67 protein-coding genes and 1 tRNA gene (1 of these 68 only partly in view) are annotated in these 54,963 nt (G+C 67.4%); 5 read left to right on the forward strand and 63 right to left on the reverse strand.

Features of this window, described 5'->3' with window-relative positions; translation table 11 throughout:
• Window positions 1–119: 119 nt before the first annotated feature.
• From Y710_RS15955 to Y710_RS16105, 31 genes are all read right to left on the reverse strand, one after another.
• Window positions 120–1,220 carry a hypothetical protein gene (locus Y710_RS15955; protein ID WP_062367886.1) on the reverse strand — a complete coding sequence of 367 codons (1,101 nt, stop codon included), beginning with the start codon at window positions 1,218–1,220 and terminating at the stop codon, window positions 120–122.
• The gene (locus tag Y710_RS15960) at window positions 1,217–3,538 is read right to left on the reverse strand and encodes a hypothetical protein (RefSeq protein WP_062367887.1); all 2,322 of its coding nucleotides are present in this window, start codon (window positions 3,536–3,538) and stop codon (window positions 1,217–1,219) included. The genes Y710_RS15955 and Y710_RS15960 overlap by 4 nt, the downstream gene beginning before the upstream one ends.
• A gap of 14 nt (window positions 3,539–3,552) precedes the next feature.
• Entirely contained in the window at window positions 3,553–4,188 is a 636-nt protein-coding gene (locus tag Y710_RS15965) for a hypothetical protein (RefSeq protein ID WP_062367888.1), read from the reverse strand.
• A gap of 1 nt (window position 4,189) precedes the next feature.
• Window positions 4,190–5,254 (reverse strand): hypothetical protein, encoded by a 1,065-nt coding sequence (locus Y710_RS15970; protein WP_062367889.1) that lies wholly within the window; start codon window positions 5,252–5,254, stop codon window positions 4,190–4,192.
• Window positions 5,247–5,606, reverse strand: a complete 360-nt coding sequence (locus Y710_RS15975; protein WP_062367890.1) for a hypothetical protein — start codon at window positions 5,604–5,606, stop codon at window positions 5,247–5,249. The genes Y710_RS15970 and Y710_RS15975 overlap by 8 nt, the downstream gene beginning before the upstream one ends.
• Window positions 5,603–5,920, reverse strand: a complete 318-nt coding sequence (locus Y710_RS15980) for a hypothetical protein (RefSeq protein ID WP_062367891.1) — start codon at window positions 5,918–5,920, stop codon at window positions 5,603–5,605. Before Y710_RS15980 ends, Y710_RS15975 begins: the two co-directional genes overlap by 4 nt.
• 1 nt (window position 5,921) lies before the next feature.
• Window positions 5,922–6,356, reverse strand: a complete 435-nt coding sequence (locus Y710_RS15985; RefSeq protein ID WP_062367892.1) for a hypothetical protein — start codon at window positions 6,354–6,356, stop codon at window positions 5,922–5,924.
• Complete coding sequence (locus Y710_RS15990) at window positions 6,353–6,946, reverse strand: hypothetical protein (protein WP_062367893.1); 594 nt, start codon at window positions 6,944–6,946, stop codon at window positions 6,353–6,355. The genes Y710_RS15985 and Y710_RS15990 overlap by 4 nt, the downstream gene beginning before the upstream one ends.
• Window positions 6,943–7,167, reverse strand: a complete 225-nt coding sequence (locus Y710_RS15995; protein ID WP_062367894.1) for a hypothetical protein — start codon at window positions 7,165–7,167, stop codon at window positions 6,943–6,945. Before Y710_RS15995 ends, Y710_RS15990 begins: the two co-directional genes overlap by 4 nt.
• A complete protein-coding gene (locus Y710_RS19180) occupies window positions 7,164–8,570 on the reverse strand; it encodes a C39 family peptidase (protein WP_062367895.1) in 1,407 nt (468 codons plus the stop codon). Before Y710_RS19180 ends, Y710_RS15995 begins: the two co-directional genes overlap by 4 nt.
• Window positions 8,571–8,580: 10 nt before the next feature.
• On the reverse strand, window positions 8,581–10,179 hold the full coding sequence (locus Y710_RS16005; protein ID WP_062367896.1) for a Gp37-like protein: 1,599 nt from the start codon (window positions 10,177–10,179) through the stop codon (window positions 8,581–8,583).
• Entirely contained in the window at window positions 10,176–11,018 is an 843-nt protein-coding gene (locus Y710_RS16010) for a hypothetical protein (RefSeq protein WP_062367897.1), read from the reverse strand. Before Y710_RS16010 ends, Y710_RS16005 begins: the two co-directional genes overlap by 4 nt.
• Entirely contained in the window at window positions 11,019–16,187 is a 5,169-nt protein-coding gene (locus tag Y710_RS16015; protein WP_156479459.1) for a tape measure protein, read from the reverse strand.
• 14 nt (window positions 16,188–16,201) lie between these two features.
• Window positions 16,202–16,510 carry a hypothetical protein gene (locus tag Y710_RS16020; RefSeq protein ID WP_062367899.1) on the reverse strand — a complete coding sequence of 103 codons (309 nt, stop codon included), beginning with the start codon at window positions 16,508–16,510 and terminating at the stop codon, window positions 16,202–16,204.
• Between the two features lie 20 nt (window positions 16,511–16,530).
• Window positions 16,531–16,896, reverse strand: a complete 366-nt coding sequence (locus Y710_RS16025; protein ID WP_062367900.1) for a hypothetical protein — start codon at window positions 16,894–16,896, stop codon at window positions 16,531–16,533.
• 129 nt (window positions 16,897–17,025) lie between these two features.
• Window positions 17,026–17,253: a hypothetical protein gene (locus Y710_RS16030; RefSeq protein ID WP_062367901.1), complete on the reverse strand. Its 228-nt coding sequence runs from the start codon at window positions 17,251–17,253 to the stop codon at window positions 17,026–17,028.
• Between the two features lie 61 nt (window positions 17,254–17,314).
• Window positions 17,315–17,947 carry a phage tail tube protein gene (locus tag Y710_RS16035; protein ID WP_062367902.1) on the reverse strand — a complete coding sequence of 211 codons (633 nt, stop codon included), beginning with the start codon at window positions 17,945–17,947 and terminating at the stop codon, window positions 17,315–17,317.
• 138 nt (window positions 17,948–18,085) lie between these two features.
• A complete protein-coding gene (locus tag Y710_RS16040) occupies window positions 18,086–18,490 on the reverse strand; it encodes a hypothetical protein (protein ID WP_062367903.1) in 405 nt (134 codons plus the stop codon).
• Window positions 18,487–18,780: a hypothetical protein gene (locus Y710_RS16045; RefSeq protein ID WP_062367904.1), complete on the reverse strand. Its 294-nt coding sequence runs from the start codon at window positions 18,778–18,780 to the stop codon at window positions 18,487–18,489. The genes Y710_RS16040 and Y710_RS16045 overlap by 4 nt, the downstream gene beginning before the upstream one ends.
• Window positions 18,770–19,036 (reverse strand): hypothetical protein, encoded by a 267-nt coding sequence (locus Y710_RS16050; RefSeq protein WP_062367905.1) that lies wholly within the window; start codon window positions 19,034–19,036, stop codon window positions 18,770–18,772. Before Y710_RS16050 ends, Y710_RS16045 begins: the two co-directional genes overlap by 11 nt.
• Before the next feature lies 1 nt (window position 19,037).
• A complete protein-coding gene (locus tag Y710_RS16055; RefSeq protein ID WP_062367906.1) occupies window positions 19,038–19,322 on the reverse strand; it encodes a hypothetical protein in 285 nt (94 codons plus the stop codon).
• 9 nt (window positions 19,323–19,331) lie between these two features.
• On the reverse strand, window positions 19,332–19,703 hold the full coding sequence (locus Y710_RS16060; protein WP_156479460.1) for a hypothetical protein: 372 nt from the start codon (window positions 19,701–19,703) through the stop codon (window positions 19,332–19,334).
• The gene (locus Y710_RS16065; protein ID WP_062367908.1) at window positions 19,703–20,080 is read right to left on the reverse strand and encodes a hypothetical protein; all 378 of its coding nucleotides are present in this window, start codon (window positions 20,078–20,080) and stop codon (window positions 19,703–19,705) included. The genes Y710_RS16060 and Y710_RS16065 overlap by 1 nt, the downstream gene beginning before the upstream one ends.
• On the reverse strand, window positions 20,077–20,481 hold the full coding sequence (locus tag Y710_RS16070) for a hypothetical protein (protein ID WP_062367909.1): 405 nt from the start codon (window positions 20,479–20,481) through the stop codon (window positions 20,077–20,079). Before Y710_RS16070 ends, Y710_RS16065 begins: the two co-directional genes overlap by 4 nt.
• Window positions 20,478–21,410 (reverse strand): phage major capsid protein, encoded by a 933-nt coding sequence (locus Y710_RS16075; RefSeq protein WP_062367910.1) that lies wholly within the window; start codon window positions 21,408–21,410, stop codon window positions 20,478–20,480. The genes Y710_RS16070 and Y710_RS16075 overlap by 4 nt, the downstream gene beginning before the upstream one ends.
• A 28-nt stretch (window positions 21,411–21,438) precedes the next feature.
• Window positions 21,439–21,891: a hypothetical protein gene (locus Y710_RS16080; protein ID WP_062367911.1), complete on the reverse strand. Its 453-nt coding sequence runs from the start codon at window positions 21,889–21,891 to the stop codon at window positions 21,439–21,441.
• Window positions 21,891–23,282, reverse strand: a complete 1,392-nt coding sequence (locus Y710_RS16085; RefSeq protein WP_062367912.1) for a phage protease — start codon at window positions 23,280–23,282, stop codon at window positions 21,891–21,893. The genes Y710_RS16080 and Y710_RS16085 overlap by 1 nt, the downstream gene beginning before the upstream one ends.
• Complete coding sequence (locus Y710_RS16090; RefSeq protein ID WP_062367913.1) at window positions 23,276–24,613, reverse strand: phage portal protein family protein; 1,338 nt, start codon at window positions 24,611–24,613, stop codon at window positions 23,276–23,278. The genes Y710_RS16085 and Y710_RS16090 overlap by 7 nt, the downstream gene beginning before the upstream one ends.
• Before the next feature lie 19 nt (window positions 24,614–24,632).
• Entirely contained in the window at window positions 24,633–26,255 is a 1,623-nt protein-coding gene (locus Y710_RS16095) for a terminase large subunit (RefSeq protein ID WP_156479461.1), read from the reverse strand.
• The gene (locus Y710_RS16100; RefSeq protein WP_062367915.1) at window positions 26,182–26,529 is read right to left on the reverse strand and encodes a P27 family phage terminase small subunit; all 348 of its coding nucleotides are present in this window, start codon (window positions 26,527–26,529) and stop codon (window positions 26,182–26,184) included. Before Y710_RS16100 ends, Y710_RS16095 begins: the two co-directional genes overlap by 74 nt.
• 550 nt (window positions 26,530–27,079) lie before the next feature.
• Entirely contained in the window at window positions 27,080–27,310 is a 231-nt protein-coding gene (locus Y710_RS16105) for a DUF7427 family protein (RefSeq protein WP_156479462.1), read from the reverse strand.
• 385 nt (window positions 27,311–27,695) lie between these two features.
• On the opposite strand from Y710_RS16105, the gene Y710_RS16110 reads away from it, so the two are divergent.
• Together Y710_RS16110 and Y710_RS16115 are read left to right on the forward strand one after the other, a co-directional pair.
• Entirely contained in the window at window positions 27,696–27,941 is a 246-nt protein-coding gene (locus Y710_RS16110; protein ID WP_062367917.1) for a hypothetical protein, read from the forward strand.
• Window positions 27,938–28,267 (forward strand): ribbon-helix-helix protein, CopG family, encoded by a 330-nt coding sequence (locus Y710_RS16115; protein WP_062367918.1) that lies wholly within the window; start codon window positions 27,938–27,940, stop codon window positions 28,265–28,267. The genes Y710_RS16110 and Y710_RS16115 overlap by 4 nt, the downstream gene beginning before the upstream one ends.
• Before the next feature lie 6 nt (window positions 28,268–28,273).
• Here Y710_RS16115 and Y710_RS16120 read toward each other — a convergent pair whose 3' ends face one another.
• The 30 genes from Y710_RS16120 to Y710_RS16250 all read right to left on the reverse strand — a co-directional run bounded on the left by Y710_RS16120 (window position 28,274) and on the right by Y710_RS16250 (window position 42,936).
• Window positions 28,274–29,170, reverse strand: a complete 897-nt coding sequence (locus tag Y710_RS16120; protein WP_156479463.1) for a hypothetical protein — start codon at window positions 29,168–29,170, stop codon at window positions 28,274–28,276.
• The gene (locus Y710_RS16125; protein WP_062367920.1) at window positions 29,167–29,418 is read right to left on the reverse strand and encodes a hypothetical protein; all 252 of its coding nucleotides are present in this window, start codon (window positions 29,416–29,418) and stop codon (window positions 29,167–29,169) included. Before Y710_RS16125 ends, Y710_RS16120 begins: the two co-directional genes overlap by 4 nt.
• A complete protein-coding gene (locus Y710_RS16130) occupies window positions 29,415–29,969 on the reverse strand; it encodes a hypothetical protein (protein WP_062367921.1) in 555 nt (184 codons plus the stop codon). The genes Y710_RS16125 and Y710_RS16130 overlap by 4 nt, the downstream gene beginning before the upstream one ends.
• Window positions 29,966–30,922 (reverse strand): hypothetical protein, encoded by a 957-nt coding sequence (locus tag Y710_RS18970; RefSeq protein WP_062367922.1) that lies wholly within the window; start codon window positions 30,920–30,922, stop codon window positions 29,966–29,968. The genes Y710_RS16130 and Y710_RS18970 overlap by 4 nt, the downstream gene beginning before the upstream one ends.
• Entirely contained in the window at window positions 30,915–31,073 is a 159-nt protein-coding gene (locus Y710_RS18795) for a hypothetical protein (RefSeq protein ID WP_156479464.1), read from the reverse strand. The genes Y710_RS18970 and Y710_RS18795 overlap by 8 nt, the downstream gene beginning before the upstream one ends.
• The gene (locus Y710_RS16140; RefSeq protein ID WP_062367923.1) at window positions 31,066–32,148 is read right to left on the reverse strand and encodes a hypothetical protein; all 1,083 of its coding nucleotides are present in this window, start codon (window positions 32,146–32,148) and stop codon (window positions 31,066–31,068) included. The genes Y710_RS18795 and Y710_RS16140 overlap by 8 nt, the downstream gene beginning before the upstream one ends.
• A gap of 3 nt (window positions 32,149–32,151) precedes the next feature.
• Entirely contained in the window at window positions 32,152–32,337 is a 186-nt protein-coding gene (locus Y710_RS16145) for a hypothetical protein (protein WP_062367924.1), read from the reverse strand.
• Window positions 32,334–32,663, reverse strand: coding sequence for a hypothetical protein (locus Y710_RS16150; protein WP_062367925.1), 330 nt, complete (start codon window positions 32,661–32,663; stop codon window positions 32,334–32,336). The genes Y710_RS16145 and Y710_RS16150 overlap by 4 nt, the downstream gene beginning before the upstream one ends.
• A gap of 225 nt (window positions 32,664–32,888) precedes the next feature.
• Entirely contained in the window at window positions 32,889–33,374 is a 486-nt protein-coding gene (locus Y710_RS16155; protein WP_062367926.1) for a hypothetical protein, read from the reverse strand.
• Window positions 33,375–33,377: 3 nt separating this feature from the next.
• Entirely contained in the window at window positions 33,378–33,533 is a 156-nt protein-coding gene (locus Y710_RS18800; RefSeq protein WP_156479465.1) for a hypothetical protein, read from the reverse strand.
• Window positions 33,530–34,249: a hypothetical protein gene (locus Y710_RS16160; protein WP_062367927.1), complete on the reverse strand. Its 720-nt coding sequence runs from the start codon at window positions 34,247–34,249 to the stop codon at window positions 33,530–33,532. Before Y710_RS16160 ends, Y710_RS18800 begins: the two co-directional genes overlap by 4 nt.
• On the reverse strand, window positions 34,246–34,479 hold the full coding sequence (locus Y710_RS16165) for a hypothetical protein (protein WP_156479466.1): 234 nt from the start codon (window positions 34,477–34,479) through the stop codon (window positions 34,246–34,248). The genes Y710_RS16160 and Y710_RS16165 overlap by 4 nt, the downstream gene beginning before the upstream one ends.
• Window positions 34,480–34,547: 68 nt before the next feature.
• Window positions 34,548–35,165 carry a hypothetical protein gene (locus Y710_RS16170; protein ID WP_062367929.1) on the reverse strand — a complete coding sequence of 206 codons (618 nt, stop codon included), beginning with the start codon at window positions 35,163–35,165 and terminating at the stop codon, window positions 34,548–34,550.
• On the reverse strand, window positions 35,162–35,815 hold the full coding sequence (locus Y710_RS16175; RefSeq protein WP_062367930.1) for a hypothetical protein: 654 nt from the start codon (window positions 35,813–35,815) through the stop codon (window positions 35,162–35,164). The genes Y710_RS16170 and Y710_RS16175 overlap by 4 nt, the downstream gene beginning before the upstream one ends.
• A 172-nt stretch (window positions 35,816–35,987) precedes the next feature.
• Window positions 35,988–36,209: a hypothetical protein gene (locus Y710_RS16180; RefSeq protein WP_062367931.1), complete on the reverse strand. Its 222-nt coding sequence runs from the start codon at window positions 36,207–36,209 to the stop codon at window positions 35,988–35,990.
• Window positions 36,206–36,652 carry a hypothetical protein gene (locus tag Y710_RS16185; RefSeq protein ID WP_062367932.1) on the reverse strand — a complete coding sequence of 149 codons (447 nt, stop codon included), beginning with the start codon at window positions 36,650–36,652 and terminating at the stop codon, window positions 36,206–36,208. The genes Y710_RS16180 and Y710_RS16185 overlap by 4 nt, the downstream gene beginning before the upstream one ends.
• A gap of 13 nt (window positions 36,653–36,665) precedes the next feature.
• Window positions 36,666–37,055 (reverse strand): hypothetical protein, encoded by a 390-nt coding sequence (locus Y710_RS16190; protein WP_062367933.1) that lies wholly within the window; start codon window positions 37,053–37,055, stop codon window positions 36,666–36,668.
• Between the two features lie 34 nt (window positions 37,056–37,089).
• On the reverse strand, window positions 37,090–38,130 hold the full coding sequence (locus tag Y710_RS16195; RefSeq protein WP_231875770.1) for a hypothetical protein: 1,041 nt from the start codon (window positions 38,128–38,130) through the stop codon (window positions 37,090–37,092).
• Window positions 38,127–38,360: a hypothetical protein gene (locus Y710_RS16200; RefSeq protein WP_062367934.1), complete on the reverse strand. Its 234-nt coding sequence runs from the start codon at window positions 38,358–38,360 to the stop codon at window positions 38,127–38,129. Before Y710_RS16200 ends, Y710_RS16195 begins: the two co-directional genes overlap by 4 nt.
• The gene (locus Y710_RS16205) at window positions 38,353–38,664 is read right to left on the reverse strand and encodes a hypothetical protein (RefSeq protein WP_062367935.1); all 312 of its coding nucleotides are present in this window, start codon (window positions 38,662–38,664) and stop codon (window positions 38,353–38,355) included. Before Y710_RS16205 ends, Y710_RS16200 begins: the two co-directional genes overlap by 8 nt.
• Window positions 38,661–39,482: a hypothetical protein gene (locus Y710_RS16210; protein ID WP_156479467.1), complete on the reverse strand. Its 822-nt coding sequence runs from the start codon at window positions 39,480–39,482 to the stop codon at window positions 38,661–38,663. The genes Y710_RS16205 and Y710_RS16210 overlap by 4 nt, the downstream gene beginning before the upstream one ends.
• Window positions 39,479–39,943, reverse strand: a complete 465-nt coding sequence (locus Y710_RS16215) for a helix-turn-helix domain-containing protein (protein WP_082781346.1) — start codon at window positions 39,941–39,943, stop codon at window positions 39,479–39,481. Before Y710_RS16215 ends, Y710_RS16210 begins: the two co-directional genes overlap by 4 nt.
• The gene (locus Y710_RS16220; protein WP_062367937.1) at window positions 39,940–40,236 is read right to left on the reverse strand and encodes a hypothetical protein; all 297 of its coding nucleotides are present in this window, start codon (window positions 40,234–40,236) and stop codon (window positions 39,940–39,942) included. The genes Y710_RS16215 and Y710_RS16220 overlap by 4 nt, the downstream gene beginning before the upstream one ends.
• Window positions 40,233–40,415 carry a hypothetical protein gene (locus tag Y710_RS16225; RefSeq protein ID WP_062367938.1) on the reverse strand — a complete coding sequence of 61 codons (183 nt, stop codon included), beginning with the start codon at window positions 40,413–40,415 and terminating at the stop codon, window positions 40,233–40,235. Before Y710_RS16225 ends, Y710_RS16220 begins: the two co-directional genes overlap by 4 nt.
• Window positions 40,412–40,714 carry a hypothetical protein gene (locus Y710_RS16230; protein WP_062367939.1) on the reverse strand — a complete coding sequence of 101 codons (303 nt, stop codon included), beginning with the start codon at window positions 40,712–40,714 and terminating at the stop codon, window positions 40,412–40,414. Before Y710_RS16230 ends, Y710_RS16225 begins: the two co-directional genes overlap by 4 nt.
• Complete coding sequence (locus Y710_RS16235; protein WP_062367940.1) at window positions 40,711–41,052, reverse strand: hypothetical protein; 342 nt, start codon at window positions 41,050–41,052, stop codon at window positions 40,711–40,713. Before Y710_RS16235 ends, Y710_RS16230 begins: the two co-directional genes overlap by 4 nt.
• Window positions 41,052–41,237 (reverse strand): hypothetical protein, encoded by a 186-nt coding sequence (locus Y710_RS16240; RefSeq protein ID WP_062367941.1) that lies wholly within the window; start codon window positions 41,235–41,237, stop codon window positions 41,052–41,054. The genes Y710_RS16235 and Y710_RS16240 overlap by 1 nt, the downstream gene beginning before the upstream one ends.
• A gap of 166 nt (window positions 41,238–41,403) precedes the next feature.
• The gene (locus Y710_RS18805; RefSeq protein ID WP_156479468.1) at window positions 41,404–41,919 is read right to left on the reverse strand and encodes a hypothetical protein; all 516 of its coding nucleotides are present in this window, start codon (window positions 41,917–41,919) and stop codon (window positions 41,404–41,406) included.
• 580 nt (window positions 41,920–42,499) lie between these two features.
• Window positions 42,500–42,575: transfer RNA gene (locus Y710_RS16245), tRNA-Lys, on the reverse strand.
• 139 nt (window positions 42,576–42,714) lie between these two features.
• The gene (locus Y710_RS16250) at window positions 42,715–42,936 is read right to left on the reverse strand and encodes a DUF3618 domain-containing protein (RefSeq protein WP_006896542.1); all 222 of its coding nucleotides are present in this window, start codon (window positions 42,934–42,936) and stop codon (window positions 42,715–42,717) included.
• 112 nt (window positions 42,937–43,048) lie between these two features.
• On the opposite strand from Y710_RS16250, the gene bcp reads away from it, so the two are divergent.
• Entirely contained in the window at window positions 43,049–43,522 is a 474-nt protein-coding gene (gene bcp, locus Y710_RS16255) for a thioredoxin-dependent thiol peroxidase (RefSeq protein WP_062367942.1), read from the forward strand.
• A 19-nt stretch (window positions 43,523–43,541) separates the two neighbouring features.
• Complete coding sequence (locus Y710_RS16260; RefSeq protein ID WP_006896540.1) at window positions 43,542–44,192, forward strand: TetR/AcrR family transcriptional regulator; 651 nt, start codon at window positions 43,542–43,544, stop codon at window positions 44,190–44,192.
• On the opposite strand, the gene Y710_RS16265 is transcribed toward Y710_RS16260, so the two are convergent.
• Together Y710_RS16265 and Y710_RS16270 are read right to left on the reverse strand one after the other, a co-directional pair.
• Window positions 44,189–44,590 (reverse strand): holo-ACP synthase AcpS, encoded by a 402-nt coding sequence (locus Y710_RS16265; RefSeq protein WP_062367943.1) that lies wholly within the window; start codon window positions 44,588–44,590, stop codon window positions 44,189–44,191. The genes Y710_RS16260 and Y710_RS16265 overlap by 4 nt on opposite strands.
• Window positions 44,587–53,838, reverse strand: coding sequence for a type I polyketide synthase (locus tag Y710_RS16270; protein ID WP_062367944.1), 9,252 nt, complete (start codon window positions 53,836–53,838; stop codon window positions 44,587–44,589). The genes Y710_RS16265 and Y710_RS16270 overlap by 4 nt, the downstream gene beginning before the upstream one ends.
• 331 nt (window positions 53,839–54,169) lie before the next feature.
• On the opposite strand from Y710_RS16270, the gene Y710_RS16275 reads away from it, so the two are divergent.
• A protein-coding gene (locus tag Y710_RS16275) for an SCO4651 family lipoprotein (protein ID WP_045536681.1) crosses the window boundary here: on the forward strand, window positions 54,170–54,963 show its 5' portion. The gene runs 4 nt beyond the window's last position; the window shows 794 of its 798 coding nt (coding positions 1–794); it begins with the start codon at window positions 54,170–54,172; the stop codon falls past the right edge of the window.

Here is a 54,963-nt window from a genome sequence, read left to right on the forward strand (position 1 = left end):
GCATCAGGACCGGCAACCGCAGCGGAACGGCGTCTACGTCGATGATGCGGCCGTCGTGCGGTCCGCCGTGAAGGGTGACGAGCATGCCCAGGAGTATGCCCCAGCACAGGTCGCACGGCTTATGTCAGCGGGAGCGTGACCGACCCCTCGGCGCCGGAGACCGACGACTGCGCGCCTTCCACGATCGACACCGAGCACGACCATCCGCCGCCCTTGTAGGCAGTCGACCGAAGCGTGCCCGCGCTGGCCGCACTCACCTGATTGCCGCTCGTGAAGATCGCCACTTTCGTCGCTCCGGTGGGCGCCGTTGCGGACGTTGTGCCGCTCGCCCATACAGGGGTTCCGAGCGTGGCTGTACCGCGGTATGCGGCCGCAACGATGGCGCGGTCCGAGTCGCTCGTGATCAGGTGCGTCCCGGCGGGTAAGTCGAAGCGTGCCACCGTCAGCCGGATATTGGTTCCGGCGTGCGTGTACACCTGCGTTCCGGTGATGTCGCCGCAGGTCACGGTCGATGCCGCGGGCGGGCCCCCTCCGACTCCCGCAACCGCCACGAATACCGTCGCGGCGGCCGGCAGCGTGATCTCGACCGTGGCCAATCCTGTCGTGCCGTTGGTGGCCGACGCGACTGGCTCATTCGGTAGTTGCGGTGCGTTGAGCCACAGACACGCCCCGCGTTGAGGTTGGGTGAGCCCCATGATGGCGTCGTCCGAGGTGGTGCCGTGGATGGCAATGCCGTCGGTCAATCGCGGCGACACCACCCGGAGGACGTCGCCCTCAGCGGCGGTGCGGACGCCGCCGGCCGTCCAGAATCCAACGGCCAGCTTGGCGTTGTTGGTGAGCGTGATGGGGGTCGTCGTGGTGACCTGCGGGATACCGACCGATGCGACGTTCGAGAACGACATGGCGGCATAGTTCCCCGAGAAATTGCTGCCAGGACTGGACCAGATCACCTCCACTATCGAGGTCCCGGCGGGTAGCCCCGTCACGATGAACAGCTTCCACCGCTGCGCCGCATCGATGAGCGTCGCGGCGATACCCCCGACCTTCACCACGACGGTGTCGATGTAGGTGTCGTTGTTGGTGTGGACTCCGACCAGGACGGCGCCGCGCGGACCGACCTGGATCGCGTCGGCATAGTTCGGTGGGAACGATCCGCCCTTGGCCACCGAGTCCACGTACTCCGGAACGCCGCCGGGCGGCGGGGCCGACATGATGATCACGCGACCACCGCCTCCACGTGGACCGCGAGACCGTTCCCGGGCGTCCCGCCGACGCCGGTGACGGCAGCGGTGAGAACGTCTCCGGCGGCGAGTTGAACGTTCAAGCCCGTCTTGCGGCTTCCCGCAACCTGGTCCGCCGCGGCCACCGAATGCGACGTCCCAACGATCGGGGCGCCGTTCTTCCGCAGTTCCACAGTGAGGCTCCCGCTCGCGTCGGCGGTCAGGCACTGCACGTCGAACCCCTTGATCGTGATCGCTCGCTGGCACTTGTGACCGAACGGATTGTCACCGACCCCGGTCGCGCGTGGGCTGTCCTTGCCGAACACGATGAGCGACAGATCGGATGGGAGCAGCCCGGCGGCGAGCTTCGCGAACGTGACACCGCCGTCGGCGATCGACAGCGTTCGGTTCTGGCCGAGCGTTCCGCCACCCTGCAGTCCGCCGGAGGTCGCGATCGTTCGCGAGCCCTGGACGGCACCGGCAATCCGCCCGTCGTTGCCCTGAGCCGCGGTTCCGGCGTCGGTGCCGAACTGCACCGACAGGGTGCGATCAGTCGACAGGTCGCCACCACCGGTGAGGCCAAGGCCGGGCTGAACCCTGATCGTCTTGTCGACCTTCGTGTCGAGCGCGTCCTGCTGTGGACCGCTGACAGGCTTGCTGAGGTCGCTGGTGTTGTCGACGAGGCTCAACCCGACGTCACCCTTGCCGAGGACGACGATGCCCTGGTAGCCGTTCACTGACGAGACGGCGTCGGTCGGTGCGACCTGGAGTACCCACGAGCCCTCAGCCGACGGGTCCTCGGCCTGCAGGATGTACGTACCTCGGCCGGGGTTGCCGGTCTGGATCGCGACGTCACCGGGCTGTACCTGCGCGGTGGTCAACGCGAGACGCTCAGCCGTACTGGCCACCACTACTGACTCGTGCGTCGCCTGAGCCGGAATCTGTGAGACCGGGATCTTCCCGCCCACGAGGTCGGCCTTGCTCGACCACCCGGTGACCGTCGGATGGTCGAAGGTGCCGCCGAGCTCGCCGGGCGCCTCCCCGGGGAGCATGACCGCTCCCTTCACGGTCTTGGTCGCCGACGGGACGCCGGACCCGACGACCTCGGAGGCCTGCGATGCCCAGTACTGCGCGTCATCAGCCGACCCGGATGCCGACGTCGCCGAAGCGGCGGAGTTCGACTCCGAGGCCGCCGCGGCAGCAGCGGCGGCCATCGCCGACGATTCGGATGCTGCGGCGTTGTCCTCCGAGTCCTTGGCGTTGCCGGCCGAGGTTCCGGCTGCAGTCGCCGCCGCGGCGGCCGCGGCGCGGTCGGCAGCGACGGCTTGGGTCAAGATCTCGACGGTCTCGTCGGCCGCTTCCTGCGCGGCCGTGTCGGCGGCGGACTGTGCTGCGCCAGCGAACGATTCCGCCTGGTTCCGGAAGGTCTGCGCCGATCCCGCCGACGCTCCGGCCTGGTTCGCTGATGTTTCGGCGGCAGTCGCCTTCTGTGTTGCGGTGGTGGCCTTCTGTCCAGCAGTTGTCGCCGAGGCGGCTGCCGCGGCTTCCGACGTGGCGGCGGCGGTCGCGGCGGCCGCAGCGTCGGCAGCGCGCGCACCAGCGATGCTCGCCTGATTCTGCGCGCGGTCGGCGTCGGCTTGAACGTGGTCGCGGATCGCGGCGGCACCGTCGGCGACGACCTGGTCAATGTGCGCACGGTCATCGGCGGTCGATGCCGCGGCGGCCTGAGCCTCATCGCGGGCCGTTCGTGTCTCGCCGAGGTACGCGTTGACCTGGTCGACCTGCTCGCCGATGTCGGAGATCGTCTCAGCGACGAACTCCGCGCGGTCGGCATTGGCCTTTGCCGAGTCGGCGGCAACCTCGGCGCGCGCCGCTGACGCCGCGGCGTCGAGGTAGGCCGGCCAGTAGTCGCGCGGCAGGTCACCGGCGTCGATCAGATCGTTCAGGTGCAACTCTCGATTGCCGTTGGCGGCGAACTGGACCGTGCGGCCCGGGAGCTTCTTGTTGTTCCACCACAGCTCGGCAGTCGCGGTCCACCACACCGGGTAGTCGCCGATGGCTCCGACGAGCTCGACGCCGTCGCGGCGCTGCAGATCCCGCAGGCGGCCGTCGACGATCAGCCCGGTGATCGGCGAGGCGGATACTGAGCGCGAGGGCAGTCCGGTCGGTAGCGAGCCGTACGAGCCGAGGTTCGGCGTGAACACGACTTTGCCGGTGGGCAGGACCTCGTCGGGCAGCGCGTCGTCGTCGAGAACGCCGTCGTCGATCAGGTGCGCCCAGGATCCGGTGATGTGGACGTAGGTGTACTCGTCGGCCATGGGGATGGCTCCTTTTAGATGGGAGATTCAGTGGACCTGCTGATGTGCTGGACCGTCAGGCGGGAACGGTGGTCGCCGCCGCGGATCCAGCGGCCGACAAGCAGTGTTCGCACATAGACCTGCACCTGGTATCCCGCGTCGGGAACCACGACTGACGTGTTGATCTCGCGAGTCTGTGCGCTACCGCCGGTGTAGACGTCTTCGGTGGTTGAGAAGATGGACCCGTCGGGAGCGAGGACGCGAACCTCCCAGGCGACATCGAGTCCGATCGGCGAGACGGTGTAGTCGATATAGATGCGGGCACTCAGATTCCACAGGCCCTTCTCCTCGAGGATCAAGCGGCCATTCGCGATGTGGCACGCCTGCATGGGGCCGATCTGGTTGCTGTAGGAGAACTGCCCCGTGTTGGTTATCCCGTTCGCTGTCGACGCGTAGGCCGATCCGTAGTCGAGCAGGGGCGACAACAGATCCGTGCGGTTGTTCAGCGCCTCCTGGCCCTCTTGGAGCTTCCCGACGCTGTCGCGGATCTGGCGTGTTTCCTCCGCTGAGGCGATCCCCTCGCTGATGCCCTCGACTTTGTCGACCATCGAGTCGTAGTCGGTCGACGTCGACGGCGGCGGGAAGTAGAACCTGTCGCGCCCGACAGCCATGTCAGCGGACCCTCAGCAGCCGAACCCGCAGCTGCGCGTAGTTGCTGCGGACACTCCAATCGCGGAGCGTGCCGGCGCGTTTCACCGCGGCGACGTACAGCGTGATCGGCGTTCCAGGTTCGATGACGGCCACGCGGTTGCTCGGGTCGATCGCGACATCGGAGAACGCGCGGATCGCCACATTCGACCAGCCGCCGCCGTCGGAGCCGATACCGATGCCGACCAGGGTTCCCGTGGTGGCGTTGTCGCGGCGGATTTCGATGTCGACCTGGTGTCCCGAGTACGCGTTGATGTCGACGCCACCGGTGAAGTCGAGTCGGTACGGGAACGTCTTGGCCGGAATCGTCACGACTACGAGTTCGGCGCGGGTGTCGGTGCGAGACTTGGACACGTCCGGGAATCCCGACGGCGGGACGACATACTCCTCGATCCAGTAGCCGCCGGGCGACCACACCAGCAACTCGGTTTCAGCGTTGTAGGCCAGAACGTCGCCGTTTGTCGGCGGGATGTCCTGGTCGACGTCGACGCTGTCGTAGATCGACCCTGACGGGCCCGCGTCGCCCTTGTCCCCCTTCGGCATGGGCGGCAGGTCGAGGCCGATGCTGTAGGACCCCGCTGACCCGCCGCCGATCCGGACGCCGAACCCGTCGTCGACCTTCTGCCCGTTGATGGTCAGGTCGCCGGGCCGCATCGTCGGCGCTGGGCCGACGGGTCCTGGCGTTGCGTAGACGCCGTGGTAGATGACGAACATCGATCCGGTCCACACGTACTGGTCGTTGGTGTCGGTGTTTCGGTAGGCCCAGTTGGTGTGCTCGGTGCCCAGGGCGGTCTTGAGCGCTTCGAGTTCGGCAGTCGTCCGCTCTCCCTGGTGTATCGCCCCGGGTCGACCGGGCGGCCCTTGCTCGCCCTGATAAGCGGGCAGACCCATCACTGCGCGCTCGCCCGCACCGTCCTGACGACGGCGGACATGGAGGTAAGTGTCGGTCATCGGCGGCGCGTCCGGCGGCTGCGGGATGCCGTAGATTTCCAGCTCGACCGACAGCTTCTCGATCGGGTCGTCAGGCATGTGCGGCCACCTTCTCTCGCAGTTGCTTCCACGCGTCGTCGTAGTCCTCGCCGAGCGCACTCAGGCCGGTGCCGCGGTGGATCATCCGGACGGCTTCGTTGTCGCCGATGGTCTCGACCGCCACGTCCTCCAGATCGGGCAGCGACTCCCACTTCTGCAGCTCGACGTAGCGCTGGCCTTCGTGGTCCCAGACGAGGTTCTGGGTGTAGTTGCACACCGCCTGCGCCAGCAGCTCGGAAATGCCGGCCGGCACCTGGGCCGGCGTGCCGTTCTTCAGGGGTGCGTTGCGCAGGAAGCGGCCGAGGCGGATCACTGTCGGGTCGTCGACGGCGTAGGCCTTCTGGTCGGTCATAGGATTCTCCTGAGTGCTTGTCTGGTCTCGCGGTTTCGATCGCGTAGTGACTGTGCGACGTCGGGGTGTTGATCCCTCAGCAGTGGGACGGCGGTGTCGACGCTGTCGGTGAGCTCGACGACGGCATCGGCGAGGTGGTCGACCTTCGTGCCGAGATCGGTGAACTGTTCGTTGATCGTCTTGGTCATCCCGGTCGCGATCTCGGTCAGCTGCTTCGCGGCGTCGGCGCGGTTCTTCCCGCGCCCAAACAGCCCGGTTACCAGGCCGGTTATGAGTGCCGCGAGGACCGAGCTGCCGCCGATGGCAACGACCAAACTAGGAACGTCCATTGGACGCCTCCTTCGCTGCGCGGTGCAGCGTGAACAGGTCGACCACGATCAGGAGCAAGGTGCACGCCGACAGTCCGATTCCGGTCCATGCGGTCCACGTCAACGCACCGTTGGCGATCGATACCGCGGTGATGAGCGCGATGAGGGCCCCGTACACGGAGGTGTTCCCGGCGACCCGGACCCACAAGCCGAGCCAGCGATTCGGCAGGTGGGTGCCCACGACGGACAGGGGTGGGCCGACGAGCAGGAGAACCAGCCAGATGTGGTGCCAGCTCGTCCCCATGGTGTCGAGTACTGCCGAGGGCACGTGACCGACGAGCATGGACCACCCCGCCAGCCAGTACGTGGTCATCATGATCGAGTTGAACGTCCGGTGGATGGCTGCGGGATCGCCGCGGATGAACTGCTGCCACCAGTTCACAGCACGTGCCGTCCGCCGGGGCTGGTGTCGAGTGCATCGAGGAATCGTTGAGCCGACTGCTCAGGAGGGAGGCCGAGGAACCGCGGGTCGTGCTCAGACCAGCCCCGAGACCGCGCGAGATCGAGCGTGTCCGAACTCATCGACGGCGCCGATATGTTGGCGCTGGCCTGCGGTGACGCCTGCTGTTGTCCGAGGGCGGCGAGGAGTCCGTCGAGCTTGGCCTCGATGGCGTCGGGAATCTGGGCGCGGTGCGCATCGAGCACATCGCCCGCGGTCTGGCGTGCACCGGCCGCCGCGTCGGCGACGACACCCTCGATCGTCGGGGCGATCACGTCGAGAGTCTCCCGCGTGCCCCGCGGGGTCAATCCGTTCTTCGTGGAGCGTTGCGCGAGGACGCCGGCGACCATGACGACGCCGCCGATGATGGTCGCGACGACCGGCGGTAGGTCGGTCCAGGTCATCGTCACCCACGTGCCGAGCGCGACGACCCCGGCTGCGGCGGCGGTGATCGTGTTGCTGTACCGGCGGTACCAGGGCTGGTCCTTGATCGCGGCGTCGAGGACGCTCGACAGGATCACCGGCGCGCTCATTCGGCGCTCCTGAAGTCGATGACCGCCTGTCTGACCGCGCAGTCCTTCGCCTCGACGAGCTTGCGGAGCGCCGTCGATAGCTCCGGGCCGTCACCGAGGTTGGTGACGAGCGTGTCGGCGAGGTCAGCGAACTGCCGCGACACGAGCTGGAGGTACGGCGGCAGATGCTCGTAGGTGAACAGGGACAGCAGGTGCTCGGTGCCGGGGTGCCGTGCGCTCATGCCTGGCCCCCGATCTTGGCGAGGATGCCGCGCGCCGCAGGGTCACCCTTGGCGGCTTCGCGCTTGACCAGCGCCACGCACGCCGGATCACCGAGCAGTGCGTTCCGCTCGACGAACTCTTCGTGGATGCGGGCGTCGATGTTGAGGATGAACCCCGCCATCGTGTCCACGAGTCCGTCCGATGCGCGGTACTTCGACCGGGACGGGAACCGCTTCGTCAACTCGGATGATGCGTCCATTGTGAGACCTCCTGGTGAGGGTGGAAGTAGCTTGTCGCCGAGGCGCTTACACCGGGCGAGTCGGTCGCGGCGATCGTCGAGACCGTTCGTGCCGCCGTTGATCGCGCGAGTCACGCCGATCAGGTCATCCCGATCGGCGAGCGGGTTGAGTTGCGGCCGCGCGACCGTCCAATACCAAGACGCCGCGAGGAATCCCCACTTCGGTTCGCGGCGTACCCGCTCCGGATGGTCAACGAACTCGCGAGGGTTGGTGGTGTACCGCTTCGCGAAGCACCACTCGGAGAACCGGGAGAAGTTCGCGCGCCCGGTGAGTTGAATCGGCCCCGATCCCTTAAAGCGCATCCCATCGCCCGGGTACACGTTGCCGAGGTCTGCGCGACCCTCGTATGCGCTGCCGTCGGCGATCTCCTCCATGTAGACCAGCCCGCCGGACTCGTGGCCGATCTGCGCGCACCAGTGCGCCGCGCGCAGCGGTGTCGTGATCTGCGCCGCCTGCATAGCGCCGACCATCCCCGACAGCATCTCGCGAGCGCGTGCGGGGCTGCAGCCCATCGCCTCCGCGAGGGTCTCCGCGGTCATGCCCTGCTGCGGCGCCGGCGGCGGCGCTGGTGTCGCGGTGACCGACTCGGCGACGACGCACCAGCCTTTCGGCGGGATCAGCGTCGCCAGCTGATCGAAGCTCAGCCAGTACGCGAACGGCGAGAAGCCGGGGTCGGCGACCCAGACGGCACGCGCGGCCTCGTCGATCCCCATTACCGCGACGTAGTGCCGCACCGTGCCACCCGAATACGCCGGGCTGATACTGCCCTTGACGCCGCGCGGGTAGTTCGACGGCGGCGCCACCCAGTTCACGAGGACGCCGAACCCGGCGGCGATCGAGCGTCGCACGTCAGTCCACAGCTGGTCCTTCATGCGCTGCGACATCGGATCGCCGTCGGCATGGCGGGTGATCCAGTCGACGCCGGTGCGGCGCTGCAGGACTGGGCGGACGTCGTTGACGTCGTTGGTGCCCCTGACGGTGGTTCCGATCTCGCGGATCAGGGTGTTCTCGTCGACGACTTTCCCGCGGCCCGACAGGATGACTTGCGTGGACGCGGGTCCGCAGTCCCAATACTGCTCCTGCGGCGTGATGCCGTGGTCGTAGTTGAGGATGTTCTCAGCCATGCGCCGTCTCCTATTCGCTGAGTGCCAGTCGGGTGATCCAGGTGCCGAGCGACCGGATCTTGCCGAGCGCGATCGAGCCGGGCTCACGCTCGGCGTCGGGGCGGCCGATCTGCAGCGTGTACCGGCCGCGCACCGAGCGGCTGTCCTCGTAGGTGATCTCCTCGAGGTAGTCGACCTCGACCTTGCCGTCGGCCATCTCGACGCCGATCAGGTCACCGAGCTGCAGGTCCTTCCCGATGTAGTACGGGCTGCCGTTACTGGCGGTGATCGCGTGCGAGACGTACGCCCGGTTCTTGAAGTGCTGGTTTTTCATCCCGGCGAACGTGTTCAGCGTCAGGCCCGTCGACGCCGACTCGGCGAAGTCCTCCCGGAACCGCCACGGCCCTGCCTCGTTCGCTGCCCGCAGGTCTTCGTCCGAGTGGAAGGCCATGATCGTGTCTTTGACCAGGCCATCGAAGATGCCCAGCGACAGGCCGGCGAGGCCGAATGCTGAGCCGAGCGCGCCAAGTATCAAGTTCATGCCCGACACCACGGTGTTGTTCAGCCAGTCGGGACTCTTGCCTCCCGCGGTGATACGAGTGGCCAGCCCGGTGTGGGTGGTCTGTTCGAACTCGTCGACAGGGCTGTAGTCGCCGGTGGTGTAGACCGCGATCGGCTTGTCTGCGATGGCGCCGGCTGCCTTCTGCAGGTAGTCGTCGTAGTTCTCTTCGCCGAGGATCGGATAGAGGATCCACTTCATGGCGTCGTCGGCCATCTGCAGTCCAGTTCGGAAGAATCCGTCGACGATGGTGCCGGTCCATCCGACCGGTGCGCCCTTCTCCACGAAGTCGAAGATCAGCTTGGGTTCGGTGATGGTCGCGTACTCAGGGAACGGTTGCGGATCGACGTCCGGATCGACGAATGTCGCCGTGATCTGCATGTTCTCGGCGTCGCACACCTCGGTGAAGGCGTCCATCATCTTGTCCATGCGCCAGCTGGAGGCGATCCACGGCGTGGTGTCTCCCAAGAGCTTGTGCCGCGGGTTCACCATCAGCGGGTGCATGGCGGTCTTGAGGATGTTCCACGACTTCAGATCGAGCAGGTTGCCGGTTGGAATCGACCACAGAGAAGCCTGCAGGCGCACGGCGTTTGCCGCGAACGCTCCGGACATGACCGAGGCCGCGGGGCCGAGTCCGAACCAGAACTTGATCGGCTGGAATTCAGGAGGGAACCACGGGCACGGCCAGATCCGCATCCAGTTCAGGTACTCGAGCGCGCCAACCGCGGAGACCTCGTAGTAGCGCTTGAACCCTTTCCGAACGCGGGTGAAGTCGGTGATGATCCACAGCGTCGTGTAGTGCGGCAATCGCACCACGATCGGCCGGACAGTGCGCTTGGGCTGGCCGTCGAAGTATGCATGCCAGTGGTCGTCGTCCGGGACGGTGATGTTGAGCGAGCCCGACTTGTTCTTCTGGTCGGTGAACTTGAGCTCACGGTAGTCACCGCAGATGCCCCAGGTCTTCATGTCCTTGGTCTTGAACTCGACGTACGCCGACGGGTTCAGGTACTCGTCACGCTCGTCCGCCTCGGCCTGGGTGAGGCTGGCGTACGCGTCCCGCACCGCGGTCACAGCAGTCCCTCATGACGCCAGGCGCAGCGGGCGTAGACCTGGGTCTCGCGCGAGCCGCCCTTGACCTCGATCTGGACGGTCGTGACCTTCCCGGCCGGTATGGGCTTGCGGTACTTCTGGCCCTTCATCAGCGGCCAGAGGTTGCGGCCCGTCGAGGACCGCACGGTCGGGCGTGCCTCGTCGGTGTTGACCAGGATCTGCTCACCGGCGTTGGCGGCCGGATGGATGATCTTGTTGCCCGCGTACGACAGCGTCACTTCCCCGGGGCCTTGGATCACGAACTGCGGCCAGGCGTCCCACTCCGGGCCGGGGTACAACGAGAGGGAGCCCTTTCCGGTTCCGGTCTCGTTGTCCCACGAGTCGGCGTAGTCGGCCTCGCGCGCTAGTGGGGCCTCGACGATCAGGGTCATCTCGAACTTCGCACCGCGGGTGATTCTCGGATCGAACGGCACGAGCGGCTTGAGCTCGCCGAGTTTGACCCCGACCCAACGCCAGCCGACGGCATTGCTGTAAGTGACGAGCCAGCCGAGCTCGTGCCGGCGGACGATCGTCTTGAAGTGCTCACGGCGACGACGGAAGTCGTCGGGACTCGACCCGAGGATGAACAGCGGGAGGTCGAGCTCGGCGTGATTCATCGTCTCGCCGACCTTGGTCTCGCCCCACTGCCTCGCAGCGGCGTCGAAGATGTCATCGATGTCGACGTGACCGAGTCCGTCGGGGCCTGACACATCGAGCCACGCACCGAGTTCATCGCCGCCCTTGGCGCCAGAGAGCCGGACACGTTCGCCGTGCGGCGAGATGAGCTCGACAATCGTGTGATCGGTGAGGGTGGCAGCCATTTACAGACCTCCGACGAGGGCATCAGACCGGGACAGGCGGCGTTGCTCGCGGGTCGCCTTGCGCACCGCATCGGAGACGTCCTCGGTGTGGAAGTGCTGATGCAGTTGCCCGCGGCTGCGCGGATCGACGGGAACGTCGTCCATGTCGGCGTCGGAAGCGCGCATCGGCTGTGCGGCGGTCACAGCGGCTGCGGCCTTGAACTCGGCGGCCGACGGGAGTGCCTCGAGCATGGCGTCGATCCGGCCCCACTGGCCCGCGGTCAGAACCGCTTCGGGCTTGCGGGTCTTGTTGACGGCCATGGTCAGACCGGGCTTCAGCCAGCCGCCCGAGTCGTAGCCGTGTCCGTGGCCCCACTGCGCGGTGAGGTCGTCGCCGTAGCGCGACTTGTAGTAGCGCAGCGCCGCGACCATGTTCGACATCGGATTGCGACGATCGTCGGGCAGGGACGGGTCACGGTGTGCAGCGAAGGTCGAGGGGATGATCTGCAGCAGGCCGACTCCCGCCCCCTCGCCGGTGCCGTTGACATCCGAGATCTGCTGCGCGATGTTCGGGTCGCCGCCCGATTCAGACTGGATCTGGCTGATCATCGCGTCGACCTGCGGCTTGGCCGTCGACAGCCCGACACGCTTGATCGCCTCGATGGCCATCGGGCGCCACTGCTCGGCGCCGGCGCCAGGCTGGTAGGTGTGCGAGGTGCCCATGTCGGGCATTGGCGTCGTCGACTTCTCTTCGTGCGTCTGGTACGTCGCGTTCGGATCGCCGTAGGTCGGGTCGGTGTACGCGGTTCCGGACTGCTCGGTCGAATCGATCGCGTCCTGGCTCTGCTCGGTTGCTTCGAGAGCGTCGTCGCTCTGCCGGGTTGAGGCGACGGCATCGTCGGACTGCGAGGTCGAGTCGGTGGCGTCCGCGCCCTGGTTCATCCGAGACTCGACGGCGTCGTACAACTTGTCCGAGATCGTCTTGAATCCGAAGAAGTCCGCGACGCCGCCAACGGTCTCCTTGAGCGCGTCCTTTCCGGTCTGCTGCGCCAGCTCGAGGAGCTTCTTCAGCAGCTCGACCTGGTCCCAATTCAGGACTGCTTCGGGCTTGCCCGTCTCGTTGGTGACCACAGACTTTCCGGGCGGAATGTAGCCGCCCTTGTCACGCCACAGCCCCGGCTCGACAGCTCCGCCATCGGCAAACGGCAGCATCTTGCCGAGGGTGTTGTCGTAGACACTCTTGACCGCGCCGGTGACGACGTTCTTGACCTTCTTCGCGCCCTCGTAGACCGAGCGGAGCTTGTCGCCGAGACCACCGACGATCTTGAAGAACTCGTCGAGGACCTGCTTCTTCGACCAGTCGAGCATGCGTGGCGGGATGCCCAGCCACTCCGGAGGTGGGGTGCCGATCATGCGGCCCATGCCGCTCTTGATCGGGTTGAGGGCCTTGTCGAGCAACTCGGAGATCTTCTTCTTGATGATCCCCATCTGCTCTTCGGGCGAAGGGCCACTGCCGCCGGCCTCGAAGGCTCCGTCGGAGCCGATCGATAGGTGGTACCGGCCAGGGAACTGCGGATGATCGGCACCGACTGCGGGGCCGCCGTATGCGATGTTGCCGTGACTGCCGCCCGACTCGACATTGACTGCCGAGAAGCCCTTGACTGCCGACAGGGTGCCCGCGGTGTGGCCGTTCTGACCGCCCGAGTCCGGACCACCCTTGATGCCGATCGAGAATCCGCGCGAGAGGCCCTTGACCCATGGCTGCCCCGCGGCACTGACGCGGTCGCCCTGACCGGCCGGGAACGCCGGAGTCGCCCAGTGGCCCTTGTCGTTGCCCGAAATGATCACCGAGGCCAGGGCCGACATGTAACCCGAGCAGTCCGCACCGGCTGGGAATTGGTTGCCGGCCAGGTATGGCTTGCCGTTCTGCGCCTTAGCCCACGCGTGCCCGCGGGCGAGTTGGCCTTCCCACGCGGCCGGCGCTTCCGCGACCGCGCCGCCGTCCTTGAATCCGGGAATCTCGGCCGCGTGCAGGAATCCGCCGATTGGAGCGGCAGACGGGGCTTGCGCAATCGCCCCGGCAACCTTCGGGTGCGCCTCCAGTCCGCGGGCCGCGCCCCAGGTGAACGGGATACCCCGCTCGATCATGGCGCGCATCGCGTACATCACCTCGTGCCCGCCGGCGCGGACGACGTCCATGACGTCCCAGACGTGCTCGCCGGGCATCATCAGCGCATGAACCGAGTCCTTGCCGCGGGTTGCGCCCTGAGACATCGGGACCGGGCCGCCGTGACGGAACGCGACCTCGGGCAGAGGTGACATCTCCTTGAGGCCCGGCAGGAAGCTCGCGACCTTGTTCCACGCCTTGAGCAGACCGTTGTTCCAGACGGTGCCGATGACGAAGTTGATCGGCTTGGCCACGAACGACTTGATCTTGTCCCACGCATTGCCGATGCCGCGTACGACCGAGCCGAAGAAGTCGCCGACCACAGCCAGTGCGCGCTTGAATCCCTCGAAGGCGGGCTTGACGACATTGTCGACGACCATCCGGATGCCCTTACCGAGCAGGTCCCAGCCCTTCTTCATCGCGTCGAAGATGACTCTGATGCCGTTCCACATGAACCCCGCGGCGGCTTTCAGCGCGTTCCAGACCGGGATGATGACGGCGTTCGCGATCGACTGGACGACGCTTCCGAGGGCGGTGACGCCTGCGCGGAACCACCCGAAGATGGTCGAGATGCCGAGCCACATGAACTGCGCCGCGGCCTTGATGCCGTTCCAGACCGGGACCATGACTGTTTGCCAGAGCCAGTTGGCGACCGTCGCGACCACGCGCATCACCGCCATGAAGGCGTTGAAGACGACCTGCACGCCAGCCCAGAAGAACCCGATGACAGCCTTGATGCCGTTCCAGACGGGCATCATGACCGTCTGCCACAGCCAGGTCGCAACTGAGCCGAGCAGCCGCAGGCCGGCCATGAAGAAGTTGAGGATCGGCTGGATCACGACCCAGGCGAGCTGCACCGCTGCCTTCAGGAGGTTCCAGGCGACCAGAACGGTGCCGATGATGACCGTCGCGACGATCGCGCCGATGTACTTCACGACAGTCAGGAATCCGCTCAGGATCGGCTTGATGACGCCCCACACGGTGGAGAAGACGGTCTTGACGGTGTCCCAGTGCTTAACCAACTGGACGATGATGCCGATGATCGCGCCGATCGGACCGAGGCCGAACAGCAGCACCTGCCAGAAACGCTTCACGAAGTTGATCACCGGCTGGACGGCCTGCCAGACCCACTTGAACCCGGCGACGAGTCCATCGATCGCAGGCTTGAGGACGTTGTTCCACGCGGCGAGCGCAGCGTTCTTGATGCCGTTCCACGCGCCCTGCACGACGTTCCGGAAAGCCTCGGACTTCTTGTACGCAACGACGAGTCCAGCGACGAGGGCCGCGATCGCCATCACGACGAGCATCACCGGGTTTGCGGCCATGACCGCGTTGAACGCGGCCTGGACGGCCATCGCCCCCTTGGTGACGAGATTCCAGAGCTTGATCGCTCCGGTCCACACTCCCCAGGCGGTAGCGGCGGCGCCGATCGCGGCGGCCAGCGGCGTGATCCACTCCTGATTGCGCTTCACCCACCCGCCGAACTCAGCGAGGGCATTCTGCACGAGCTTGATGGCCGGGGTTGCCTTCTTGAATCCAGTTGTCAGGGCGTCGGCAAGTCGGGTGACGAGCGGAATGATCGGCTCGAGCGCTGTGGCGGCGGCACTGGCCAGCGCCGTCTTCATGTTCGCGAGCTTGGCCGGAAGGGTCTGCCCCATTTCCTGGGCGTAGGTGCCCATGCCGGAGTTGATGGCACCGACGAGCTGCTCGAAGCTGATCTTGCCTTCGGAGGTCATCTTGCGGACCTCGGCTACGGACTTACCGGTGGACTTCGACAGATACTCCGCGGCGTTGACGCCCGCGTCTGAGAGCTGATTGAGGACGCCCGCGTCCATCTTTCCGGAGGCCGAGACCTGCTGGAGGATGCGGCCGACGTCGATCCCGGTGCCCTGTGCGGCGGCCGAGAGGTTGGTGAACGCCTTGATCGCGTCGTCCATGGGCTTGCCCATCTGGACGCCGGACTGGGCGAACATCGCGCTGTACTTGGCGGCGTCGGCCAGCGAGACCGAAGTGCCAGTGACCTGCTCGGTGAGCGTGGCCATCTGCTTCTTCGTCTGCTCGGACGTCAGGCCGACGTTCTTGAACTGGATCTCGGCGCGCTGAATGTTCATCAGGCGGTCGAATCCCGACTTGAGTACTGATCCCGCACCAGCGAGGCCGGCGAATGCGCCCGCGGCGCCGAGAGCGCGCTTGGCTGCGCTCATGATCGAAGTGCCGAAGCTCTGCACCGACGGGTGCGCCGATCCGTACGCTCGCCCGACCTCGCCGGCCGAACCGGCGGCGCGCCTATTCGCGGAGGCCGACTCGTCGGCGCCGGCGGCCGCACGCCGGGCAGAGTTCGCGGCGTCGTCCTGCGCGGCCTTCAGTAGTGCTTCGCTGGAACGAACCTGATCGGCCGCGCTGGCCGCCCCCCGGCGCGCGCGAGTGACCGCCTCCTCGGCGGTCATCAACTGCGACTTGGTCGCCTTACCTGAGTCCTGCAATTCGGTCAACCGCGCCTCAGCGATCCGGACCTTGCCGATCGCGTCCTCGGATCGCACGCGGGCCTGCGAGAGCTGCGACTCAGCTCGAATCACGCTCGATGCGGTAGCGACCTCGCCGGAGCGAACTCTGTCGAGTTGGCCGCACGCCGACACCGCCTCGGCACTCGCGGCGATCTGACGACGCTGCGCCGCGGCGAGTTGTTCTTCGGCCCGAACGACCTGACTGCTCTTCGCACCGGAGTTACTGCGAACCTCCTGGAGCTTTTGCTCAGCGATGCGGACCGCGCTGGCCGCATCAGCTTCGGCAGATCGAGCGGTCGCGAGTTGCTTCGAGACCCGCTCGATCTGCTTCTGCTGAGACGCGAGGCCGGCCGCGGTTGCCGCACCCGCCTTGCGGCCGGCATCGCGGCCCTGCGATTCCATCTCCGAGGACGCGACGCCCATACCGCGCTTCGCCGCGCCGGAGATTTCCTTGGCGAATTGCGCACCCATTCCCTTGAAGGAGCCTGCTACGGGCACGTAAATGACCGAACCAGCCACGCTGTCTCCTTCTGCTATTTGGAATCGAGGAAGTCCATGACTTCGTCGGATGAGTGCTCGCCCCGGCCGCCGATTTGGATTCGCGAGTCGTCCTCGCTCTCAGACCACGGGTAATCCGGGTGTTTCTTGGGGAGCCGGAGCTTCTTGTTGCCGAGCGCCTTACCGACGACGACCGTGTTCTCCTCTATGCGCCGGACGAGGAGCCACAGGAGGCGGTCGGTCATCGTGTAGGGCTTGCCGTCAGCGACCTGCTGGAGTGCCCATTCGGCCAGGACGCGGAATCGTCGCAGAGTGATCTCACCGCGGTAGTACTCCGCGATCACGTCCCGGCCGTAGATCTGCTCTAGCGCGCCTTCCGCTTCTTCGAGGCCGCCGAACGCCGCTGCGACCGATTCGGCCGTGTAGGTTTTCCCTCGAGCTCGTCCGTGACCTTGTCGGTGTAGGCCTTCATGGCCCTGAAGAAGATCGACGAGCTACCGCCGACGGCGAGGAATGCGTCGTATTTCTCCGGTCCACACAGGAACCATTCGGCGACGTCGATGTCATTGTCTCCGAGCTCGTCAAGCTCTTCCTTCTCTTCGTCGGAGAGCATTTGCGGGTCCCGAGCCGTGAATTCCTGGCCCTTGAATGTGAACGTGAACGTATTGCCCTCGTCGCCGCGCGCTTCTGCGCGCTTCTCGAGGATCTGATCGAGGTCGATATCGGCCATGGCAGGCTCCTTCTTTTCGGTGATCGCTGGCAGGCGAGTTTCGACATGGGGGTGCGATCGGGCCGGGCGAGCCTGCCAGCATCAAAATTCCCGGCCCGATCGCGTAGTCAGCCCCTACGGACTGACCGTCTATTCGCCGCTCGGTGACTCCAGAGCGGCTACGCGGGCTTCGAGAGCGGCGTTCTGCGCCTCCAGCGCTGTGACGCGGCCCGTGAGCGCGTCACTGTCGGAGCGCAGACCGTCGACGCTGGTGGTCGCGGCGTCTATTCCGCCCTCGATGCGGTTGAGTTCGGCGGCGTCGATCGGCGTGCCGCCGTCCTTGCCGTCTTTCCATTCCTTGGGCGTGTAGCCGGCCATCAGGCGTCACCTCCGGGGAACAGCGCCGCGCCGGGGAAGAGGTCCGGCCCCGGCACGGCGGTCAAGGGACCTCCGGATTGGTCGGCTCTTCCGGCGTCGCGTCCTCGATCTCGCCAACGTCATCCCAGTTCTCGGCGAAGATTCGGCGGGCGGACCAGCCGTCCGGGCCGGGGTAGCCGGTGACGGTGACGCCGTAGCCGATCATCTCGTCGGACTTGTACGAGATCTCCTGGCGCTCAGTGACCTGAGCGTTGGCCAGGACGACGCGTCGCGCGTGCTCGCCGTCGACGACAGTGAGGACGAGCTGGTTGCGCTTGAGGTCCGGCTTGCCGCCCTCTTCGAAGTAGACCGAGCCGTCGGGGTTCTTGCGCATGTCGGCCTTGGAGACACCGAAGTAGAACCCGGCGGTCGCCGCGGTCGACTGCCAGAGCACGAACTCGAAGCTCACCGTGGACTTGGTGATCTCGATGCGGATCGGCGAGTTCTCCTGCCAGGGAGTGAACTCCTCGTTGTCCTCATCGCGGTTCTCGGTCACGCCGTCGTCGGAGATGTACCCGAGGTTGGTGAATATCTGGGAATCGAGCGCGCTCATGTCGCGGGGCGCGTCCGCGCCGACCTCCGCGATATCGATACGGCCGGTGACGCCGACGCGCGCGGCCTCGGCCTTGAACCCGTCAATGGTGGGTGCTGCCATCACGTCCTCCTGGTGATGCGAGGGAGCAGCCCCCAAGGGAGAGCTGCGGAACGGTGCTGGCAGGCCCGTGGAATGCAGCGAACCCCCAAGGCGTCCTTGGGGGTTCGGGTGTGACAACCGCGTGAAACGGTTTCGCCGCTAGGTCACATATGGTCGGCGTAGCTCGTACTCGGCGCCATCGCGGACGATGTACTTGTTGTGGTCAGGGCGACGGGCGAACCCGACAACCTCGGTCACCGAGCGTGCGGCGACGTTGGGATCGAGGATCATCGCGGCCAGGATTCGGCGGAGTTTGCGCGAGATCGCGCGGCAGTCCTCGCGCCGTGCCGCGTACACGTCGACGTCGAATGCGAAGACCTCGGTGAGGGCTCCGAACGCCGACTGCCAGGGCATGTCGTCGACGCCGCCGGGCAGGTCGCGGATGAGCACGACCGGCAGACGCTTCTCGAAGGCTGTCTCGGGTGGCGCTTCGTCGGCGACGTAGCAGTCCGGCAGGCGCGGCTCGACGTAGGCGATGACGTCGGCAAGGGGGTCGTTGCTCACCGGCCGGCCGCCCGTCGCAGTGTGCGCCGCCGTGCGGCCCGGCTGGTGCCGTACTCGCCTTCGACGTCGTCTGAGGTGACGTGGTAGACGAGGCGTCCGTTGCGCATCCAGTGCTCGGTGATCTCGATCTTGGCCGTTCCTTTGCCCTCGGAGGCGTCGAGGCGGCGTGCACGCGCAGCGATCGTGGTGGCGCGCTTGAGCAGTCCTGCGTTGACCTGGCTGGTCTCGTTCATCTGCTTGAACAGCTCGTCGAGGTCCAGGTCGACGATGACCTTGTCACTACTGGCCACGGCGCGCGATCCTTGCGAGCTTCTCTTCGAACGCTTCGACCGGCGTCGGCACAGATTCCGGCTCGACGGGCTCGGGTTCGGGTGGCGGGATGATCCGCATTGCGTCGACTTCGAGCGTGAGGACGGCGACCGCGCGGTCGTTCTCCTGGATGACCTTGATCTGGATCTGCGAGAGCGGGAACGGCAGGTCGTCGCCGTCGAAGACGATCGCGTCACGCGCGTAGTCGAGGATGAGCCCGACGGGGTCGTGGTGCATCTCAGCCCTCCGGCCACATCTCGCCGCACTGACGGCAGCAGCGCACGACTTCGCAGGTCGACTGGTCGACGCGGTAGCGCAGGTCGATCGGATTGACGCGCGCGATCTGGCCAGCCCATACCTGAACATCGGCAGTGTCCTCGAAGTGCGATGCCTGACCAGCGGGGATCGAGGTGTCGACCTCGGGAGGCAGTTCCCAGCCGTGGGCGTCGACCGCGCCGCAGCCCGGACACACGGACCAGGCGGAGAATTGGCGCGGCTCGTGAGTGGAGGCCGAACTACGCATGGCAGGCTCCTATCCGGCGTAGAAGGTGAGGGCGACTTCGACATGGTCGACGCCGCCGGGGTATTCGACCGACGGCCACCGGTGGACGTCGCCGTCGACGTCGAGGTGGCGGCCGGCATAGACGATTCGGTCGGTCGCGGTCAGGTCCAGGTCGTGGCCAGGCGGGGTGTGCAGTTCGTAGCCGATCTGAATACTGACGCGGCCCTCGTCCGCGCCGAGTTCGAGCTCGGTGCGCGGCTGCATGTCGACGCCGAACGGAACCTCGGTCAGCGTCGCGCCGTCGTCGAGGTCGTAGCTGAGTCGTTCGTCGCCGCCGTAGCGCCCGCTGATCTTCGCCGGGCGCAGGATCGAGACGCGCTGACCATAGAACTCGTCCATCATCAGTAGTCGTTTCGCGGGAAGTTGCCGACCGGTCTCGCGCGGCCGGAGATCCCGAGCAGGGACAGCCACGGCGTGAAGTCCAGCGCGGCAGCCGGGTTCGCCAGCGTCGCCGTCGTGGTCCGCTGCCCGACAGTCTTCGACCACGACGAGTACCCCGACCACTGGCCAGGCAGCAGGACCGCTTTGACGACCTCGACGACGACGGTCTTTGCTGCCGGGTCGTCATCGCGGATGCCGGGCTTGTGCTCGCGAATCCAGTTCGACGCGGCGAGCAGCAGGATCGCTCCGTACTCCTTCTCGGCACCGGAGAGCGGGCGCCACAGTTCGGCGAACTCTTCGATGGAGACGAACGGTGGCGCCCCCTCTCCGGTGGTCATCCGACAGCCTCGATGAGCTCGGCTCGGGTCATGTCCTCGACGTCGGCCGGGTCGAGCCCGCGCGAGAGCGCGTACTCGGCCCACGCGGCCCGCGTCGCGGTGTGCTTCGGCTTATCCGGAGCGCTTGCGGCGGGGGCTTCGGGCTGCACGACGGTCGGATCGGCCGGCGGCGTCTGTGGGGATCCGCTGGGCTCCTCGGCGCTGGTGTCGTCATCGAGTGACGTCAGTGCGCCAGCCGCCAGGAGGCGAGCTTCCTCGGAGCCAGTGACTTCGACGATGTCGCCCCGCCGATGTCGGACCCGCCTGACCGTTCGATCGGGGCGCTCCTGGCCGCACTCGGGGCAGGTCGGATCGTCGAGAACCTCCCACCACTCGAGCGCGGCCAGTCGGTACTGGGTCACGGCGTCACCAGTCCGGTCAGCCAGAGCGCAGCCTTCGGCTGATCGAGGCCCATGGCCCGCTTGTGCGAGGCGTCGCTGCGCCAGGTCTCCGTCGGACCACCGTTCGGGCCGTTGCCCTCGGGGTAGAGCGCGGTGAACTGCAACGGCCGAGTGTCGCTGTAGAAGCCGACAGTGCCTCGCTCCAGAATCAGTGCCCTGTCGGCAGGGAACGTGCGCGACTTGATCACGTTGAGTCCCAGGATCGTTCCCGGGATTGCGCCCGTGTACGCGATCGACTCGTTGGCAACGTTGCCCTGGTAGACCTTGAGGATCTGCTCGTTGTCCATCAGGGTTGCGAGCAGGCCTGGGTGGACGACGAGCGTGTCCGGCTCGAAGCCGTAGTACTCGTCCTCGGAGGCCTCATCGGGCGCGGCAGTGGAGATCGCCTCGATGGCCCGAGCCAGGTCTGTGCGAGGCTTGCCGCCGGCAGCGTCCCAGGCTGCGCTGACCGGCATGGTCGGGACGCTCGACGACTGCAGCAGCGCCTTGGCGCCGCGATCGTTGGCGCGGACGAAGGTGTTGCGCAGGCCGATCATCTGCTTATTGACGGCGTCGATGTTGTTCTCGTCCTTCATCTCCTTGGAGACGCGGACGCCGAGCGCCTTCTTGGTGGCGAATGCGGTGCGCGGCAGGCCGAGCTTGCCCGTGCTGACCGGGATCTCGCCGAACTCGGCGACGTCCTGGACGTCGTCGTCGAGGAACGTCGGGTCACCTTCGCGGAACGCGACGACGCCGGCGTCGTTCTTGCCGCCATTGCGCAGCAGAGCCTCGCTGATGAACTGATTCTCGATCAGTTCCTTCAGCTTCGTCGGGATGAACAGCGGGTTCTTGACGAGGTCCGAGACGGTCAGGCGAGACCCGTCGCTGACGCTCACGATGTTGGTGGGCATCTGATGTCCTTTCGGTGTTTGGTGGGTCTCAGGCGAGACGGATCAGGCCGACAGAGCCGGAGGCCACCCCGCCGGGTTCGGTGCAGGTGCCGACAATCGCGCGGGCATCGACGCCGCCCTCGTCGGCTGCCGGAGTTACGGCGCCGTTGGCCGCGGCGACGAGCTTGTCGCCGAACTTGGCGGCTTCGGCGTAGGTGACCTTGACCTCAGTCGCGCCGTAGGCGACGGCCACGTTGGTCGGCACGGCCACCGCGGACACAACCGGTCGGCCGAGCGCGTCCGTACCGTTCTCTCCGGGGAATCCCTCGGGCGAGAGCGCGTCAGTCAGCGCGACACCGAGGACGGTGACACTCCCGGCGCCGGCGACGCCGATCCGGCCGCCGTCGCGGGCTTCCACGACCTGTCCACCGGTGATCACCTCCCCCTCGGCCGGGGTGAAGGTCTTCGGGCCACCCTTGGTGACCTGTGCGATGCCGCTCATCAGAGGCTCCAATTCTTGAACTTGTCGTCCTCGCGGACGTCGGTGGTGTCGGCAGGCTCGGTGGAGTGCCCCAGTTCACCGACCGGGACCGCCGAGTTCGGTGCCATCGAAGCGAGGAGCTCGGCGGCCTGGTCGGCGTTGGCTTCGAACGTCTTGCGCCAGGTCTCGCGATTGGCCGGGGTGATCCGACCCTCGGCGATTGCGGCATCGAGCTTGGCTTCGATGTGGCGCTTGCGCTCGTCCTCCAGGTGCTCGGCGAACCGGGCGCTGTTCGCCTCGAGGGTCGCGAGGCGTCCGGCATCGACTGCGACGACACCGTCGGGCAGTGGCGCGGTCGATGCGGCGGCGGGGGTTCCGCCGTCGGACTCGGCGTCTTCGGACTTCTTCGCGAGTTCCTGGACGGCGGTGATGATGCCGTCGAGGTCGACGTCGTCCGCGAGCCCGAGGGCCGTGCGGAGAGCCGCCAGCTGTTCGTTCGTGATCTCCACGCTCGAACCTCCTTCTGTGGTCGCCTCATCCGCTTGCGCGGCGGGCCGGGGTGGCGTCCCGGCCGGTCGGCCAGGACGAGACTCGGTCCGCGAAGCGAATCGAGCAGCTCGGGGTGCCGAGGCGGCGACAGTCGCGTCGTCGTCGGCGGCAGGCTCGGGGTCAGGCGCGGATTCGTCGATGTACTCGACCTTCACCGGTACCGCCTCGCCGAAGGTGACCTCGTCGTTGACGACGCTGTAGGGCACCTTGAGCAGGCTGTCGTTCTGGTCGTTCTGGACGATCAGCACAGGCGGGTCGATCAGCATTTCGCGGATCCAGAGCGCGTAGTTCGCCGCGGCCGGACCGTTGTAGTACGCAGACCGGACTTGGTCGATGGTCACCGACGTCATCACTGCCGATGTCATGGGCTTCTCCTCTGGTTGTGGCGCTTTCGCGTAGAGGTCGTAGAGCGATTCGAGGGTTCCGATTCCCGGTCGCACGACGCCGAGCAGCGCCATCGCATGAAGCACGAACGGGTGTGTGTGGCCGAGCTGGCAGACGTAGTTGTGTTCCCACTCGCCGGAGCGGTCGGGGTAGGCCGAGGCGATGACCGATCGCCCCTCGTCATCTGCGGCGGCGAGCCAGCTCGGGACTCCGACGAAGTCGCCGACGAGCGTCTGGCCCTCGTCAGTGACTGCGAGGTTGTCGATGACGCCGATCGCCGGATCGCCGGGACCATCGGAGTGCCCCAACTTCAGGACAGGGCGGCGCACCGCAGGGCAATCGAGTGCAGCGACGGCGGAAGCAAAGTCGTCGGCGGTCGGGTGCCAGCCCGCGATGTTGCTGATGTCCCAGGTTCCGACCGAACCGAGTTCGACGCGCGGAATCGTCGCCAGGACCGGCGCGTCCGGAATCTCTACCACAGCTGACCCTGTTCGACTGGTCCGACAGCGCCGCCGGACATGGGCGTCGGTGCCGCAGGCACGGTCGGTTCTGCCTCCTTAGCCGGCGGCTTGGCGGGGAATCCCATCCGCTGACGCACGGTCTGCTCAACCAGCACGTCCGGCGACAGCAGCCCGGCGTCGACGAGCATCTTCAGCGCTGCTGCCGTCGCATCCTGGCGGGAGCCGATCTCGTCGAACACGATCCGGGGAGCCTGCTCGTCCGGCCCCCAGTTCACGTCGACCAGATCCTCGACGATGTGCGCGGTGGCAATGTCTCGGACCGATTCGGCGAAGGTCTGCACGGACTGGACGAAGGTGTCGGCCTGCACGCTGGCAAGGGCATACGAGCCGCCGCCGCTGAGGTTGAGGAAATGTGCGAGTCCGGCGATCGCGATCATGTTGTCGTGGTAGGCGATCGCCTGCTGGATGTCGGGCAGGTTGCCCTGCACTCCCAGTAGCTCCAGCTTCGACCCCGCGGGCAGGGCGGCGCCCGCATTGTCGCCGCCGCGGTAGGACTGTGCGATCTGTGCGAGCTCGTCGACCTCTTCCTGGGTCGCATTCTCCGGTGCAGTTCCGATCGGCACACCCATACCGTTGCGGCGGATCGCGACGGCCTGATACCTGATCAGTTCGTCCTTCAGGATCCAGTGCTTGTAGCTCGGGCGCAGGAGCGACTTGCCGATCCACATGCCTGGCTCCATGTCCCGGCTGTAGACCACGAGGCGATCAATCGGGATCGTGAGCGGCTTCGGCCCGTACATGACCTTCGCCGTCGAGGCTGGTGCCATCTGCTCGATCGAGGTCAGGCCTCCGTCGAGTGCGACGTTCCACGCCGATATCGTCCGCTGAGGACGGGGGGCGAGCTTGCGCAGCCATGCCCGGCCGTCATCGTCGATCCGGTAGATCTGCTCGAAGACCGAGTGCCCGTAGACGAGCATGGTCAGCGCTTGTTGCAGGTGGTTCTGCCATGAGAACCGACCTTTGGAGCGGCCCGGTAGGTCCAGATCGTCACCGCCCGCAATCGGTAGACGCAGATTGCGAGCGACGGCCTCGGTGACTTCGTCGCGCGCACCATTGGACTCGATTCGCCACGGCGTGCGCCTGATCGGGAGGCAGATTGCGGCGATCAACGACGAGACGCGAGAGTCCTCGCGCTCCATCCGCGAGTAGGTCTGGATCGACGCCGGCCACTGCAGGTCGGGGACGCGTTCGAAGTGCTCCCACTGCGAGAAGTCCGTCAGGCCCGCAGTGTCGGTCACGTAGCCGCGCTCACGCAGCGCGGCCTTGGGCCGGGTCGAGATCTCGGTCATGCGTCAGTGCCTCCTCTCGTCAGAACGCCGTGGTCAGTACGTCGAGCTCGCCGCTGCGGCGCGGGAGCCCTCGAACGGTGTCCTTGGGACCACTCGACGGCAGGGGTCGGTCGACCTGCGCGCGTCCGCCGAACTCGACGAGGCCGCCGTGCGCGAGCGTGGTGGCCTCGATCGGGGCGGTCGAGCCGTCCATCGCGCGGACCCAGGTGAAGTCGCCCTGCGGCAGGGTCTTCATCGCGACGGTGGCGACCGCGTCAGTCAGTGGCTGCTGGCCGGTGTGCGAGAGCAGTCCGGCCAATGCGTCGTCGAGGAACCCGCCCGACCAGCGCGCGATCTGCGGCGTCGTGGCCATCTCGGGTTCGATCCCGGCGTTGATGAGCTTCGACTCGATGACCGCGGCCGGCGACCGGGAATCGATCACGACGGCGGCCGGGTCCCAGGCCTCGACAATCAGATAGACGAACTCGACCAGTTCGGCGTGCGTAGCGGGCTGGAACGCCCCGATTTCGACGTGCGTGCGGTGCTCGGCGGTGCCCTGCGCCGCGGCGATCGCCCAGCGGCGACGGTCTGGGGACAGCGCCAGCCCGATCACGACGGGTCCGACCAGAGAGGGATGCAGGTTCGTCATGTCCGACCAGCTATCGGCGTTGATGATGGGCTCGTGCGCCGACGCATCGGCAGGCCAGCGCCCCAGTGCCAGGCGCTCGATCTCCCACTCGTCGAGCGCATTGCGGAACCCTTCGAGCTCCTCCTCGATGTACTCCTCGGTCACCAGGACGTGCCCCGGCGCGACCTCGCGGCCCATGCTCGGGTTCGCGATCGCCCAGTTCTCGCGGTCCTCGCGCCACTGTGTGCGGGCTAGTGCGTCGGCCAGCTCGTCGCCGGTCGGCTCCGGAGGCTCGGGTGCCGACCATTCCATCCACAGCAGCCGCGCCGGAGGCTTCTCCGACATCGCTGCGCGGCGCAGGCTCGCCCACTTTCCGCAGTGCTCGTGCACGTTCGCATCCGCTGCGCTCCCGAGGTACCAGATCTGCGGATCTTTCGCGGTCGTCAACAGTGGACGGATCGCAGCCTGGCTCGCCTTCGACCAGATCATCGCCTCATCGATGACCAGCCGGTCGACCGAGAATCCGCGTCCGCCGGATTTCGTTCGAGTGCGGTAGCGGATCTCGCTGCCGTTCTTGAGCTTGATCCGCTCCTTGCCGTTCGAGGTCTTGACCGACAGCACCTGATTCTCCAGCTTCGGGTGCGACAGGATCAGGTTGTGCAGGCGGTCCATCGACTCCATGGCCGTCTGGAACTCGTGCGCGGTGTGCAGGATGTGCACGCCCGGCTCGGTGATCATCCAGGCGAGCTCGACGACCTCGATCGAGGCCGTCTTGCCGTTCTGGCGTGAGACCTCGATGCCAACCTCGGCGGCGGCCCACCGGCCCGACGCGTCACGCGCCATGCCCTCGCGGACCACGTCCTCCTGCCAACCGAGCAGCGTCGCATCGGCCATGAACGCGATGTCGAGGGCCTTCTCGCCGCGGCTGTAGTCGGTTGCGCCGGCCGGACGGTGGAAGACCCTAGGAGTGCGCTGTCCGAGCAGCCCGCGCTTGGGCGAGCTCGTCGTCGAGGGAGGTGTCAGCGTCGCCGCCATCGTCACCACCTCCGTCTGTGGAACTCATCGCCATCCGCCAGGCGAACAGGTCGGGGCGGGCAGTCTCCCAGCCGCGCATCTCGCGCGAGGCCGCCCGTTCGATCTCCAGGGCCGGGTGCGGCACGCTCACGCCGTTGCGGGTGATGAACAGGCCGTCTTTGTCGATCTGCTCGCGGGCCTGGCGCATCCGATCGGCCTGCCCCGCGAATGCCTCGAGCGCGGCGCGGTCGACGGCGTTCACGGACTCGGTACCGGCGAGGATGTCGTCGCTCATCCGGACTCCTGGACTAGACGCGCGCATCGCGGCGACCGGCGACCCGACAAGGCTGCACGAGGTCGGTAGGCGCGCATTACGCGGCTCCCCGGCCTGTTTTCCCAGGCCGGGGAGAGAGAAAAGCGAGACTACCGGCGGAGTCTCGCTGAGGGGGGTGCCGGAATATTTCCGGCCCCGGCGCCGAGGGCGGGCCAGGGCATGGCCCGGACGCCGAGTGGGTCGGCGGGCTCCTCCCCCGGCCACGCCCCGGTCACAGCGGGACGCAGCGCGTCCCTAGACCCGTCCCCACGCTGCCGGTTACACGTGTGGTGCAGTAGCCGGTCAGCCTTGCGCAAGGCCGACACCGCGATGCCGGCGGCGCGCTGAGCTTTCCGGGACTGTGAGTGATCGGCCTCGAGCGGCGCGGCGTCGAAGTTTCGTGTCGGGTCGCGCCACATGGGCTGTCCGCACCACCAGCACGGCGAGCCGTCGACGTGCCTACTGAGCAGGCTGTCGCGGTTCTTGCGGTGTTGGTATCCGAGGCCTCGACGGTGTGCCGATGGCTTCTTGGTCATGAGCGAGCGAGTACGTACACGTCGAGTCGACGTGGTACGAGTCCAGCCAGGTGTAGCGCGGTCGCGCCGATGGCGAACAGGATGGCGGCGTTGGCCGCCGGGCTCGATGCCCGAGCGCGCTCGATGCCGCGCGAGAGCAACTGTTCGTCGTTACCGGTTGCCACGCACCACAGTTCGTAGCCGGTGACGCCGCCGACCACTATGGACCAAGCGCGCATGGCGTTCACGACACGCTCCCCTCGACAGGCTAGGCCCCGCCGGCGTCGCGCCCCGCAGCAACCACCTCGGCCCTGTAACGAGAGGCGGGCGTCATGGGTATGTGCCACCGAGGTTGCGATGCGCGGTGCGCTTCGGCGGGCGGTGGCGGCGCTTGCTGAGTGAGCAGATCGGATCAGATCCCAGTTGACGGGGCGCGACGATCGGCGAAACGACGAAGGCCCGTGCGGGAGCACGAGCCTTTTGGGCAGCACTGTTGTACTGCGATTCAGAGTCTAACCCCCCTGACCTGGGGTTTCAAACAGGCTCTTCCGTCGCGTGCCCGCGCCCCGTACCATCCCTAGTATGTCATACATACTCGTTGCAATTCTCGGGTATGTATGACATACTAGATGCATGCGATACAAAGTCTCCCGATCAGCCCGCCGCCACCGGATCGGCAACGCGCACATCATCGCCGCGCTGCAGAGCGAGACGGCCACCGTTGTCGAGCAGCGCGACAACGGCGCGCAGCTGATCATCGCGACTGACGATCGCGGCGTCGAGTTGGAGATCGGCATCCGCCCGTCGATCGAAGACCCGGCTGACCTGGCCATCATCTTCCACTGCATGCCCACCCACTACCGCAAGGAGCAGTCATGAACGACAAGGATCGGGTTGAGCGCAAGGGCTCGACCATCGAGAATGTTGACCTCGACGCCGAGGAGGTCCGGGTCAACGGCGAGCGCTACACCGAGGCCGACGCCGAGGACGACGCCGCATGGGCCGAGGGCGCGGCTCGGCGGCGAGCATCGAACCTGGTGCCCGGCGGCAAGTCCCTCAGCGGCGGCAAGGCCCACTCCCCCGTGCTGAACGTCCGCGTTCCCGCATCGGTGAAGGACGCTCTTGATGCCGAGGCGAAGGCCGCCGGCATCGGTACCTCGAAGCTCGTGCGCCGAATTCTGGAAGCGCACATGAAGGCGAGCTGACTGCGGTCACATACGGGCCGTAGTGGCGGCCATGCCCGCTTCTCGCAGTGCCCGCACGTCGTCGAGCCTGTAGAGCTTCTCGTCCTCGGACGTGAGCCAATAGTTCACGATCCGTCCGCGGTGCCGCCACGCGCGCGGCTGGATCTTGCCTTTGGCTCGCCAGTTGTGCCAGGTGCTCTTGGCGACTGGTTCGCCGAGCTCGCGCATGACGCGCAGGATCTCGTCGGCCGGCATCAGGTAGCCACTCATCTTGGCCAGCAGCTTCTGCTCGAGCGCGCGCCCGTCGTGCGTGGTGCCGCACCGCACGCACGTGACCATGTCGGCGCCGACGGTCACGCCGCCCTCGGTTTCGGTGCGCTGAGCGTAGAGCGGGACCCCGCAGGTGATCGGCCGACCGCGCTGGTCGGTACCGACGACCGCCGGGCACGGACCGCGGTAGACCGGTGGGACCGGCCGGTTGATCGCGGCGATGCCGCGCTCGGCAACGTCGACGAGCTCGCCGAGCGCCAGGCCCGCGTCCTCGCTGGTGATCAGGCGGTCCAGGTGAGCGAGCAGCCACGCCGACAGGTCGGCGATCGTCGCCGGTTCGCTGCCGGTGAACTCGATCCCGATCTGCTCGCACAGGTCGCGCACCCACCGCACCAGCACTGTCCGGATCTCGTCGTATCGGTCACGTGCGGCGGGAACGAACGGCAGCGGCGACTCCTCGTCGTCCTCGCTCACTGGACGCCGACGAGCCGCACTCGGCGCAGGCGTGAGGCGGCTCTGGCGCGCGAACGTGAGCGCGAGCTGGTTGGCCAGCCACGGCAGTTGCTCGACGGTCTGACGCAGCGTCGCGGTGCACGAGTTGCAGATCCACATCTCAGTGCGAGCCCCACAGTGCTGGCACGGTGACGGGTTCATCGATCAGCCTCCCTGTTCGGCGTCAGTGGTCGACCAGAGCCTTGGCCGACGGCGATTCCATCGGTGACGATGCGCCTGCATGCCTCTAGTGCCTGCGGATCGACGGCGACCGACAGGAGCGCCCGGACGGTATCGCCACCCGCCTGCCACAGGTGGCCGATCAGCGCCGGCGGCACGGTGATCTGGGTCGTCCTCCCGGTGATGATCCGATACGCGCGGGCGTAGTCGGCGTGTTCGCCGCGGGTCATCGGGGCGTCGCCTCCTCGGGCCAGGTGATGTTCTCGATTCCCGCGTGATGCCGACGTCGGACTTCGAACGGAAGCTCTCGGCCGAGGTGGAGCGCTCCCATTGCGGCCATGGTCAGCGCGTCCGCGCAGTCGTCGTTCGGGATCCGCACCTGGGACCAATCAGCCCGGACCGCGGCGAGCACGGCGCGCTTGTCGCTGTTGCCGTTGCCGGTCGCCCACTTGGCGCGAGTCTTCGGATTCACGACGGCGATCGGCGTCTGACGGGCACGGATCGCCGAGTACAGGCCCCACCAGAGTGCCCAGCGGTCGCCCAGGCCGGGCTGGGGTCGCATGTGCGACGGCATGTCCTCGATGACGACGAGCGCGGCGTCGACGGGGATCTGGCGCAGCACCAGGCGCGTCTGCGCGACGATCCGGTCCGAACGGTCGGCCCAACTCGCGCCGTCAGTGCCGGTGTGGCCGACCGACCAGGTGCGCGCTGATCCGTCTGCGCCGAGTATCGCGATACCAGCCGAGACCAGGCTCGGGTCGAGTCCGACGACGGCGCTCACTGGCCGCCCTCCTGCGTCTGACTACCGATGCCCAGGCCGAACAACGCGCCGAGTTCGCGGCGCCAGCGCTCGCTGCGGGGGTACATCTGGAAGGTCAGCTCTCGGTAATCGTCGTCGCGTGGTTCCTCTCCCGTGATGACGCCGGTGTAGATCTGGCCGCGAGGTCCCTCGAACGCGACGGTCTGGCCGACCTCGAAGCGGTGAGCGACCTGCCATGGCGGCGGCGGGTTCCCGTCGCGGTCCAGCCAGGTGCCGGTGATCTCCGGCGGCGGCGACGTCGCATAGATCTCCACGGCCGTCGGTGCCGACTCGAGATCGGGTCGTTCGATGCGAATGTAGTTTCCGTTGCCCGGGTCGGTACGCAGATCGATGAGGCAGATCGGTGGAGCGTCCGCGCTGCGTCGCACGATCAGCGTCGCCGTGAAGTGTGTCGGTCCGACGGTGTAGCCGAGCCAGTCGCGTTCACGGCCGGATTCTCTGGTGACCTCCCACTCGAGCTCGTTGTTCGGGTTCTCGCAGCGCCACCACTGCGCGGACGAGACCGGCGTCGCTCCGGCTCGGAGCGGGCCGCCGTCGTCGCCGTAGCGTGCGGCCAGGTAATCCCGCGCGGTCGGCCAACCCTCCCAGGGTGTCTGACTCCGCCTGTTCTCACCTGGTCGGGGTGCGCGCGGCCCGATGAACGTCGAGCCCGGGCAGAGCACCGCCGAATCGTCCTCGTCGTAGCGGTAATCGCCGAGGATCGCGCTGGTGGCGTACTCGATCTCGCCGCCCTGGCGCTCACGCTCGGACGCCATCCGGCCGTACTCGCGGCGCATCTGATCCATCCGCTCGGTGATCGCCAGGCCGTGCCAATCGCGGTGACAGTGCGGGCAGCGATCCGACACCGCAGGCTCGGGCTCGTCGGTCTCGTCGAGGAAATCGTCGAGATGATCGAGGAAGTCGCGGTCAGGCATGGCTCTGGTCCTCTCGGTGAGTGCAGCGATGGGCGCGACCGGCGATGATCAGCCAGCCATTCGGGTCGCATCGGCCGCAGGCGGCGATCTCGCGGCGGCGGGCGGCGGCGGCCTCGCGGCGCCGCTCGGCGGTGGTCTTGCGATCAGGCACTGCGATCGCTCCGCTTGCGGGCGGCGAGCGCTTCGCGGGCCGCGGCGATGCCACGAGCGTTGCGCTCGTCGGCCTCGGGGTCGTGGTCGCAGACCCGACCACCGCGGTAGCCGTCGTCGTTGCAGAGATCGCACCGATCGATCGCAGCGCGCTCGACCTCGGCCTGGCGCTGGAGATCGGCCTTGCGGGCTTCGTTGGCCAGTTCCGCCCGCCGGGCCTGCCATGCCTCGAGCCGCTGCCGGGCCTCGCCGCAAGCGCGGCAGTTCGGCGGGTTCGGGTCACCGAGATGATCGGGGCAATTTCGGGGTGGGGGGTCGTCGCGGTCGGTGTCCGATTCCAAGTGCCGTTCCCCAGTTACGTAACCACCCACTATGGAGCTGGCTGTAGGAGCTGGAGCAGGAGCTGGTAGGGAGTCGACCCCTAAACCTTGGGGGTCGGTTTCACCCTGAGTGACCCCCAAACCTTCCCCTAAACCTTGGGGTAAATGGTGGGGTAAACCTTCCCCCAAACCTAGGGGGTAACGTTCCCCCAAATGGTCCCCTTGACCCTCGGGGTAAGCGTCCCCATCTTCGACCCCGAAGCCTTCCCCCAACTCGTCCAGAAGCGATGACGGATCGATGCTCTCGCGGTCGAGGATTTCGGTGACCTTCTCGACTCCCCACGCCTTCAGATCAGGCTGTGCGTCGCGGAGTCGGTGGAGCTGATGGACGATCACCCCGCGCAGGGTCGAGGACGCCACGGCGGCAAATGCGTTGGCCATCGAGACACTCACCTTCGGGTTGCGCAGGAGGCCGTCGTGCTTCACGAACGACCGGATCAGTGCCTCCTCGGTGTCCTCGTCGACAACAATGAACAGCCCGTCGATCAGCTCAGCCGCGGCGGCGCGCACAGCCATAGCGCTCCATCCCGCGGCGCCCGCTGCGATTCGTCCTGGACGCCAGTCGACGACGCCGCAATAGGTCATCGTCGGCGACGTCAGTAGGGCGAAGTAGAGGTGTTGGGCGCCCGGCGTGAGCTTGCGCCACTCGTCATCACCCCAGATGTCGAGCCGGATCTGTGCGTAGTCGCGTGCCATGGCCTATCCCTCCTTCCGTGGCCGGCCAGTCGGCGGTCCGGCGATGATTTCCATGTCGACGAGGTCCTTCATGACGACCTCGAACGGCACATGCATGGTGGCCGCGATCGCGGCGGCAGGCAGCCCCGCTGCGGCGAGCTCACCGACGCGGATCTGGCGGCGGGCCTTGGCGCGTACCGACTCGGTCATGCCGCACCCCCGAAGAGCACGTACTGGTCACCGACGGCGGCCGCATCGTTGCGGCGCACGATCGGCGAGACCGGATACTCCGGCGGCCCGAGGAGCCTGACGCGCAGCCAGTGGTCGTCTCCGACGCATATCTGCACCCGTTGCTCGTGCGTCGTCGCCTTGATCGGCGCGACGACGTCGTCGGGAAGGCCGCTGGCCCATGCGGTGAGTCGGGTGAAGCTGATCGACGCGGTGCGGTGGGTGCCGACGCGCTCCCAGTGGTCGTGGTGACCGGTCTGCTTGTCGTCGGGGTTGCAGATCGCCAGGCGCGGCCACCTGCTGTTCACGCCGGTGGTGCATCGGGCAGTGCAGTTGTCTCCTGATGTCGACCGAGTGCCACGTGTAGACGAGATGCGTCCTGGTGACCTGGTAGCCGCCGAAGATATCGCCGCCGCTGACATGAGTGTTCTTGATCTGCTCGATCGTTGAGTCAGGCGCTGCAACCAGAGCAGCGAGCGCTTGGCCGCTGATTCCCCACCAGATCGCGGCGGCCTCGTCGGCGGTGAGCGGCTTCATGCTGCCACCTGCTCAGGCGTGACGACGGCAGCGATCGCGTCGAGGTTCCAGATGCAGCCCGATGCGCAGTCCCAGCCCGCGTACCAGAAAGTGGACAGGTTGTTGCGCCGCCGCCACTGGTAGGGCGCGATGATGATGCCGTCGTACTCGCGGGCCAGGCGTGGCCAGTCGATGCGCCACCCGTCAGGGATGTCGTACGCGAGGCCCGGGAGCCCGTACTCAGCCGTGAATGCGTCGATGTGGGCGACCGTTCCGACGGTCAGCAGCTGGGCAGTGTCGGCGAGGGTGACGGTGTGCTCGTTCTCGTCGACCGTCGAGTCGACGGAGAACTCTTCGCGCTGAGTCCACTGCTGCCAGTCGTCGTCGCCCTTGACTGAGACCCAGAGCCCGTCCGGCTTGTCGTAGCGTCGCGTCGGGTCGTACGTCCGTGACCGGTCGAAGGTGAACGGCCCGTCGCCAGCGGGGTAGTGCTTAAGATCCATTGATCAGCCCTCCTTCGGCTCGGCGGTGGTGGTGCCCTCGCAGCGCTGGTAGTACGCGCCGCCGCGAGCCGGGATGTGGACCCAAACGGTCGTCCGGCCGACTCCCATGCGGGCGGTGATCGGCTTGCCACAGTGACGGCAGGTGAACGTGTGTCTCATGGCCGGCCTCGCTGCGCGGCTGCGCGGCGCCTCGCTGCTCGTGCCCCGGCACTGACGCCGTTCAGAAAAGCCCACGCGTCCTCGAACCTGAACGCAGACACGGAGATGGTCTGCCCGACCAGAAAGCCGTACAACCCCGGAATCGGGGCACCACCATTCGTGACGTTCGCGTGGTGCACGCGAACGCTCAGCCCGGTGTCCAGGGCGACCAGGGCCGCCTTCCATCGGAGCTTTGCCAGCGGCGACCAGTCGGGGTTCAGCGGCGGCTCGACGCCCTCCTCGGTGCGGGTGACGGTCATCATCCCCTCGGCTGCTTGAGGCTTCTTCTTGCGCAGGTGCACCGTCCCAGTTCGCGCGAGCGCGTCAGCGACATTGATCGCGTCGGCGAAGGATCGGGCGGACGCGAACGGGATACCGCCTTCCGTGACGCCGACTGACCACTTGAGGTATCCCGGCTCCGAGAACGAACTCCGGTCGGTCCACTTCGCCTCTCGGTTGCCGTACGTGCGACTCGGCTCGGGCAGCTCCACGACTGTGAAGTCTGCGGCGGTGAGTCCGTCGAGTGCCGCGTCCGCCATGTGGAGGTACCGGAGCCGGGTCAGGTTGTCTGGGGCGTAGTCTCGCCAAGCCGTCCTCGCCTCGTTTTCGGGCACTGGGTGATTGGCGCGCACGTACAGCGCTTCGGCGATCACGTCCCGCGCGTTCTGCCCGCTCATGCCGCACCGTCCTCGGGCGTCCACACGACGAGAGCGGGCACGCCGAGGTCCTTGCCGACCTCCATGCCGGAGAATCGCCGATGACCGGCGAGCTTCTCCCACACGCGCCCATACCCGCACCGAAGGATCGTCCCGACCGGTAGCGCATCGAGTTCTTCAACGGTCTGTACCGTGCGAGCCTCACGCCAGGTGTCGGCTACATGCTCGGCATGTTCCTCCGTGCTGAACATGGTCGCACCGCAAACACAGTCGCCGTCTGCATCCCGTTCATGCTGAATGAGATGCACGTCGAGCGTAATCATGCTGCTGCACCGCCGTCCGACTCCGGCGCAGACAGGAAATTGGCGTCCCAGAGGGCGCGAGCAGAGGCGATAAACGATTCCTTCGTGCGCTCAGTAAGAACATCCCACTCGGTGTCAGGGTTGTGCTCAGCCGCCATAGTGCGAGCGGCCTCCTTGATTAGCTTCTCCCGCTCAGCCTCCGCAGCAGCCTTCTTCTCCTGCTCAGCACGGTGCTCGGCTTCGAGTCGGTCAGCGAGACTGGTCGCGGCCTCGTGCCAGGGCCTCGGACCTACAAAGTCATAGCCGACCTGCGCGGCCTGCCGCAGCACCTCCCACGGCTGCGGCTCCTGCGCGTGGCGAGCCTCCACCAGCCCGCGATCATCACACGGCGCGATCAGCACGCCGTCGATCGTCACATGTGACCGTCCATCTCGGACGTCGCGGACCAGTTGCGCCAGGGCCTCGCCATCAGCGGTCGGCTCGTCACGGGTGGCGAGTAGTACGAGGTCAACAACAGCGCGGACCCCGGCGTCCAGGTGCCTCGGGTCGGTTAATGGCCTCCATTCGTAATGCTCGTCGCGGATTTCCCGGTACTTGTCAATCGCCTGCTGGTACAGGTCTTCGGTGGTGGTCATGAGTAGTCCGCCGATCCGGTAATCGGAGCCAGCCCGGCAACCGACTGCGCGATGGCCTCGTCGTCCCCGGCCTCGTGCGCCGCGGCGAGCGACTTCGCGAAGTCGTGCTGATTGCCGGACGTGCCGAGCTCACGGGCGAGGCGGTCGACCTCGGCGTGATCGTCGGCGGCATAGGCCACGGCGAGCTGGGCGATCGCGAGTTCGTACCCCCACCCCTCGAGGAGGAACTTCTCGCCGGCAGCCTCGCGGAACCGATTGATGCGCGCGCGAATCCATCCCGGTAAGGACTGCTCAACCGCCCACCACTTCGCCTTGTTCGCCTCGAGCTGCTCGACCTGCTTCCGCCGGAACGCTTCGGTGCGCTCACGGGCCTCACGAGCCAAGTCCTGGTTCGTGAGCCGGAATCGCCACCGACCATCGACTCGGAAGCCGGTGATGATCGAGATGTTCACCGTCTCGAGATCGAACTCGGCACCGGGCGCAAGAGGTGCGCCGACGTCTGCCTTCGACCGGATGAAGCCGATGCCGTTCGTCGTCGATATCTGGTAGTCGCCGCGCTCTGTCTCAACGCACTCCCTGACCGTGTAGGTGTCGATCGATCGCGGCCGGGCCGCCCAGAACTCGGCGTCGTGTGAAGTGTGCTCGCTCATGCCTGCCCCGCCTTTCCTGCCGGGAGCCATTCCCAGCCCCAGGTGCGCCCGTTCCAGTGCCACACCGAGAACCACGACTGGCCGCACGTCGGGCACTGCCAATCACGTGGTCGCAGAATCGCGAACCGCGGGCGCTTCGGGCACTGGCAGGTAGCCGTATTCGAGATGCTCATCAGTGGGCCTCTCGCTTCGGCAGATGCGCCCGGACGAAGGCGATTCGTGCGCACGAGAGCGCCACGAGCACGAGGATGTAGACCCACAACATGAACAGCGAATGTCCGTGAGCGAGAACCAAGAGTGAGTAGAACCCGGCAGTCGCAATCGCTGCGAGAGCGGTGTTCACCGTCAGCAGTACCTTCAGGCGGGCCTCGGCCCGTTCCTCGGTGGCGGTCATGATTCCTCCGAGAACTCGAGTGGCGGCACGGCCGACAGTTCAGCGCCCCGTTCGTCCTCCTCGTCAGCGGCCGGAGTGGTGACGGAGTTGTCGACGGTCTCCATCTCGTCGTGGTCGTCGAACAGACCTGGCTCGCCCTTCTTCTCGTCGACGATCGGGACCTTGCCCTTCTCGTAGATCGAGGAGTGCTCCATCACGCACACCAGGCGCGTCTCACCGTCAACGTGATCGAGTTCGTGCTTCTTGCAGAACGCCTCAACCCAGTAGATGCGCTTCTCGCCGATCCGCGGCGGGTTCTGCAACGCGTGCTCGCTCATGCCGCCGATGATCTTCACCTTCGCGGTCGACGGCTCCTCCTCGAAGATCGGCGCGTTGGCCTTCGGGATGTCGTCGGGCGGCTGGTGGTATTCGATCGGGACGTCGTTGCCGTCGTACTTCGTCATCGTGAGAGGCCTTTCAGATCTGGATCGTGTTGTCGTAGAGGCGGACTGCCGCGGTGTGTGCGAGGGCTCGTGTGACGGAGCAGCCCGTGCACTGGCATTCGAGGTCGCGGCGACGCTGGCTGCCGTATCGCTCCTCGACGAACGTCGGATGCCCCTCGGTCGCGGCCGTCAGCTTGTGCTTGATCAGGTCCAGCTCCGAGCGCAGCTCGCGCAGCTGCTCGCCGAGCTCGGCCTCGCGGCAGTCGCACGCGAGGTGGTGGTCGGTGCACTTCGCCCAGCGGTCGCCGTCGACGGTGTCGCGGGGCGGCGTGCGATCGACCGGGACCGCGTACTGGTTGCGGAAGTAGACGACCGGACCGACGAGTTCGCGGCCCGGACGCCACGGCGGGGTTCGGTAGCCCATCAGAGGCCCCGATCCTTGGGCTGCCGGGCGGCCATTACTGCTGCCCCTTCGCCGCGTCCTCGGCTTCCCATCGCTCGAACTGCTCGATGAGTGAGTGCGCCTCGGCCTTCGAGATGTCCTTGCTGGTGGTGATCTCCCGCTTCAGGTTCTCCGACAGCCAAGTCAGGCCTGCGGCGCGGTCGCCGAGGTCGAACTTCGTCATCATCGCGTGTAGCTTCGCCAGCTGCGGCTTGGTGATCGCCTCCTCGCCCTGCGAGTTCTGCCCCACCTCGGTTACCGATTCCGTTGCCGAACTTGCGGCAGTCGTTGCTGGCGCCGGGTCGTCACCCGGGAGCGGCGGCTGGTCGCCGGGATCGTTGACCGGCGCAGCCGTCGCCTTCTTCGGTGCGGCGGCAGCCTTCTTCGCCGCGGCTTTGCGGGGGCTCGTCTTGCGCTGGATCGGAGCGGACTCGACGGCGCGCTGCACGCCATCCTCCGTCGAGGTCGGGTCGGCGATGATCTCGCCGTCGATGACGTCCTCGATGATCAGGGATCCGCCGAGGACGTCGGGGAACACGCGGCGGCACAGGCGCGAGCTCGCGCGCGCGACGAGCTTGTCTGCGGGATAGGCCTTGATGTCGATGCCCGCGGTCTTGGCGTTGTCCGCGGTGAACGTGACGCGCTGCCACTCCTCGGAGTCCTTGCGACGCCCCTCGATGACACAGCGGGTATCGGTCGATTCCTTGATCCGGATCTCGTGGCCGGCCTCGATGATCCGTCGCCGCATGAATTCGGCGGCGAAACCGACCTTGCCCTTGACGACGTGGATGTTCTGCAGCGCATCCAGTGGATCGATGCCCAACTCGGAGCCCTTCATCATCGCAGCGGCGACGGCTTCGGGCTTGCCCTGCAGGCCTGCCGGGACGAAGTCGGTTGCGGCGAGGTACTTGGCGGCTTCGCCGATCTGGATGTACAGCTCGGCCCACTCGCGCAGGCGTGCCATCTGATCCGGCTGCTGCGACGCGCGAACGACTGTCTGATTGGGCTGGAAGGGGCTCGGCGCGTTTCCGCCGTACTGGGCGATCTCATTGCTCACTGGTGGTCTCCTTCGGTGGTACGGGTGGCGGTTGCGTCGGTCGTCGGGGGCCACGGGTCGTCGCCGGTGACGATGTAGGTGGCGACGTTGACGAGGTCCATCGCGTCGGGGCCGGTGCTGCCGACTAGCCCGGATCGCGTCGTCAGAACCCCTCGTGCCCGGTCGAGCGCTTCGGCGCGCTGCTGCTGGTCGAGGGTCAGCGTCGTCGTGGCAGCATCTGGTTCAGTCATTGCCATCGACCTCCATCAGTCGGTTTTCGAACGATTCCGGTGGGCGCCAACCGTTCTTGAGAAGCCAGTCGGCAAGGTCCGCGCCGATTGGCCAGCGATCGCCCGGCGGAGGGTCTGGAATGTGGAGCTCTTCGACGACGTGGTGACCGAGACTGCGCAGGGCTGCGTACGTTGCCTGCTCTCGCTCGGCGAGGCTCCTGTACTGCATGGCGAGCCGCTTCTCGCCGTCCTCGTGCAGCCGGTCGGCGAGCATGTCCAGCTCGTTATGCTCGACGCCGATCTTGCGTCGGTTCAGCCTGATCACTTCGCCGCCTTCCACTCGATGGAGGCGATCGTCGTCTCGCGGGGCGGGTCCATCGGGGCGCCGACGAGGTCGCGGGACTCTGCGTCGAAGCGGCGGATCTCGCGGGCGTAGCGGAAGTCGAGGAACTGCTGACGCTCGGCCGTCACCGGGATCAGCTCGGCCGAGTCACTGGTGACGTGGATGGCGGCGCAATGCGAGACCTCGATCATCGGCCTCTCTTCGCCGCCGTCGCCCTCGGACAGGAACTCGGCATACCGGTAGGCGGCGAGCTGTAGGGCAGTCTCGCCGTAGATGCCCTTCTCGTTGGTCTTGATGTCGGCGAGGATCCGGACGTGTTCGCGTGTCCTCGGGTCGAGAATGTCGGCGATCATGTCCAGCGTTCCGGCGTAGCCGACCGTGTAGTTGACGACCGAGGCCTCGACGACGACGGGCTGGACGTCGAACTGGTCCAGGAATCGCGCGTAGGCCTCAACGTGACCCCTCAGCAGGTCAGGCACCCCCTCGACCTTCTCCCCCTGGATCAGACGCTCGGCGTAGCCGTGGACCTCGGTGCCGCGCTTCTTGGCCTTGTCGGTGATGCCGTAGCGGCCGCCCTGCATCTTCTTGAGTCGCTCGGAGGCCTTCATGTCGCCTAGCTCGTCCCAGTGGTCGATCGCGTACTCGGCGGTGGCGTTGGCGGCCCAGTTGATCAAGGCCTTCTTCGGCAGGCCGTCACCGAGGATCGTCGTGACGCCCGGGATTCGGTCGCCGTTGGCATCGACGTAGTAGTGCCCCTTGCCGGTGTTCCGGCGCTTCATCGGGGCCTGGAATCTGCTCACTGCTCGCTCTCTTCGGGTTCGTGGTGGGTGCGGATCGAGATGACGTTCACGTGTGGAATCAGGTAGGTGTCGTCGGCCGTCTCGACGCGCAGATAGATCGGGTCGTCGAGCAGGACCTCGCCCTCGATCTGTTTCGGCGCGGGGTCCTGCAGCCTGGGGGAGAAGTCGCGGTAGCGGACGGTCGTCACGTCGGCTACGCAGGTGGTGACCGAGTCGGAACTCTCGAGGAGATCCGATGGCGCGACGTCGAGGACATCAGCGAGTGCGACCAGGTCGTCGACGTCGATTCGGCGCCTACCGGTTGCCATCTGACTCAGCGAGGAATAGTGGATTGGGTGACCGGCCGCTTCCAACTTCAGAGCCAGTTGACGCAAGGTGACGCGCCTCTGCTTGCGCACCTCGGTCATAATTCTGGCCGTTCGAAACCCGTTTTCACCCACTCTGATCGGCTCTTTACTCATCGGCGTGCCCTCGCCTTCTTGCGGAAGTCGTCGGCGTTGGGACACGTCGCGAAATGAGCGCGGTAGGTCGGAATCCCCGCCTCGCGCATACCCGCCGCCTGACCTGGACGGACGACGATCGCGGTCGGACTGCTGACGCCTGCGAGGTAGAGGTTCCCGTCGCTGGTGGGCTTCTCGTCGATCGGAATCCGCCGATCGTCCGGTGTGATCGCGAAGAAGATCGGACGACGGCAGCCGCGGCACCGTGTGATCTGCTTCGGCGACGGTACGAAGACCCGGTGGAAGTCGCTCATCCGAATACCGCCTCAGCACGGCGGCCCACAGGCACACCCTCGACCGGGCGCCGGTTCGACATCTGGCAGCGTCGACCCGCGGTGTCGAGGTGTGTGAAGACGGTCTTGCGAACGTAGATCAGCCGCCAGCAGACGGGGCAGGTGCGAACGACGGGCTCGTCCACGTTGCCGAGCGTCATGACCAGTCCTCGCGTGAGATCCGGTCGAGCGCCCGGTCCAGCATCTCGACCGGGTCATCGCTCTCCTCGAGGATGATGCGGTCGCTACCCGGTTCGGCGCCGAGTTTGGTGACTCGGATGGCGCAGCTGTCGGCACCGGCGTCGTAGTAGGCGAGCTGAACGTCGACGCCGTCGTTGGAGACGTGCGCCCGCAGTGCGCGCAGCAGCCGGCCTTCGCGCTCGTCGCGGTTGCGATAGTCGGTCGACGTTGCGACGCGGATGTTGTCGGCGATTTCGCCGTAGCGGTCAGCGCTGCTCATGACAACTGCCCATCGAGCTTGAGCGAGATGTCCCGCAGCGCCTCGGCGAGCTCGTGCGGCTCCATGGCCGACGGATCGCAGAGGACATGCGAGTTGACCGACCCCGGGGCGCCGTCGGGATCGGGGCCGACGGTGATGATGGCTCCGGCGTACGGCGCGTCGGCGGCCATCTTCCGCAGCTCCGACGGCAGCATCGCCTTCAGTTCCTGAACGAGTCGCTCCTTGACGGCGTCCGATTCCATCGATCGCGTCTCGCGGCGGATCCGGCGCGAGTACGCGAGCAGCCCGAACGAGCAGAGATTGATCACGGTCGCGAGCCCCAGTAGCGCCCAATCCATCAGAACACCTCCTTGGACTCGCGGAGGTCGCCGTCGTGAACGAGCATCGGATGCCAGTCGGCTGGCCCGTCATCGCGCCGGTCGTCGGCGATCGCACGCAGCAGCCACATCGTCAGCGCGTACGCAATACCGGCCAGGATCGATGCGGCGGCCAGGAGGAGGAAGAAGGTCAGATCATCGCTCATTGCGGGTGAAGTCCTCTCGGGAGGTAGTGGATGGGAGGGAGGAAGGCCCTGGCCCCGCTTCCCCGGCGGGGCCAGGGGGCTCAGGGGCGTGGCGGCGGGGTGAGTGCGATACAGATGCCGACGACCGCGAACAGCGCGAGGAATGCAACTGCGAGGAGCCCGAAAGTCATTGCTGACCTCCGGACGGGGAAACGGCACCGACGGCGGGTGATTGCCGCCGGTGCCGCGCCTTACGCTGCAAGCAGACCGCCGCGGCAAGGATCGCGACGGCGAGCAAGCGGGCTGCAACCCGCGCAACGCAAGGAGAATTGGGATGGCTCACCCGCAGTTGCCAGAAGTTCCGGATGACCTGCCAACGACGCAGGCCCTCGTGGACAAGCTCCGAGCACTTCGCATGGACGACGACAATCGGACCCTCGATCTGTACGTTGGCGTGGCCGACCGCTACGTCGTCGACGCCGTGGCCGACTTGGAACGCCGCATCATCGACCTCGAGGCCAGATAGCTGGGTCGGGATCTTCATTGCGTTCCTGCGGGGCGCGACGCCCGGCGTGGCGTAGACGCGACGGGCGGCCTGTACGGCACTCTCGGCCGAAGCTGCTGACTCGGCTGCAGACCGCGCCGAGGCGGCGGCCGAACGTGCGCTCTCGGCCGCACTGTTGACGCGATCCTGCTGGTTCACGCCTCACCACCGGACCGGATCTCGGCGAGTTTGGACCGATCAAACCGTCGGTGCCCTGTCGGCGTCCTGAACGCAGTGAGCTTCCCTGCGCCCTCCCAGCGGCGAATAGTGTCCGAGGAGACGCCGAGAAAGGCGGCTGCCTGACCTACACTCAGCCAGTCTGTTTCTTCTTCAGCATGCTCACTTTGCATACGGCAGAGTTAAGCATGCTTATTTCTAGAGCGTCAAGGCCCCTTCGGGCAATCCATCGTCATACTTCGGTGCTTGCGCAAGTTTGCGCATGTATGCCATAGTTTGGGCATGACTGTTGACGCGGGCGATGCATACGTCTACCCGGAGTGGACGTTCGGAGACAAGGTGCGCAAGGCACGGTCGATCTCAGGCCTGGACCAGCGTGCGTTCGCGGAAGCGATCGGAGTTAAGTCAGGGTCAATCGCAGCATGGGAAACTGACCGTGCGAAGCCCCGCGACATTGTCGCGATCGCCCGCCGAATCGAGATGCTGACGCGCATCCCTGCGGGATGGGTGCTTGGAGTACAAGAAACCCCCGCCGGACCGAATGGTCCAGACGGGGGCTCCGTGGTGCGCCATCAGGGACTCGAACCCCGAACCCGCTGATTAAGAGTCAGCTGCTCTGCCAATTGAGCTAATGGCGCTTGGCCTTGCTGCATCGCCGTGGCGGTCTGCGCCGCTGCGGCCTTGCGGAGAAAACATTAACACCATGGTTGCCGAGATTAAAAATCGGCTGGTCAGATGCAGTTTCGCGTCATCTTCCGCGGTTGCAGCACGCGCGGCTCAGCGGAGGATCTTGCGCACCACCACGACCGCGACGAGCGCTCCGACGGCGATGAGTCCGTACTTGACCGGCGGACGGCTCACGATGGCGACGGCCTTGGTCTTGGCGTCGTCGGCCAGCCGCTGCGGATTAGCTCGCTCCACGAGCTGGTCGAGCGTGCCGGCGAGTTCCTCGCGGGCCTTCGTGATCTCCTGCTCGATGCGTGCGGTTTCGTCGGCCACTGCGATCCTCCGTGATCTGTCGGGACGTATAGACGGCTGTACGCTGCGCGAGTACACAACGGTTCTGAGCCTACAGAGTCAGACGTCGATCCGAATCCGATAGCCTGGCCGTATGTCTGCCAATGGACGACTTTCGGTCGGAGACAAGGCCCCTGCGTTCACTCTTCCCGACTCGACGGGCAAGCCGGTCTCGCTCTCGGACTACGCCGGCCGCAAGGTGATCGTGTACTTCTACCCGGCCGCGATGACGCCCGGATGCACCAAACAGGCCTGCGACTTCCGCGACAACCTGGCCGAACTGAACGACGAGGGCATCGACGTCATCGGTGTCTCGCCCGACAAGCCGGAGAAGCTGGCCAAGTTCGTCGAGCGGGATCAGCTCACGTTCCCGCTGCTGTCGGACCCGGAGAAGGAGGTCCTCGCCGCGTGGGGCGCCTTCGGTGAGAAGGAGCTGTACGGGAAGATCGTCAACGGCGTCATCCGCTCCACCTTCCTGGTGAACGAGGACGGAACCATCGGTGCCGCGCAGTACAACGTGCGCGCGACCGGCCATGTCGCGAAGCTGCGCCGCGACCTGTCGATCTGATCGACCCCGGCATCACTTCATGTCCGAGCATTCGACGTCCGACATCAGTTCCCCGGAACCGCTCGTCCCCCGCAAGCGGCCCACCCAGGAACGGAGCAGGCGCACCTTCGAGTCGATCCTCACCGCGGCCCGCGAGGTGCTCATCGACGTCGGCTTCGAATCGCTGACATGCGAGCAGATCGCCGCACGCGCCGAACTGCCGATCGGCACCATCTACCAGTATTTCGCGAACAAGTACGTGGTGGTCTGCGAACTGGACCGCAACGATTCGAGCGCGGTGCGCGACGAACTCACCTCGTTCGCCTCGGAGATCCCGTCACTCAAGTGGCCGGAGCTGCTGGAGAAGTTCCTCGACCACCTCGCCGAACTGTGGCGCACCGATCCCTCGCGCCGCGCGGTGTGGCTGGCCGTGCAGTCGACCCCCGCGACGCGCGCGACGGCCTCGATCAACGAAGGGATCCTCGCCGACCAGGTCGCGCGGATCCTGGCGCCGTTGACGCCGGATCAGCGCGACCGTCGGGCGATGATGGCCCAGGTGCTGGTCCACACCGCGTACTCGCTGCTGAGCTTCTCGGTCCAGGACGGTCACGATCATGAGATGACCGTGTACGAACTCAAGCGGATGCTCGGCGGCTATCTCATGCTCGAAGAGGTCTCCGGCCGGAGCTAGCTCTCGCCTCGATCCTCGAGGATCGCCACGGCGGCGGCCATGTCGCCGTCGTGGGTGAGCGATACGTGGATCGACAGTCCCGCGAGTGCCTGGGCGATGTCGCCGTGCAGCCGGATCCGCGGGCGTCCGTGAGCGTCCGACTGCACCTCGACGTCGTTGACCGCGGACTCCGGAAGGAGCGGCGCCAAGCCGAACCGGCTCGACGACCACGCCTTCACGACCGCCTCCCTCGCAGCCCAGCGGGCCGCGAGGTGACGCGCCTCGTCGCCGGTGCGCTCGGCCGCATCACGCCGCTCCCCCACGCTGAAGTGAGCGCCGAACGAGGAGCCCGGAGTGCGGAGTTGCTCGGCGAACTCCGGCACCGACACCATGTCGATGCCGACCCCGACGATGCTCACCGGGCGAGACCGTCCACGGCGTAAGCGCCCTCGTCACCGAGGCGGACCTCCGGATCGAGCAGGAGCCCGGCTTCGGTCTCGTGCTCGTCACCGTCGCCGAGGCGGCGGTCGGCGGGACGCTGGTACATCGCATCGCCGCCGCACATCGCCTGCAGCAGACGCTGACGGCCGTCGCGCAGACGCCGGGCGCTCTGCTCGCGGTACGTCGCCCGCTCGGACTCGTCGAGAGTGGCGACGAACGCCTCCGGATGCACCACCGCGATGAGACCCGAGACGTGACCGAAGCCCAGCGAGGTCAGCAGTCCGGCCTTGAGCGGGAAGCGTCCGCCCATGCGCAGGGTCTCGCGCGGCCACACCAGGTGCGGGTACTCTCGCATCTTCTCGTCGACGCAGTCCAGGCTGCGGTTCGGCGGGATGACGCCGTCGCGGAGCACCTGGCACAGGCCGATCAGCTGGAAGGCGGCCGCACCGCCCTTCGCGTGACCGGTCAGCGACTTCTGCGAGACGACGAACAGCGGCGCGCCGGTGTTGCGGCCGATCGCCTCGGCCAGACGCTCATGGAGTTCGGACTCGTTCGGATCGTTGGCGCGGGTGGAGGTGTCGTGCTTGGACACCACTGCCACGTCGTCCGGGCTCACCCCCAGGGCTGACAGCGCGGACGCCAACGGCGAGGCCTTCTCGCCGCGGGCCGCGCCGAGCGCCCCCAGTCCCGGCGCCGGGATGGAGGTGTGGACGCCGTCGCCGAAGCTCTGAGCCCAGGCCACCACGCCGAGGACCGGCAGTCCCAGCTGAGCTGCCACATCGCCGCGCGCCAGCAGCACCGTGCCGCCGCCGGCCGACTCGACGAAGCCGCCGCGCCTGCGGTCATTGGCTCGGGAGAACCGTCGGTCGTCGATGCCCTTGGCAGTCATCTTGGCCGAGTCGGCGGTCGCCGACATGTCACCGAATCCGACGATGCCCTCGATGCCGAGGTCGTCGAATCCGCCGGCGACCGAGAAGAGTGCCTTCCCGAGGCGGATCTTGTCGACGCCCTCCTCCACCGAGACGGCGGCGGTGGCGCACGCGGCGACCGGGTGGATCATCGCGCCGTAGCTGCCGATGTACGACTGCACGACGTGCGCGGCGACCACGTTGGGCAACGCCTCCTGCAGGATGTCGTTGGCCTTCGACTCCCCGAGCAGGGTGTCGACGTACAGCGACCGCATCGACGTCATGCCGCCCATGCCCGTGCCCTGAGTGTTGGCGACCAGACCCGGGTGCACCCAGCGCATCAGCTCCGACGGCGAGAAGCCGGCGGTGACGAAGGCGTCGACGGTCGCGACCAGGTTCCACAGGGCGACGCGGTCGACCGACTCGGCCATGTCCGGAGAGACGCCCCAGCGGACCGGATCGAAACCGGTCGGGATCTGGCCGCCGACGGTGCGCGACAGGCTCGCACGGCGCGGGACGCGGATCTCGGTGCCCGCCAGGCGGGTGACCGTCCAGTCGCCGGTCTCGGCGTTGGGTGCGATCCGGGTGCGTTCGGGGTCGGCCGAGACGAACTCGCGGGCCGCGGCCTCGTTCGGGACGGTGAAGGTCAGATCCTGGTCGAGGAACACCGACTCCAGCAGCGGCGAGGTGTTGTCGACCATCGCCCCCTCGTCGGCGTAGCGGCGGATGCCGCACCGTTCGACGACGGCGTCGTGATAGCGCTCGGCGATCTCCGACTCGGCGACCGGCTCACCGGACTCGACGTCGTACCAGCCGGCCTTCGGGGTCTCCTCCCACGTCACCAGACCCGTGGTCCACGCCAGTTCGAGGACGCCTGCGGCCGAGAGCTTCTCGTCCACCTCCATCTCGAATCGGGTGCGTGCCGAGCCGTAGGGGCCGACCTCGCCTGCGCCGACGATGACCACCAGATCCTCGGGGCGCGAATCGAGTTCGGGCCACGCGTGCTCGATCGGGACGTCGGCGCGGGCCGGCGCGGGAAGCGCCGCCACCGTGACGCCCGCGGTGCTCGCAGCGCCGTTGTCCTCACCGCCGTTATCCTCAGGGCCGTCCTCGGTCTGTGCCTCGGCGGCAGCAGCCGCCAGGGCCCGCAGATCGATCTTCTCCGGGTCGAGCCCGGCCGTCAGATCGGCGATCAGCGGCTCGGCGACCGCCTTCTCACGCGCCTGCTCCGAGCACAGTTCGACGAGGGCCGCGGCCATCTCGGGCGTGCTCCAGGTCTTGACGCCCGCGGCTTCGACGGCCTCGACGAGTCCGTCGTTGTGGCCCATCAGTCCGGTGCCGCGCACCCAGCCGATGAGGGCGTGCGCGAGGGTGGTCCGCTTGTTCCAGGACTCCTCGGCGCCCCACCGGGTGACGAGCGCGTCGAGCGCGGCCTTGGCCTCGCCGTAGGCACCGTCACCGCCGAACATGCCGCGGTTCGGCGATCCCGGCAGCACCACGTGCAGACGGGCGTCGATGTCGTGGTCGGCTCCGATGGCCGTCAGACCGGCGATCAGCCGTTCCACCGACCACAGCAGCACCTTCATCTCCAGTTCGGCGCGCGAACCGGCGTCGGTGAGATCGCCCGCCACCCGCGGCGCGGCGAACGGGAACAGCAGCGTCGGGCGCATCACCGGCTTGACGACGGCAGTGCTGGCACCGAGGTTCTCGGTCTGTTCGGAGCCGAGCCACTCGATCAGTCCGTCCACATCGCCGTACGACGCGAGGTTGGCCGGCACCACCCACAGCGCGGCGTCGTGCCGTGCGTGAGTGCGGTAGAGCTCCTTGTAGAAGTCCATCCGGTCGCTGTTGAGGCGCGAGGTGGTCGCGACCACCGTCGCGCCGCCGGCGAGCAGCTCGCCGACCACGGCCGCGGCGATCGATCCCTTCGACGCACCGGTGACGACGGCGATGTCGTCGGCGAACCGGCCGGGCTCGGGCAGCTGGGCCGCGTGGGCGATGGCACCGTACACATCGGCGTGCTCGCTGTATCCGAGGGCCAGGGCCTTGCCCTGCCACCAGGTGGCGTGCTCGGCGACCTGGTCGCCCGCACCGGTCATCGCCTCGGCCAGCTCGTGATGACGTCCGTGGACGTCCTCCTCGGAGTCCAGCCACAGGCGGGCGAGATCCTCGCGGGCGGTGGCCCAGCGGTCGTCGAGCAGCACCGCGCGCTCGGCGTCGAACGCCGGGGCGACGGTCCGCTGCCAGTCGGAGCCGAGCTCGCTGCTGACCAGGTCGGCCAGCTCAGCGGTGGGGTCGGTCTCGGCCTGCGAGGCGTCGACCACATCGGTCAGCCCCAGCTGATCGAGGATCGTGTGCGCAGTGCGTGCCAGGACGCCGCTCGGGCCGGTGATCTGCTCGGTGAATTCGCCGAGCGCCGCCGCGTCGACCGTCCCGCCGGACGCCGAGGCCGCGGCGGGCAGTTCCACGGCGATGCCGCGGGCCTGGCCGACGCTGCGGACCGCGCGGTCGATCAGCGCGTCGAAGTCGGCGGCCGAGCCGACCGCGCCATCGAGCAGATCACCCAAGTCGCCGCCCCGGACGCTGACGCCCTCGCGGGAGCCGAGGGCCACGGCCACCAGCGTGTGCCGACCCCAGCCCTCCCCCAGCTGCCAGGCGTTGGTCACGCGATCGGTGATGTACGAGGCGCGCTTGCCGATGGGACCGGCGATCTTGCGGATCTGGTCGCCGACGGCGTCGGTGAGCACGTCGCCGAGCGGCTTGTAACCGCGGGCCAGGGTGCTGACCGTGGACGCGAGCGCCCCCATGTCGGCCTCGGCCGCACCGTCGATGGCTCCGAGTCCGAGCTCGGTGCCGATGTCGAGCAGCAGCTGGTTGCGCCGGGACGACACGCCGTCGCACAGCGATTCGATGGTGTCGGCCGGGCCGATCTGCGCCGGCGTCATCTTGGTCCACAGGGCGATCACCGCGCGCACCGCGTCGGCCGGGCCGAACGCGATGTCGTCCGGTCGGGGCCCGGCGGCAGCCGCCGGAGCCGGAGCGGGAGCCGACGGTGCCGGAGCCGCGGCGGCAGCAGTCTCCGCCGGCGCCTCCTGCACCACGTCGTCCTCGACCGGCTCGGGTGCGGAGTCCTCCGCGCGCAGCACCGCTGCGTCGGACTCGGCGTTGAGCACCTCGGCGGCGGCTGCCGCGTAGTCGGGCAGCTTCAGGGTGTTGCGGGCCAGGCCGGAGAGCGTCGGGGCGTTCTTGACGCCCACCTCGACGAACCGGTCGATGCCCAGGCCGCCGTCGGCAGCCGGTGTGAACAGCAGATCCTGCGTCTCGATCCAGCGGACCGGGCTGGCGAACTGCCAAGCCAACAGCTCGATCAGGATGACGCGCGTCAGCTCGAAGGGCCGTGCGGCCCACGAGTCCCACTCGGCGAGCACCGCGTCGAGCGGATCGGACGGCACCAGTCCGGCGATCTCGGTGACGAACTCGCGGCTCAGGTTGAACAGCCGAGGCACCAGGTTCGGAATGTAGCGGCCGACGAGGATGTCGGGATCGATGTCGGCGGGCAGGAGTTCCTCGAGCTTGCCGCGGAACTCGGGCACGCCGGCGCGGAGCACCGTGGAGTGGAACGGCACGTCGATGCCGGGCACCAGGATGAAGGCGCGCTTGCCTCCGAACTCCTCGACGCGGCGGACGATCTCGGCCTCCAGCCGCTCCAGTCCGCGGACGGTACCGGCGATCGCGTACTGCGAACCGAGCAGGTTGAGGTTCACCACCTCGAGGTACTCGTCCACCTCGCGGCCGACGGACGCGACGAACTCCTCGACGTCGGCGTCCTTGAGACCGAACTGGCTGGGCCGGATGGCGGCCATGCGGTAGTCGGAACGGCCCTGCTCGTCGCGCGGAACCAGGTGGTGCATCGCGGAACCGCGCTGGAACACCACCTCGAGCACCGCCTCGAGCGGAAGCACGCCGGCGCAGGCGGCGAGCGCGTTGTACTCGCCCACCGAGTGACCGCAGGTGATGGATCCCTCGACGAAGGCCCCGGCTTCACGGAGCTCGGCGATCTGCGCGACACCGAGCGTCGCCATCGCGACCTGGGTGAACTGCGTCAGGAAGAGCACGCCGTCGGGGTGGTGGTACGTGGTGCCCTTCGCCACCAGAGTGGTCGGATTGTCGCGCACCACTGCGAGGATCGAGAAGCCGAGCGCCTCGCGGGTGTGCTTGTCCGCGCGGTCCCAGACCTCGCGGGCGGCCGCCGAGCGCGAGCGCGCCTCCAGGCCCATGCCCTTGTGCTGAATGCCCTGACCCGGGAAGGCGTACACCGTGCGCGGGGCGTCCAGCAGCGCGGTCGCCGCCATCACCAGTTCGCCGTCGACCTTGGCGGTCAGTTCGACGGTCTCCCGACCGGCATCCATGCCGACGCGGTCGATGCGGATGTCGACGGTGTCGCCGAGCCGGACCATGCCGAGGTAGCGGGCGGTCCAGCCGCGGATGGCGCGCGGAGCGGGAACCGGGTTCTCCCGGTCGCCCGCCGCCAGCACCTGCTGGGCCGCGGCCGAGAGCCACATGCCGTGGACGATCGGATCGCCCAAGCCGGCCAGGCGGGCCGCCAGCGCGTCGGTGTGGATGGGGTTGCGGTCTCCGGAGACCACGGCGAATCCGTTCATGCGGGCCGGTGCGGTCAGCGAGGCCGAGCGCAGGAATTTCCGCGTTCCCGGCTGCTCACCGGCGGCCGCGCCGCCCGCGCGGACCGGGTCGGGCAACGCGGCCGAACCGATCCGGCCGCGGATGGCGAAGCGCTCACGCAGCACCGCGATCGGAGAGTCGTCGGCGGCGGCGACCTCGACATGCACCTCGACCACTCGGCCGACGCCGGTGTCGGAGACGCCGATGAGGCGGGCGGTCACCGTCAGCTCGGTGTCGACCGCGGGGATCTCACCGGTGAGCTCGACCGCGTGGTCGAGGTGGACCAAGTCCAGCAGACCCTCGACCACGGGATGGCCCGCGTCGGTCCGGGCGGCGCCGATGACGCTGAAGACGCTGGGCCAGCAGGCGACGACGAGGGTGTCGGGCACGGCGAAACCGTTCGGGGCCACCGGCGTGGTCGGGGTCAGCGGGCCGGGCAGGCTCGACGCGGTCGCTCCGCTGTGGTCGGCGACCGAGTCGGCCTTCCAGGCGACCGTCGACGTGACGACGCCGTCGACCGAGTCGAGCAGCGAGCCGCCGGCCGCGACGGTCAGGAGTTCGGTCATCGCGTCCGCCGCGCCGGCCGTGGTGATCCGAGGGCTGCCGCCGTCGGTCGCCCGGAGGTCGCCGGTGAACGGGATGCGCAGAATCGAGCCCGACACCGGGACCACCAGGTCGAGCCGGATCTCATCGTCGGCCGTCTCGGCATCGGGGACGAAGGCGACCATCGCGCCGCTGGGGTGTTCGGCGTACTCGCCGTCGTAGAGCTTCCAGGCGTCGCGGTCGCCGAGCAGAGCGATCGGGTTGCGGACCTGTCGGCCGGCCCACAGCACGTCCTCCGCTTCGATGAGAACGCTGAGCGGTCCCGACTCCGGGACGATGTCGCGGTGACGGCGGGCCGCGACCACCCGTGCCTGCTCACCGGCGGCCCGCAGGTCGGCGGTGACCTGCGCCTCGAAGCGGTTCAGCAGTTCGCCGACCGGCTCGTCGACGCGGGTGATGCCCGCGACGGCGACGGTGCCCGGGATGATGCAGACCTGGTCGGCCGAGTAGCGGGCGTCGTGCGCCTGCCACAGCGAGTCGCTGCGGTACCAGCGACGGACGTCCTTGTCGATCACCGGAACGAAGTTCACGGGCTTGCCGGGCGTACGGCACAGCTCGAGGAAGAACGCGACGTCGGCCGGGTGGAGGATGTCGGAGTCGATGGCCGGGTACAGTTCGGCCAGCTCGGCGATCGCCTCGTGCGGGTTCGGGACATCGCCGGCGAAGGCGGAGACGAACTCACCCGAATCGAGCTCGTTCATGCGCGCCTCGGTGCGCCGCAGCATGTCGGAGAAACGCTGCTCCCAGGTGATGTCGGCCCACTCGAGGGGCGCCTGCGCGCTGCCCACGGCGAGTTCGGCGTAGCGGTCGAGCCACTCGCGGTACGTCATCGTCGCGACGTCGCCGAAGTACGGCTTCGCGGTCGCGGCGAGGGCCTCGATGATCTCGTCGCGGCGTTCCGCGACGGCGGCGGCGTCGCCGGCCACCTCGTCGAGCAGGCGGCCGGTGCGCGAGGCGGAGTTGTCGATCTCGTGGATGTCGGCACCCAGCTGGCTGCGGCCAGAGGCCATGCCCGCCTCCGCGTGACCGGCACCGATCCAGGTGTCGCAGCCCTGGGTCTCGACGAGGAGCTGCTTCACCTCGGGCGCGGTGGTGGCCTCGAGGGTCGCCATCGCCGCGGTGCCGACCAGAATGCCGTCGAGCGGCATCGCCGGGTAGCCGTGCGCTGTGGCCCACGCGCCGGTCAGGTACTCGCTGGCACGCTCGGGCGTGCCGATGCCACCGCCGACGCAGAGCACGATGTTGGGACGGTCGCGCAGTTCGGCGTAGGTCGCCAGCAGCAGGTCGTCGAGGTCCTCCCAGGAGTGGTGACCGCCGGCGCGTCCGCCTTCCACCTGGACGATCACCGGGAAGTGCGGCACCTGCAAGGCGATGCGGACCACCTGACGGATCTGGTCGACGGTGCCGGGCTTGAACGCGACGTAGTGCAGGCCGGCCTCGGTGAACTCGTGGACCAGGTCGACGGCCTCATCCAGTTCGGGGATGCCCGCGGTGACGATCACGCCGTCGAAGGGCGCTCCCTTGGCACGTGCCTTCTGGACCAGCTTGTTGCCGCCCAGCTGCAGCTTCCACAGGTACGGATCGAGGAACAACGAGTTGAACTGGACCTGGCGGCCGGGTTCGAGCAATTCCTGCAGACGCGCGAGGTTGCCCTCGAAGATCTCCTCGGTCACCTGACCGCCGCCCGCGAGCTCGGCCCAGTGGCCGGCGTTGGCGGCCGCGGCCACGATGGCGGGGTCGACGGTGGTCGGGGTCATGCCCGCGAGCAGCATCGGCGAGCGGCCGGTGAGACGGGTGAACGCGGTGTCGACCACGGTGCGACCGTCGGGCAGGTTCACCAGGCGCGGCGCGAACACCGACCACGGCCGCGAGACCTCCGGAGCCGAGCCGGGGACGAAGAGGTTGCGCTGACCGCCGCGGGTGGCCGCGGCGATCACGCCGACGCCCTGCCCGCGCAGGTTCGGCGCCGACAGCCGCGACGCGAGATCGGCGGGTCCGAAGTCGATCACCCAGCGAGCGCCGGAGTCGACGGTGTCGCCCACCAGCTCCACCCAGTTCACCGGGTCGACGAGCACGGCCGCGGCGTGCCTGCGGACCAGCTCGGTGTCCAGACCGCAACGCTGAGCCCAGTCGACGGCCAGTTCCACCGCCGGTGCGAGATCGGGGTGATGGAAGGGGACGGTGACGTTGAGGTCCTCGATGACCGGCGAGAAGGGCGTGCCGCCGGTGACCTTGCGCTTGCGTTCGTCGGCCTCGGCGGCCGCGCGGAGCTCGGCGAGCGCACTGAACGCCGCGAGATGGCGCGGCGAGCCCGTCAGCACCACGGTGCGCCGGGAGTTCACGATCGCGACGGTCGGCAGCCCCGTGGCGTCGGCGGGCTGTCCCGCGACGTACTCGGCGAGCAGTTCGTCGATCTGCGCGGGGCTCACGCCGGCGACGGAGATCATGGGGGCGGCCTCGTGGGTGCCGAGCAGACCCGTCCGGCGGGACACGACGGTGGCCGCCGCGCCGATCAGCTGAGCGATCGCCAGCAGGTCGGACTCCGCGACTGCCGGCAGCTGGCCGTCGGCGGCCACGGCCTCGGTGGCGAGGATCCCCTGCGAGTGGCCGATGACGGCGCTGGGCGGAAGAACCGTGGTGTCCAGCCCCTGCTTGCCGAGGTTCGACACGGCCGCGAGCTGGGTGAGCAGGATCCCGGGCAGCGAGACGAGCGCGTCGGCCAGTTCGGTCTCACTGGGAACCGGCAGTTCCTCGTCGTGCGCGCGGATCCAGGTGAGGGGCTCGAAGCGGTCGGCGCCGGCGGCGGCGAGCTCGTCGGCGACCGGCTCGAGGACCTCGCGCGCGTCGTCGGCGATTCCGGCGATCGTCTCGCCGAGATCGGCGTCGTTCACCAGTTCGGTGAGCGTCGGCAGCCACGCGCCGCCCTGTCCTCCGAAGCAGATCGCATAGCTCTCGCCTGCGGCGAGACGGTCGAGCAGACTTCCGGAATCGATTCTGTCGGTGTGCTGGCCGGTGCGGTGCTGGTCGAGGGTCACAAGCTCTCCTGTCGATGCGTCACGTCGGACATGGTCCGTCGCTGGAACGTGGCCAATCGTCGCACAGAAACATGAGGCATCCCTCATGTTTGTCGGCGACCGACAGGTATACCCGCTGGTAGACCGGCGGGTAACCGCCTCGGCCAGCGCCGAAGGAATTTTCGTGACCGTTATCACATTCGGGTCCGGGCTCCGCGTGTCATCCCGATGATCGACTCATTCTTCGCGCAGGTCACTCATCGCTGTAAGTTCCGTTGCAGGGACTCGCGACAGCCGTCCAGATCCGCTGGAGGGGCCTGCTGCGGGGAGAAAATCAGGAGGATCCCACTTCATGAAACGTTCGAAGCGATTCGCGCTTGCCTCGGCGGCAGCCGTCGTCACCGCCGCCGTCGCGCTGACGGGATGCTCCAGCAGCGACAGCGGCGACACCGACTCGACGACCACGTCCGACTCGGCCGCCACCACCTCACTCGATGCGGCCGCCGACACCGCCGCCGCCCTGACCGGTGCGAAGGTCGACATCGAGGTGGAGGGCTCGCTGCAGGGCCTCAACGCCTCCGAGGTCGAGGCGTCCATCGGAACCAAGCCGAAGATGGTCGGCGAAGGCACCGCGACACTCGACATGGGCGGCAAGTCCGTCGAGGCGCCGTTCGTATACGTCGACGACCACATGTACGCAGACGTCGACGACAAGGGGTACATCGACTACGGCAGCGGCCGGTCGATCTACGACGTCTCCAAGATCCTCGACGTCAACGAGGGCGTGCCGCACGTCCTGCGCAGCATTCAGGGAGCGAAGGAGGAGGGCAGCGAGACCGTCGACGGTGTCGAGGCCACCAAGATCACCGGAACCCTCCCGGCCAAGGATCTCGCGGGCCTGACGGGAACCTCACCTCAGGCCAAGGGCCTCGACGGCGACATCCCGGTGACAGTCTGGGTCACCAAGGACGGCAAGAACAACGTCGTGCGCGTCGCCTCCGAACCCGCCAAGGGTGCCTCGATGACCGTCACCCTGAGCGACTGGGGCAAGACCGTCACCGTCACGAAGCCGGCCGACGTCAAGTCGCCGAGTGCCAAGCCGTCTCACGCACCGAAGTCCGGTGAACCGACCCGCAGCCCGGTCGG

The organism is Gordonia sp. QH-12, from assembly GCF_001578675.1.
GTDB lineage: Bacteria > Actinomycetota > Actinomycetes > Mycobacteriales > Mycobacteriaceae > Gordonia > Gordonia sihwensis.

Coding starts and splice junctions, on each gene's coding strand:
- Y710_RS15960 (WP_062367887.1), bottom strand. CDS start 3,538: ATGGCCGACGAGTACACCTACGTCCACATCACCGGATCCTGGGCGCAC.
- Y710_RS15965 (WP_062367888.1), bottom strand. CDS start 4,188: ATGGCTGTCGGGCGCGACAGGTTCTACTTCCCGCCGCCGTCGACGTCG.
- Y710_RS15970 (WP_062367889.1), bottom strand. CDS start 5,254: ATGCCTGACGACCCGATCGAGAAGCTGTCGGTCGAGCTGGAAATCTAC.
- Y710_RS15975 (WP_062367890.1), bottom strand. CDS start 5,606: ATGACCGACCAGAAGGCCTACGCCGTCGACGACCCGACAGTGATCCGC.
- Y710_RS15990 (WP_062367893.1), bottom strand. CDS start 6,946: ATGAGCGCGCCGGTGATCCTGTCGAGCGTCCTCGACGCCGCGATCAAG.
- Y710_RS15995 (WP_062367894.1), bottom strand. CDS start 7,167: ATGAGCGCACGGCACCCCGGCACCGAGCACCTGCTGTCCCTGTTCACC.
- Y710_RS19180 (WP_062367895.1), bottom strand. CDS start 8,570: ATGGCTGAGAACATCCTCAACTACGACCACGGCATCACGCCGCAGGAG.
- Y710_RS16010 (WP_062367897.1), bottom strand. CDS start 11,018: ATGGCTGCCACCCTCACCGATCACACGATTGTCGAGCTCATCTCGCCG.
- Y710_RS16025 (WP_062367900.1), bottom strand. CDS start 16,896: ATGGCCGATATCGACCTCGATCAGATCCTCGAGAAGCGCGCAGAAGCG.
- Y710_RS16030 (WP_062367901.1), bottom strand. CDS start 17,253: ATGGCCGGCTACACGCCCAAGGAATGGAAAGACGGCAAGGACGGCGGC.
- Y710_RS16035 (WP_062367902.1), bottom strand. CDS start 17,947: ATGGCAGCACCCACCATTGACGGGTTCAAGGCCGAGGCCGCGCGCGTC.
- Y710_RS16050 (WP_062367905.1), bottom strand. CDS start 19,036: ATGCACCACGACCCCGTCGGGCTCATCCTCGACTACGCGCGTGACGCG.
- Y710_RS16055 (WP_062367906.1), bottom strand. CDS start 19,322: ATGCGTAGTTCGGCCTCCACTCACGAGCCGCGCCAATTCTCCGCCTGG.
- Y710_RS16060 (WP_156479460.1), bottom strand. CDS start 19,703: ATGATGGACGAGTTCTATGGTCAGCGCGTCTCGATCCTGCGCCCGGCG.
- Y710_RS16065 (WP_062367908.1), bottom strand. CDS start 20,080: ATGACCACCGGAGAGGGGGCGCCACCGTTCGTCTCCATCGAAGAGTTC.
- Y710_RS16075 (WP_062367910.1), bottom strand. CDS start 21,410: ATGCCCACCAACATCGTGAGCGTCAGCGACGGGTCTCGCCTGACCGTC.
- Y710_RS16080 (WP_062367911.1), bottom strand. CDS start 21,891: ATGAGCGGCATCGCACAGGTCACCAAGGGTGGCCCGAAGACCTTCACC.
- Y710_RS16090 (WP_062367913.1), bottom strand. CDS start 24,613: ATGACCGAGATCTCGACCCGGCCCAAGGCCGCGCTGCGTGAGCGCGGC.
- Y710_RS16095 (WP_156479461.1), bottom strand. CDS start 26,255: ATGGCGGCGACGCTGACACCTCCCTCGACGACGAGCTCGCCCAAGCGC.
- Y710_RS16100 (WP_062367915.1), bottom strand. CDS start 26,529: ATGAGCGACGACATCCTCGCCGGTACCGAGTCCGTGAACGCCGTCGAC.
- Y710_RS16110 (WP_062367917.1), top strand. CDS start 27,696: ATGCGATACAAAGTCTCCCGATCAGCCCGCCGCCACCGGATCGGCAAC.
- Y710_RS16115 (WP_062367918.1), top strand. CDS start 27,938: ATGAACGACAAGGATCGGGTTGAGCGCAAGGGCTCGACCATCGAGAAT.
- Y710_RS16120 (WP_156479463.1), bottom strand. CDS start 29,170: ATGAACCCGTCACCGTGCCAGCACTGTGGGGCTCGCACTGAGATGTGG.
- Y710_RS16125 (WP_062367920.1), bottom strand. CDS start 29,418: ATGACCCGCGGCGAACACGCCGACTACGCCCGCGCGTATCGGATCATC.
- Y710_RS18970 (WP_062367922.1), bottom strand. CDS start 30,922: ATGCCTGACCGCGACTTCCTCGATCATCTCGACGATTTCCTCGACGAG.
- Y710_RS16140 (WP_062367923.1), bottom strand. CDS start 32,148: ATGGCACGCGACTACGCACAGATCCGGCTCGACATCTGGGGTGATGAC.
- Y710_RS16145 (WP_062367924.1), bottom strand. CDS start 32,337: ATGACCGAGTCGGTACGCGCCAAGGCCCGCCGCCAGATCCGCGTCGGT.
- Y710_RS16155 (WP_062367926.1), bottom strand. CDS start 33,374: ATGGATCTTAAGCACTACCCCGCTGGCGACGGGCCGTTCACCTTCGAC.
- Y710_RS18800 (WP_156479465.1), bottom strand. CDS start 33,533: ATGAGACACACGTTCACCTGCCGTCACTGTGGCAAGCCGATCACCGCC.
- Y710_RS16160 (WP_062367927.1), bottom strand. CDS start 34,249: ATGAGCGGGCAGAACGCGCGGGACGTGATCGCCGAAGCGCTGTACGTG.
- Y710_RS16165 (WP_156479466.1), bottom strand. CDS start 34,479: ATGTTCAGCACGGAGGAACATGCCGAGCATGTAGCCGACACCTGGCGT.
- Y710_RS16170 (WP_062367929.1), bottom strand. CDS start 35,165: ATGACCACCACCGAAGACCTGTACCAGCAGGCGATTGACAAGTACCGG.
- Y710_RS16175 (WP_062367930.1), bottom strand. CDS start 35,815: ATGAGCGAGCACACTTCACACGACGCCGAGTTCTGGGCGGCCCGGCCG.
- Y710_RS16180 (WP_062367931.1), bottom strand. CDS start 36,209: ATGACCGCCACCGAGGAACGGGCCGAGGCCCGCCTGAAGGTACTGCTG.
- Y710_RS16185 (WP_062367932.1), bottom strand. CDS start 36,652: ATGACGAAGTACGACGGCAACGACGTCCCGATCGAATACCACCAGCCG.
- Y710_RS16190 (WP_062367933.1), bottom strand. CDS start 37,055: ATGGGCTACCGAACCCCGCCGTGGCGTCCGGGCCGCGAACTCGTCGGT.
- Y710_RS16200 (WP_062367934.1), bottom strand. CDS start 38,360: ATGACTGAACCAGATGCTGCCACGACGACGCTGACCCTCGACCAGCAG.
- Y710_RS16215 (WP_082781346.1), bottom strand. CDS start 39,943: ATGAGTAAAGAGCCGATCAGAGTGGGTGAAAACGGGTTTCGAACGGCC.
- Y710_RS16220 (WP_062367937.1), bottom strand. CDS start 40,236: ATGAGCGACTTCCACCGGGTCTTCGTACCGTCGCCGAAGCAGATCACA.
- Y710_RS16225 (WP_062367938.1), bottom strand. CDS start 40,415: ATGACGCTCGGCAACGTGGACGAGCCCGTCGTTCGCACCTGCCCCGTC.
- Y710_RS16230 (WP_062367939.1), bottom strand. CDS start 40,714: ATGAGCAGCGCTGACCGCTACGGCGAAATCGCCGACAACATCCGCGTC.
- Y710_RS16235 (WP_062367940.1), bottom strand. CDS start 41,052: ATGGATTGGGCGCTACTGGGGCTCGCGACCGTGATCAATCTCTGCTCG.
- Y710_RS16240 (WP_062367941.1), bottom strand. CDS start 41,237: ATGAGCGATGATCTGACCTTCTTCCTCCTCCTGGCCGCCGCATCGATC.
- bcp (WP_062367942.1), top strand. CDS start 43,049: ATGTCTGCCAATGGACGACTTTCGGTCGGAGACAAGGCCCCTGCGTTC.
- Y710_RS16260 (WP_006896540.1), top strand. CDS start 43,542: ATGTCCGAGCATTCGACGTCCGACATCAGTTCCCCGGAACCGCTCGTC.